Here is a 57,671-nt window from a genome sequence, read left to right as displayed (position 1 = left end):
TGGCCGGGGGCACCTTCTATCTGCTTTTCCACGATCTTCCCCTGATTCAGCAAGCCATCTCGGAAACGCTGGCTCAAACCATGAAGGAACTCCAGGAAGGGGACCGCGCCTCCCTTTCCCTCTCCCTTGCCAGGGCGGAGGCAGGCTCCGCCGCTCCGTTTACGCTGGACGGCGGCCTGTTTTACCTGTCCATGGCCGGGCTGGTGGTCTGCTGGCTGATGCTGGTTTACCGGCTGGCGCAGAATGCGGAAACGGTGAAGAAGGGAGCCATGCGCGCCTCTCCCCTGCTCTGCGTCCTTTCCTTCTTCCTCCCCGTGGGCAATATCTGGATGCCCCTTCAAGCCATGCTGGACGTCAACAAGGCCCTCTCCTTCCCCGGCCCTTCACGCGGAAAAGGCTGGATATGGCTGGCCTGGGCCGTCAGCGTGCCGGGTTCCCTGCTCATCTTCCTGTATACGCTGTTCCAGCCCCTGTTCCATTTCTCGGAGACGCTCCGGGCATGGGCGGAAGAAAGCCCGGAAAACGTGCTTGCGCTGGACCGGGAGCTGGAAGCCCTGCTGAACGGCATGGTGCGCCCCGTCATCATGTACAACGGAACGGCCTTCCTGGTGAGCCTGGCAAGTTCCGTGCTGATGATGCTCCACTTCTATTTCCTGCAAAAGAGGCTGGCCAACCGCCTGCCTTCCTGATTAGCTCCCTCCCCCGGCAAAGCCCCGCCGGAAGGAACGGAAAAGCCGGAGGACTTGTTCCATCCCGTTCCTTTTTCTTGCCGGCTTTCTTTCAGCCTCTCTCCCCCTTTCCGGAACTTTCACCGGGAAAAACCGTGTTGCCCTCACAGGGGGGTTCACGAAAATTTTTTCACGCCTTCCTTTCCCGTCCGGCCCCTTCTTCCTCCGGGGTGGAATAAAACCTTCCGGGCATAAAAAACCCGGCCTCGCCTCACGGCGGGCCGGGCCAGCAAAAATAGCAATTTTTCCGATTACCGGTTGGCGGACTTCACGATCATGGCGTCCTTGCCGATACGGCCGCGCAGGTAGTGAAGCTTGGCACGGCGGACTTTGCCTCGGTTCACGACTTCAATCTTGGCGATGCGGGGGGTGTGCAGGGGGAACACGCGCTCCACGCCTTCACCGTAGGAAATCTTGCGGACCGTGAAAGCTTCATTGATGCCGGAACCGCGCTTGGCGATCACGATGCCCTGGAAAATCTGGATACGTTCCTTGCCGCCTTCAATAACACGAGTGTGAACCTTGATGGTATCACCTACGTTAAATGGGGTCACATCCGCCTTGAGTTGCTCTTGCTCGATTTTGTTGATAATGTTCATCTTGTGTTATCTATTGCTGGTGAATATCAGTAAAAGGAAAACTTACGGGACGCAGAATATGGGCCATAATCCCCTAAAAGGCAATCCAAATTTGCCGTACGGCCTTAATTTTATTTTTTAGGCGGGGGCGGCGGCGGAGCTATCCTTGCATGCCACTCCTCCAGCGCCGGGAGAAAGGCGGAGGAAGACATGAGGGCGCGGACGCTGTCCATCCGCAGCAGGAAGGCCTTGTCCCCGCCCTGGGCGCGGTCCGCCAGCAGGGACTCCAGCAGAAGACGGGCGCGGGTGCGGGCGTCCGACGCGCCGTCAAGGGCGGAGAAAACCAGCTCCCCGGCCCGTGCTGGCTCCTTCCGGTACAGGTATTCCAGCGCCAGCGCTTCATAAAGGCAGGAGGAGGGTGCCTTCCGGGCGGATTCCAGCAGGCGCGCGGAACGGTCCCGCCAGCGGTCCCCGAACTGTACAGAGGAAGCCCACCAGCCCTGGAAATAGCGGTCCTCTTCCGTCGGCTTCACGTCCATGTTCTTCATGCGGGCGTACGGACGGTAGAGGGGGTCCCCGAACACCACCCCCTGCCAGGACAGTACGGGCATGCTCATCCAGGAGGCTTCCGCCACGGTATAGCCGTCCAGCAGGCGGTCCGCAAAAATGTCAAAGCGGTGACACGCGCCCAGGAACGGTTCATACACGTTCCCCACCGTCACGTCCGCCCCCTTTTCCAGCAGGGCGGAACTCCACCCCCTGCCGGGAATCTTGAAATCGGAGGCGCTGAAGGAATGCAGGTGCATGGCGACCGCTCCGGGCCGGAAACGGAAGGTTGGGTCCGTAAACGGACCGTTCGCATTCCCGGTGTACCAGCCGCAGTAAAGCGCCGTGTCCCGGCTCAGCGGAAATTTCTCCGGAAGAGTCTGGGGCCAGTCATCCAGGTAAACGGGGATTCCCGCTTCCCGCACGCGGCGGAACACGGCGTCCAGCCACTGGTCCCCCTGGGCGTAGGGGCCGCCCCGGTCCACCACCGCCCACCCCCACAGGCCCTTCTTCTCCACCTCCGCAGGTTCCGTGACCAGCCGCAGGCAGGTATCCGCCGTCAGACCGTCCAGGCGGCACACCAGGAACGTGGGCAGGCCGGAGCCCACAAAATCCTCCTTCCTGTCAAAATAGGGGTTTCCTACCCAGGCCTTCCTCTCATAACCGTCCACCGCCAGCAGCGCCAGTTCGGAATCCACGGCGGCGCGGTCCGTCTGCATCTGGTTGATATCCTTCCCGGGAGGGGGAACGGGCGCTTCATGCCGTATCTTCATTGGCAGGTCCGCCATCAGCACCAGCGCAAAAATCTTCCGGTCCATCATGGGGGCGGAGGCAATGCCGGACGGCACCCACCACCGCTGCTCCTGCGCCGTCCGCAGCAGGGGCGCACGGATCAGGTCTTCATACTCCTTCCGGGAAATCTCGTTGGCCGAGGGGCAGTCCAGGGAAACCAGGTTCCCTTCCGGCACGCCGCGCACCCGCGCATACTCCCTGGCCATGCGGCGGCTCAGCTCGGATTTTCCGTTGTAAACCACGGCCACATGGGCGGGCAGCAGCTCATAGGCACACGCGGCGGAAAACCACGACGCCAGCAGGAACAATACGGCTAATCCCCTCTTGAACATGCCCCTACCATACCTCATCTTCCGGGGCAATCAAGCAGGTGAAACGGAGCGGGCGCGATTTCGCCATTTTTCCGCTTTTCGCTTCACATCTAAAAAAAATCCGCTTTAATGGCTCCTGATGTATTGCAGGCTTCCACCTGCATTCCCTACAACCATCATACGCATATGATTCAACAAATTGACCATATCGGCATCGCCGTCAAGAGCCTTGACGCCACCGTTCCCTACTACCGTGATGCGCTCGGACTCGGAGAGCCCCACATTGAGGAAGTGCCCACGCAAAAGGTGCGCGTCGCCATGTTTGACGTTGCCGGAGTCCACATCGAACTGCTCGAACCCACCTCTCCGGAAAGCGCCATCGCCAAGGCCATCGAGAAGAAAGGGGAAGGCATCCACCACATCGCTTTCAAGACCAACGACATTGCTGACAACATCTCCCAGGCCAAGGAAGCCGGCCTTACCGTGCTGAACGACCCGCCCGTCCCCGGCGCGCACAATACGCAGGTCACCTTCCTGCATCCCAAGTGCACCTTCGGCGTGCTGACCGAATTCTGCCAGCACCCCGGCGGTTGCGGATGCGGCAAGTAACATTCTCCGAATCCACCATACCACTATACCAATGGCTATTGATCCCAAATTGATTGACGATCTGAACAGCCGCCGCAAGAAGGTCATCCTCAGCGGCGGTCAGGAAAAGATCGACAAGAGACACGAAAAGGGCGAAATGACGGCCCGCGACCGCATGGGGTACCTCTTTGAAGAAGGCACCTTCTCGGAAATCGGCATGCATGTGCGCCACAACTGCCACAACTTCGGCATGGGCAAGAAGGAAATCCCCGGCGACGGCGTCGTTTCCGGCTTTGGCCTCGTGAACGGCCGTCCGGTCGCCTGCGCGGCCTCCGACTTCCTGGCCCAGGGCGGCTCCCTCGGCTACATGCACGCCATGAAGATTGCGGACGCCCAGAAGTACGCCCTGAAAGCCGGCATCCCAATGGTGACGGTGAACGACTCCGGCGGCGCGCGCCTCCAGGAAGGCGTGGCGGCCCTGTCCGGCTACGCCCAGGTGTTCTACAACAACGTGCTGGCTTCCGGCGTGGTTCCGCAGATATCCATGATCCTGGGGCCCTGCGCAGGCGGCGCGGCCTATTCCCCCGCCCTGACGGACTTCATCATCATGCGCAATTCCGGCAACGCCGGCATGTACATCACCGGTCCCAAGGTGATTGAACAGGTCACGTATGAAAAGTGCACGATGGACGACATCGGCTCCGCGGCCATCCACGCCTCCGTGTCCGGCAACGTCCACTTCGTGGCGGACAGCGACGCGCACGCCCTGGACATCCTGAAGAGGCTCCTTTCCTTCCTTCCCGCCAACAACGCGGAAGAACCGCCCCACAAGCTGGACACCCCGCTTGACCTGAGCGCGGACGAAGGCATGAGCGACCTGATTCCCGGCGACAACCGCACGCCCCTGGACGTCCAGCCCATCATCAGCCGCCTGGTGGATGACGGGGATTTCCTGGAAGTGCACAAGGACTTCGCCAAGAACGTCGTCGTCGGCTTCGGCCGGGTCTGCGGCGTGGTGGTCGGCATCATCGCCAACCAGCCCAACGTGAAGGCCGGCTGCCTGGACATCGACTCCTCCGACAAGGCCGCCCGCTTCATCCGCTTCTGCAACGCGTTCAACATCCCATTGGTGAACCTGGTGGACGTGCCCGGCTTCCTGCCCGGCAAGAACCAGGAACGCGGCGGCATCATCCGCCACGGCGCCAAGCTCATCTTCGCCTACTCCCAGGCCACGGTGCCCAAGGTCACCCTGATCATGCGCAAAGCCTACGGCGGCGCCTATATCGCCATGTGCTGCAAGGACCTGGGCGCTGACGCCGTTTTCGCCTGGCCCGGCGCGGAAATCGCCGTGATGGGCGCGGAAGGCGCTGTTCCGGTGCTTTACGGCCGCGAGCTGAAAGCCGTGGAAGACCCCGCGGAAAAGGCCAAGCGCCAGGGAGAACTTCTGGAAGAATACCGGGAGGCCTTCTACAACCCGTACGTGGCGGCCGGCATGGGCCAGATCACGGAAGTCATCAATCCGGAAGAAACCCGCGCCAAGATCGCCTTCGCACTGCGCACCCTCCTGAACAAGAAGGAAGTGCGTCCGGCCAAGAAGCACGGCAACATTCCGCTCTAACATCCATCTTAACGGATTCATATGTTACTTACGACACTCGCCTTTGCGCAGGGCATGGCCAACATCATGGAGAATCTGGACTACCAGATCGTCGGCATCCTGGTGGTCATGATGTGCCTGGGTGGCCTGGCCGTCATTCTGACCATCAGCGGCTCCATTGCCGCTTCCATCCAGAACAAGGCCAAAGCCAAGGCCGCAGCGGCCTCCGCCGCTCCCGCTCCTGTGCCTGCCGCCGCCCCTGCGGCAGCAGGCAAGCCGGGCATGACTCCGGAAATGCTCGCCATCCTCTCCGCAGCCGTGGACTCCGCCATGACGGAGCTCACGCCGGAAATGGTGGCCGTCATCTCCGCCGCCGTGGACGCAGGCCTGGACGGCATGAGCCACCGCATCGTGGAAATCAAGCAATCCCCGGGCTCCGGCTATGCGGCCGCAGGCAGGGCGGAAATCTTCGCCTCCCACCGCATCCGGCCCAGTCATTGAACCACTGCATTATTCACCCTTACCCCCGCCCCCGGCGGGAATCATTTAACTTAATATTCCATACCATACATTATTATGAAGAAACTTCGCATCACCGTAGACGGCAAGGTATTTGACGTATCCGTAGAACTCCTGGACCAGGTCTCCTCCACTACCTCCGCCCCGGCTCCGGCCCCCGTTGCAGCCCCGGCTCCCGCACCCGCAGCCTCCGCCCCTGTCGCGGCGCCCGCTCCGGCTCCCACGCCCGCCCCCGCCCCGGCCGCCGCCGGCGCAGGAGACGTGCCCAGCCCGCTCGCCGGCAAAGTCGTTTCCCTGGACGTTGCCCCCGGCACCGCCGTGAAGGCCGGTGACCAGATCCTGACGCTGGAAGCCATGAAGATGAACACCATCATTTACGCTCCCGCCTCCGGCACGCTCACCGCTTTCTGCGTAAGCGCGGGCGACACGGTTCAGGAAGGACAGGCGCTGGCCAAGATTGGTTAATCCCGGCGGGAGCCGTCCGGTCCCCCTAACACAGGTCCGGACTCCGACTCAGACTAAAAACCGCTACAATAATTATTCCATATGAGTCTTTTTGATTCATTAATCACCTTTTTACAGGGGATGGGCATCTTCTCCCTATCATGGCAAATGGTAGGGATGTGGGGCATTGCCGTTCTTCTCCTGTACCTGGGTGTAGCCAAGCAGTACGAACCTCTTCTGATGGTTCCAATTGCCTTTGGCGCATTAATTGCCAACATTCCGGACAACGGAATGCTCATCACCCAGCTGAACCAGCAGGTCATCTCCTCTAATAAGGCGGGGGAAGTGACCGCCACGTCCCTCAACAACGTGGGCTACCTGCGCGTTCACGTGGCCCCGCTCCAGCAGGCCCCCGTCAAGGTGCCGGCCAACCTGACCACGCCTGAAGCGCGCGCCCAGTATCTGGCAAACATGGAACAGCCCATGCAGGTTTACCCCGGCAGCCCGCTGACCGTCTCCCAGATCAAGCCCGTGCGGGAATCCCAGGAAAAAGCCAAGGCTGACGCCGCCCTTCTGGGGGACGACAGCCTGACGGTGGACCCCAACCTGAAGGACTTCCACAACGTGACGGAAGCGGACGCCAACGATCCGGTGTACCTGCTCACGAACGGTGGAGTCACCACCGTTCTGCGCCAGAAGGGAGTCAACTACTTTGACACGGAAGGTAACCAGGTTCCGGTGAATCTGGAAACGCAGAAGCTGGAACCCCTGGTGGTCTCCGCCGCAGGCAAGTACGTGGCCGTGGGCCAGCACACCCAGGAATTACTGGTCACCTCCATCCATGGGGGTCTGTACGACTGGATCGGGCTGGGCATCAAGGCTGAAATCTTCCCGCCCATCATCTTCCTGGGCGTGGGAGCCCTGACGGACTTCGGCCCGCTGCTCGCCGCACCGCGCACCCTTCTTCTGGGTGCAGCGGCCCAGGTGGGCGTGGCCGCCACGTTCTTCATGGCCCTGTTCATGGGCTTCACGCCCAATGAATCCGCCTCCATCGGCATCATCGGCGGCGCTGACGGCCCCACCTCCATCTTCCTGACGATGAAGCTGGCCCCACACCTGCTGGGCGCCGTGGCCGTGGCCGCGTATACGTACATGGCCCTGGTTCCGCTGATACAGCCGCCCATCATGGCGCTGCTGACCACGAAGAAGGAGCGGGTCATCCGCATGAAATCCCTGCGAACGGTCAGCAAGAGTGAAAAACTGTTCTTCGCCGTGCTGGTCACCATTGTCACCATCCTGCTGATTCCGGACGCCTCTCCGCTGATCGGCATGCTGATGCTGGGCAACTTCCTGCGCGAGTGCAAGGTGACGGAACGCCTGGTGCAGGCCTCCCAGAATGAAATCATCAACATCGTCACCATCTTCCTGGGGACCTCCGTGGGCCTGACGATGCAAGGTGACCGCTTCCTGCAGAAGGAAACGCTGCTGATCATTCTGCTGGGCATTGTCGCCTTCGGCGTAGCCACCGCGGGCGGCGTGATTGCCGCCAAGCTCATGAACCTCATCTGGCGCAAGAATCCGGTCAACCCCCTGATCGGTTCCGCAGGCGTCTCCGCCGTTCCGATGGCGGCCCGCGTCTCCCACAATGTGGGCCAGAAGTACGATCCCTCCAACTACCTTCTCATGCACGCCATGGGACCGAACGTTGCGGGCGTGATCGGCACCGCAGTCATCGCAGGCTACTACATCGCCACTCTGGCGAGATAACCTGATTTGAAATTATTCCAGGCCTCGGCCCATCCCATGAATTCCACCGCCCCATCCCCCACTCCTCCAGAGGAGGAAGGACCATGCGGCGACTGGACCTATCATGAATGGGCCGAGGCTTCTTCCACCAATGACCTGGCCCGTTCCCTGCCCCCCGCCACATTGCCGTCTGCCGCGTGCAGAAAAGCGGCCGCGGCAGGTTCAACCGCAAATGGGTAGGGGAGGAAGGCGGCCTGTGGTCCTCCTTCACCGTTCCCCTGGATACTGCGGCCGGCGTACACTGGGGCCATCTGCCCCTGGTTGCAGGGCTGGCCCTGCTCAACATGCTCCGCAGCATGGGCATTGCCAACGCGCGCCTGCGCTGGCCCAACGACGTCCTCATAGGAAAATCCAAACTGGCGGGCATTCTTGTGGAGCGCCCCTCCGCGCACATGGCCGTCATCGGCATGGGCATCAACATTTTCAATGACGTGGCCTCTATAGCCGGAGAAATCAAGGACCCTCCCGCAAGGCTCGCGGATTCTTGTTCAGGACTGCCCCTCACTGCATGACGTCATGGCTTCCCTCGGCAGGCATTTGGACCAGGTTTTTTCTACCTTTGCCCACGGCGGCATCCCCACCCTTCAGGAGGGGCTGGCGCAAGCATGGGCCGGGGAAAGGCCGGTTTCCATCCTTACGGATGACGAAACCATCCGGGGAATCTTTACGGGGATTGACGATCAGGGCAATCCTGTGGTATCCCTTCCGACCGGTTCCCTCCGGACCGTTCCGGCACATCTGATTAACAGGCTTGTTGAAGAACAAGCCTGACCGCTCCGTTGACACGGAGTTTCTTTCTCTTTCATCCAACAAAAATCACTGACATGAGTTACAAGGAACTAACACCAGAAGAAGCAGCAAGCCTGATTAAACACGGCCACCACATTGGCCTGAGCGGGTTTACTCCCGCAGGGACGGCCAAGGCTGTGACGGCTGAATTGGCAAAAATTGCAGAAGCGGAACACGCTAAGGGGAACCCCTTCCAGGTGAGCGTCTTCACCGGTGCTTCCACGGGCGATTCCTGCGACGGGGTTCTTTCCCGCGCCAAGGCTATTCGCTACCGCGCCCCCTACACCACCAACGTTGACTTCCGCAAGGCGGTGAACAATGGGGAAATCGCCTACAACGACATCCACCTGTCCCAGATGGCCCAGGAAATCCGTTACGGGTTCATGGGCAAAGTAGACATGGCCATCATCGAAGCCTGCGAGGTCACGGCCGACGGTAAAATTTATCTGACGGCCGCCGGAGGGATCGCTCCCACCATTTGCCGCCTTGCCGACAAGATCATCGTGGAATTGAACGCCGCCCACAGCAAAAATGCCATGGGACTGCATGACGTTTACGAACCCATGGATCCTCCCAACCGCCGTGAAATCCCCATTTACAAACCCAGCGACCGTATCGGGAAACCATACATCCAGGTTGACCCGAAGAAGATCGTGGGCATCGTGGAAACCAACTGGCCGGACGAAGCCCGTTCCTTTGCCGCGGCTGACCCCCTGACCGATAAAATCGGGCAGAACGTGGCGGACTTCCTGGCCGCCGACATGAAGCGGGGCATTATCCCCTCCACCTTCCTGCCGCTTCAATCCGGCGTGGGCAACATTGCAAACGCCGTGCTGGGCGCCCTGGGCCGCGACAAGACCATTCCCGCCTTTGAAATGTACACGGAAGTCATTCAGAACTCCGTGATCGGTCTGATCCGGGAAGGCCGCGTGAAATTCGGGAGCGCCTGTTCCCTGACCGTTACGAACGACTGCCTGGAAGGCATTTACAGGGATATGGACTTCTTCCGCGACAAGCTGGTGCTCCGTCCCTCGGAAATATCCAACAGCCCGGAAGTGATCCGCCGCCTCGGCGTCATCTCCATCAACACCGCCATTGAAGCCGACCTTTACGGGAACGTCAACTCCACGCACATCGGCGGCACGAAGATGATGAACGGCATCGGCGGTTCCGGCGACTTCACGCGCAACGCCTATATTTCCATCTTCACCTGCCCGTCCGTCGCCAAGGACGGCAAGATCAGCGCCATCGTCCCCATGGTCTCCCACCACGACCATACGGAACATGACGTCAATATCATCATTACCGAACAGGGCGTCGCCGATCTTCGCGGCAAGAGCCCGAAAGAACGGGCCCAGACCATTATCGAGAACTGCGTCCATCCGGATTACAAGAATATCCTCTGGGATTACCTGAAACTGTCCGGCGGCAAGGCCCAGACTCCGCAGTCCATCCGGGCCGCCCTGGGCATGCATGCCGAGCTGGCCAGGAGCGGAGACATGAAGAATGTCGACTGGGCCCAGTACAAGTAACCCATGTCTGCCGTCATTGCATTGGCGTCCATGACTTCACGTTAACCCTACAGGACCGCTCCCGCGCAGGGAGCGGTCCTTTTCCTTTTCCCGTCCTTCTCCACTTCCCGCTCCTCTCCCATGAACTGGATGATTTACCCCGCAGCCAAGGCATTTATCAGAGCCTGCACCTTCCTCTTCGGAGCAGGCGTCACGGCGACCGTCCTCATTCATCTTTTCATGCCCCTTTTCCTCCACTGCCCACGGACAGCCGCGCCCTTCCTGCTTTTGGGAACATGGTCGGAACTAATCTCCATCCTGGCCCTGTCTTTCCTCCTATCCTGGGGAAGCAGGGTCCTGCTGGCTTCCCAGGGGAGCAGGATCACAGAATTCTAAGCGCGCTGGCCTTCCTGCCCGCCCTGTACTCCCTCCTCATTCCGTTTGCGGGGATGCCCGTCTTATTGCAATACGCGGAAATGGACAAGGTTTGGGAGTCCTTCCTCCTTCTGGCGGCCATCATTTCTTTCTTTTCCTTCCCTTATACGGCGGGATACGGATCCGCAGGCAGAAGGACATTCCTGGCCTGGGGCATTGCGGCGGCAGGCTGCGGACTGCAAAGCGTCCTGTTCTTCCTCTCCACCCTGTTGCGGCAGTGCCTGTCCTCCGTGGCTCCCTCCCTGGCAACGCCAGCTGCGTGGCTGGCCATTATCCTGTCCTGCGGCCTCGAAATCCTGCTAGCGGCCCTTTCCGTTATTCTGGTGCGGCGCCTTTTTAAAAACGCCATGTCCATAGCCTCCATGCCGGAATTGATGAATCCTTCCATGCCGGACAGCCGCCCGTAGGCCCCTCTCTCCATTCCTACAGGCTTTCCGAAAGAGTTCCTGCCTCATCCTGCGAAATGAATGCGCGCGCTCCGCGCCGCGGCCCTTCTTACAGCCCGGGTGCGGCTCCCGGAGCGCCGAAGCCTTTTACGGCTTTGAATAAAAAACCGGCGGCATCATTTATCCGTCCGGGAACACGGCCGTCCCTACGGGCAGGCACTGCAAGGGAGGCACCCACGCCCTCCGGGAATCCCGGGCTACGGCAGGGAGCCAACGCAACCCGGGCCATTTTCCCAGGCAGGGGAAACAGGAGCGCCGCTCGGAACGTTACTTCACCAATTCGTCCAAATAACAGCCGTAGCCGTTATTTTTCATGGCTCCGGCCTGAATACGCAGCGTTTCTGCGGAAATCCAGCCGTTGTTGAAGGCAATCTCCTCCAGGCACGCCACCTTGAAGCCCTGGTGGTGTTCCAGGGTGCGGACAAACATGGAAGCCTCCAGAAGGGTGTCGTGCGTGCCCGTGTCCAGCCACGTATAGCCGCGCGCCAGCTTTTCCACGCGCAGAAGGCCCTGTTTCAGGTACTCCTGGTTCACGGAGGTGATTTCCAGCTCCCCGGGCGGATTTGGGAATCCTCTTGGCGATCTCCACCACCTGGTTGTCGTAAAAATAAAGGCCCGTCACGGCGATGTCCGACTTGGGCTTGAGCGGTTTTTCCTCAATGGAAACGGCCTTTCCTTCTTCATTGAACTCCACCACGCCGAAACGCTGCGGATCGTGCACCTGGTAACCGAAAATGGTCGCCCCGCTCGTCAGTTCAGCGGCGCGCCTCAACTTCTCCGTCAGGCCGCGACCGTAAAAAATATTGTCCCCCAGCACCAGGGACACGGTATCTTTTCCGATGAATTCCTCCCCGATGATGAAGGCCTGAGCCAGTCCCTCCGGCCTGGGCTGTTCCCGGTATTCAAAAGTTACGCCGAACCTGCTTCCGTCCCCCAGCAGATCCTGGTACAGAGGCAGGTCCCGCGGAGTGGAAATGACGAGGATTTCCCGTATCCCGGCCAGCATCAGCACGGAAATGGGGTAATACACCATCGGCTTGTCGTAAACGGGCAGCAATTGCTTGCTGACGGAAAGCGTGACGGGATGCAGGCGCGTGCCGCTTCCCCGGCCAGAACAATACCTTTCATATCAATTTCCTAGCCATTGGTTCCCAGACGTTCCAGACGGTATTCCCCGGACAGGATTCCCCGCCACCAGTCCTCATGGTCCAGATACCACTGAATGGTTTTCCTGAACCCGGAGGAATGGTCCTGGCGCGGAGACCAGCCCAGCTCCCTCCGTATTTTGGACGCATCAATCGCATAGCGCAGGTCGTGGCCGGGCCTGTCCTGCACAAAGGTGATCTGCTCCCGGTAGCTCCGGCCGTCCGCGCGGGGCCGCAATTCATCCAGATGGGAGCACAGCAGCTCCACCAGCTCCAGATTCGTTTTCTCGTTATTGCCGCCGATGTTGTACGTTTCGCCGGGTTTTCCGGAGGAAACGACCGTCAGCAGGGCTTCGCAGTGGTCCTCCACGTACAGCCAGTCCCGCACGTTTTCCCCCTTGCCGTACACGGGAATGGGCTCGCCGCCCAGGGCCTTCAGGACGACCACGGGGATCAGTTTTTCCGGGAACTGGTAAGGGCCGTAGTTGTTGGAACAGTTGGTAATCAGCACGGGCAGCCCGTACGTATCATGCCAGGCGCGCACCAGATGGTCGCTGGACGCCTTGCTGGCGGAATAGGGGGAATGGGGGCGGTACGGCGTGGATTCCGTAAACAGGCCGTCCTTCCCCAGGGAGCCGTATACTTCGTCCGTGGAAATATGGTGGAAGCGGAAACGCTCCTTCTTCTCCCCCTCCAAGGAACGGTAATATTCCAGGGCGGCCTGGAGCATGGAAAAGGTGCCCATGACATTGGTGGTCATGAAATCCCCCGGATCGTCAATGGAACGGTCCACGTGGGACTCCGCCGCCAGGTGCATCACCCAATCCGGTCCGTATTCCCGCAGGGTGTTCCGCATCAGGGCGGCGTCCCGAACGTCGGCGTGCAGGAAGCGGTACGCCGGAGAATCCGCCGTGCCGTCCAGGGAACGGACGTTGCCGGCATAAGTCAGGGCGTCAATATTCAGGACTTCATGGCCGCGCTCAAGCAGCAGCCTGACCAGATTGGAGCCGATGAATCCGGCGCCGCCCGTAACGATAACTTTCATAACACTGTTTTCAGGGAAAGATGCGGCGCCATCATACAGCAGCGGCAGGGTTTTTCAAAACAAATCCGCCCATGCCGCCGGGAACATGGAGGCATGGGCGCGGAAAAGCGGGGGCAGGAACCGCGGAACCGGCTAGCAGCTCAGTTCCCGGCAGAGGTTGATGATGTCCGGATTCACGGAATACTGCTGCCCGGCCACGGCGTCCAGGGAGGCATAGCCGTACTGGCCGTCATGGTACACCATGATCTGGTTGATGTCCCCGTTGTTCAGGGCTTCCACGGCGCGGGTGGCAAAGCGGGTGCCCATCAGGCGGTCGCGGGCGGTGGGCGAGCCGCCGCGCTGCACATGGCCCAGCACGGTCAGGCGGGTGTCCATGCCGGCGCGTTCCGTCAGCCAGCGGGTCAGGTACTGCGCCACGCGGGTGCCTTCCGCCACCACGGCGATGATGCAGCTTCCTTCCTCATTGATGACGGGCTGGAGGCGCTTGTAAATGGATTCCAGGTCGTAAGGGATTTCAGGGACGATGCAGATGTCCGCCGCGCTGCAAAGGGCGGTGGTCATCGCCAGGTAGCCGCAGTCCCGGCCCATCGTCTCAATCACGAAGGCGCGGTGGTGGGAGCGGGCCGTGTCGCGGACGGAGTCGATGCAGTCCAGAATCACGTTCTGGGCAGTGTCCACGCCCAGGCAGTAATCCGTGCCGGCGATGTCGTTGTCAATCGTGGCCGGAATGCCGGCGAAGGGTACTTCAAAATCGTTGAAAAAGTCGTTCAGCGCGCGGAAGGAACCGTCGCCGCCCATGATAACGAGCTTGTCGATGTTGCGGTCCTTCAGGTGTTCGTAGGCCTGCTTGCGGAATTCATAATCGAAAAAGCGCTTGGACCGGGAGGAGCGGAGGAGAGTGCCGCCCCTGTAAATCATGTCGCTGGTCAGTTCCCTGGTGGCTTCCTTGATTTTTCCATCGATCAGTCCTTCCAAGCCGTCATAGACAACGTACGGGTTCATTCCAAGCTGGCGGGCATGATCCACAGCCGCCCTGATCGCCGGATTCATTCCGGCGGCGTCACCGCCTGATGTCATAATGGCTATTCCACTCATAAGTAATAAGGTTAACTTGTCCGGGGGGAAATGTTACCGGGCCGGGCAAATAATGCAAGCGCGGAGTTTTTGCTGGCGCAATAAACGGCAACGCTTCATGATGCAGCGGCATGAACGACACCGCAGCAGCCATTCTGAAGGCCACGGCCGCCCTCCGGGACGGTACGGAGCGGCTCCAGTTCGGAGACCCGGTCCACTTTACCTACAACCCGCTCACCTACGCCTGGGCGCCGCATGAGCAGTACGTGCGCGCCTACGGGAACGGGGAAAAGAGCCACTTCTTCCTGGGCATGAATCCCGGCCCCTTCGGCATGGCCCAGACGGGCGTACCCTTCGGGGAAGTGGATGCGGTCGTCAACTGGCTGCACATCCGCGGAGAAGTCGGCAGGCCGGAGCACACCCATCCCAAGCGTCCCGTGGAGGGCTTCGGCTGCCCTCGGTCGGAAGTCAGCGGGCGCCGCCTGTGGGGGCTCTTTGCGGAAGCCTTCGGCACCGCGAAAAACTTCTTCCGTCACAATTACGTGGCCAACTACTGCCCGCTGATCTGGATGGGGGCAACGGGAGCCAACATCACGCCGGACAAATTACCGGCGGAACAGCGCGCCGCCGTGGATGCAGTATGCATGGAGCACCTGGTTTCCCTAATCACCATCCTGAACCCGCATACGCTGGTAGGGGTGGGAGCCTACGCCACGCAGAAGCTGCGGGACGCCGCCGAACGGCTCCCCGGCAAAAGCTTCACCATCGGCACCCTGCTCCACCCCAGCCCCGCCAGCCCCATCGCCAACAAGCTCTGGCCGGAACGCCCCCTCCAGCAGCTTAAAGAGTTGGGCATTTTATGAAGGGTTGAGAGTTCAGAGTGGAGAGTTTAGTGATGGAGGGAATTACTAGAGTAAAAAGCAGGAAATTTGCTGTTCGGATCGTTCGTTTGTACCAGTTTTTGTGTAATGAGAGAAAGGAGTTCGTGCTTTCAAAACAACTGCTGAGAAGCGGTACCGGCATTGGAGCCAACCTGGCGGAAGCGGAATGCGCCATCAGCAAAAAGGATTTCCTTTCCAAAATTTACATTGCCTTGAAGGAATGCTCGGAAACCCTCTATTGGCTGGATTTGCTTAAAGACACCTCTTTCCTGATGGAAGAAATGCACGCCAGCATTTACCGGGATGGAGAAGAACTCAAACGCCTCCTCACCTCCACCACAAAAACCGTCTCCCTCCAAATCAAAAAATAATTCTTAATCTAAAACTCCACTCTCCACTCTCCACTCTCCACTCTCCACTCTCCACTCTCCACTCTCCACTCTCCACTCTCCACTCTCCACTCTCCACTCTCCACTCTCCACTCTCCACTCTCCACTCTCCACTCTCCACTCTCCACTCTCCACTCTCCACTCTCCACTCTCCACTCTCCCGCCTCAGGCCTTTTTACTGGACAGGGAGAAGAGGGTTCCGTACAGTTTGCGCGATATTCAAGCGTTCCGAATTTATGGCAATTTCAGATTACATCGTGACCATTGGCCTGGAAGTCCACTGCCAGATCAAGACGAAGAGCAAAATGTTCTGCTCCTGCGAGACCGGCTTTGGCTTTGAACCCAATACGCGCGTGTGCCCCACCTGCCTGGGGCTGCCGGGCGCCCTGCCCGTCCTGAATGAGTTCGCCATTGAACGCACCCTGCTGACCGGGCTGATGCTGGGATGCTCCAGCCCGGAGGTTTCCCAGTGGGACCGCAAGAATTACTTCTACCCGGACATGGCGAAGAATTACCAGACTTCCCAGCTGGACCTGCCGCTGTGCCTGGGCGGGGAGGTGCCCCTGTATCCCTGGTCCTACCCGAACGACGTGATCAAGGCCGGCGTGCCCCCCTTCCGCACCGTGAAGCTGACCCGCATCCATTTGGAGGAAGACGCGGCGAAGATCACCCACCACGCCAATTATTCCCTGATTGACTACAACCGCGCGGGGTCCGCCCTGATGGAGATCGTCTCCGACCCGGACATCGATACCCCGGAGGAAGCCTACGCCTACCTCAAGTCCCTCCAGCAGATTCTGAATTACGGGGACATTTCCGACGCGGACATGGAGAAGGGCCAGATGCGCTGCGACGTGAACATTTCCCTGCGTCCCCACGGCCAGAAGGAACTGGGGGCAAAGGTGGAGATGAAGAATCTCAATTCCATGTCCGCCGTACGCCGCGCCCTTCATTATGAAATCCAGCGACAGGCGGAAGAACTGGACATGGGCATCGCACAGATCCAGTCCACCCGCCGCTGGGACGACGAACGCGGGGAAAGCTCCATCATGCGCACCAAGGAAGACGCGCACGATTACCGCTATTTCCCCTGCCCGGACCTGGTGCCCATACACACCGCCCCGCTGGTGGAGAGGGTGCGCAGCCAGATTCCGGAACTGCCCCAGGAACGCCAGAAAAGGTTCATGGAGGAGTACGGCCTGAGCGAATATGACGCCAACGTGCTGGTGGGAGACCTGGAACTGGCCCGCTTCTTTGAAGAGGCGGCGCAGGGAACCGCCAGCGGCAAGAAGATCGCCAACTGGGTCATCAACAACATTTCCGCCGTGCTGAATGAAAAAGGCATGCGCCCGTCCGAATGCCCGGTGAAGCCCGGCGCCATCCGGGACCTGATCGCCATTATTGACGACGGCACCGTTTCCAACAACCAGGCCAAGGACGTTTTCACCAGGATGTGGGAGGAACCGTCCCTCACCGCGGCGCAGGCCGCCAAGCTGCTGGGCTTTGAAAAGGCGGATTCCTCCTTCCTGGACGGCATCGTGCAGGAGGTCATTTCCGCCAATCCGGACAAGGTGGCGGAAATCCGGGGCGGCAACGACAAGCTCCTGAACTGGCTCACCGGCCAGGTGATGAAAGCCGCCAAAGGCAAAGCCAACCCGAAGATCGTGACGGAAGCGCTGAAAAAGGCTCTTTCAGAACAGTGACCAAATACTAAAGATGAAAGACCAAATATTTTCCGGCACGAGCTTTAGTATTTGGTCTTTCCTATTTAGTATTTTTGTTCAAGCCCTCAGGGCTTGAACAGCTTTCGGTTCCCGGCCAGGGTGTTCCACACCTGCTTCACTTCCCCGGTCAGCGTCTGCTTGACCATCGCCAGGGAGAAGTCCGCGGCCTGCCCCAGGCTGATGTAGGGGGGCAGCGCGATGGCATCCCGGTCCACACGGGCATCCAGCAGAGCCGCTCCCGGATATTTCAGGAAGGCCTGCACCATTTCGTCCACCTGGCTTGACTTGTCCAGCACAAAGCCCTTGATGCCCACGGCGTCCGCCACGGCGGCAAAGGAGGGGTTGTCCAGGTTGATGCCCCACGGAATCAGGCCCGCGGCCTGCATTTCCAACTGGATGAAGTCCAGGCAGTCGTTATTGTACACCATCAGCTTCACCGGCAGCTTGTACTGCGCTATGGTAATGAGGTCCCCCAGCAGCATGGACAGGCCGCCGTCTCCGCACAGGGCGACTACCTGGCGGTTCGGGTACGCCTTCTGGGCCCCGATCGCCATCGGCATGGCATTCGCCATGGAGCCGTGATTGAAGGAAGCCAGCGTTTTTCTGCCCAGCGTGGAGCACAGGAAACGCGCGCTCCAGATGCAGGGGGTGCCCGTGTCCACGGTAAACACGGCGTCCGGAGCCGCGTACTTGTTCACGGCGGTGGTCACCTGTTCGGGGCGGATGGGCGATTCCTTGTCGTTCCCGTCCATGTAGGCATTCATGTCCTTCACATCCTTGGCGTGACGCTTCAGGGAGGCGTCCAGGTGGTCGGAATCCTTTTTCTCCTCCACCATTCCCAGCAGGGCGTCCACCGTGGCGCCCACGTCCCCGCAGATTCCCAGGTCCAGGCGGCAGCGGCGGCCCAGCACTTCCCCGCGACGGTCGATCTGGACGATGGCGGGCTTGGTAGGAAGGAAGTTGAAATAGGGGAAATCCGTCCCCCACATCACGATCAGGTCGCTCTCATGCATGGCCTTGTACGCGTCACCCCAGCCCAGCAGTCCGGTCATGCCTACGCCCACGGGGTTGTCATGCTCAAAATAGTCCTTGCCGCGCCAGGTATAGGCAATCGGGGCCTTCACGCGGGCGGCGAGCTGCACCACCTTGCGTTCCGCTCCGGCGCAGCCGCCCCCGCAGAAGAAAGTAATGCGGTCGTGTGAAGCGAGCATCTGCGCCAGCCGCGCCACGGATTCATGGTCCGGAACCACTGTTTCCCGGGCGAAGGCGGGTGGATGCACCAGGTCTTTGGCCTCCGCCGGCGCGTCCGCCACGTCGCCCGGCAGCACGATGACGCCCACGTCATGCAGGGAATAGGCATGCTGGATGGCGGACATCAGCACGCGGGGAGCCTGCTCCGCCGTGGAAGCCAGTTCCGCATAAGAGCTGCATTCCTTGAACAGTTGTTCCGGATGGGTCACCTGGAAATAGTCCACCCCCACCTGGCTCTGGGGGATGTGGGAGGCGATCGCCAGCACGCGGGCCCTGCTCCGGTGGGCATCATAAAGGCCATTGATCAAGTGAAGATTGCCGGGGCCGCTGCTGCCGCAGCACACGGCCAGGTTACCGGTCAGCTGGGCTTCCGCACTGGCGGCAAAGGCGCCCACCTCCTCATGCCTCATGTGGATCCATTCGATGGTTTTTTTTCTGCGGAGGGCGTCCGTAATGGGGTTCAAACTGTCTCCCACAATGCCGTAAATGCGCTTTACTCCCGCTTTTTCCAAGATTTCAACAAGCTGATCAGCTACCGTATACATGCAGATTAGACCAAGACCGGTTGAAAAAAATCAGTGCTTGTGTGTCATAGATACCGGAAGTTCCTTCCGCGCGGAAAACCATGACGGATTTTCAAACAGCCGCCTCTCCTGCCGGGAGGCTTTTTCCTTGAAGAAACCGCGTTGGAGTCTATCTTGGCAAGGTAGTTCCATTTTCCTTGATACCAAACCATGAAATTCCTCACTAAAGCTCTCCTGATGGCCACCGTTCTGGGAAGCGTTGCCACCGTTCCCGCAGCAGTCGTCTTCCCGGGCCCCACCCCCGGCGCGGCCAATGCGGAGCAGGCGCCCTCCGGCTATACCCTTTCCAACAACATCCTGACGGCCAAATTCATCAACCGGGGCGGGAAGCTTTCCTTCGGAGGAATGACGTCCAAACTGGGCCCTGTAGCCAAGGCCGGGGACGAATTGTTCATCATCAACCTTCAGGACGGCCAGAGCATCAAGTCCTCCGGCCTGAAGGCGGGGGACGTCAAACTCGTCACCCTCCAGCCCAATCCCAAGGCGTTCAAACTGGCGGACCGCTTCCCCGGAAAAGCCGTCACGGCCTCCTTCCAGGCGCTGAACGGCTCCCTGCACATTTCCTGGCGCGCCGTACTCAGGGACAATTCCCACTACCTGCGGCAGGAACTCCGCCTGGTGAGCACAAAGCCCATTCAGATGAAAAGCATCGTGGCCATGCAGTATGACCTGGTGGAAGGGAAGGCGGGTTCCCCCTCCGTTTCCGGCAATGCCAGGGGCGCGCTCATCGTGAACGACCTGGCGTTCACCGCCCTGGAAACGCCCATGGGCATCAACACCGTGGGAGGCTCCGGAAACGCGGCAGGCGGGGAGTCCACAGCCTGGAACGCGGACAAATGGTCCACGGCTTCATGGACGGGCAATTTCAACATTCCGCAGGAGCTGAAAAAGCAGTACGGGGAACAGGTAGCCTGCGCGGAAGGCCCCGTCACCATTGACGGCAAGGGCTCCTGCACCATTACTTTCCAGTACAAGGGAGGCGACAAGGGAAACAACAAGCTGAACACCGCCGGCGTGCAGCTCCTTTCCGCCAAGGGGGCCGTCCTTGACTCCGACTTCCACGCCGGGAGTACCGGAGACGCCAATGCCAACAATTCCTACACCGTAAAAGTTCCCGCCAAGGGGAATTACCTGCTGCGCTACTGGGTCCAGACCAGGAGCGAACCGATTGCCAGCAAGGGGGAAATCACTTTCTCCCTGCCCGTGCGCACGCTGGAGGAAAAGGAAGACGCCCAGGCGGACGATTCCCAGCTCGCCCAGGGCGTCTGGAGCCGCAAAACCACCATGCAGCCCAGGGAGGTGTGGGAGGTGTCCTCCGTCCTCGGCATCTTCGCCCCCGGCCAGCAACGCCGTTCCTTCCTGGCCTATATGGAGCGGGAGCGCGTGATGCCCTACCGCCCCTTCATCCATTACAATTCCTGGTATGAACTGAACATCAACCGGAACAATGATTCAGACCCCGCCAAGCGCATGACGGAAGAACAGTGCCTGGCCGTCCTGAAGGATTGGCAGGAACAGTTTTTCCAGAAGCGCGGCATGTCCATTGACGCCTTCGTCTGGGACGACGGCTGGGACGAGTTCAACAGCCTGTGGGATTTCCACAAGATGTTCCCGCAGGGCTTCAGGCGCATTGACGCCGCCGCGGGTAAACAAAAGGCCGGCATCGGCACCTGGCTGGGCCCGGTGGGCGGCTACGGTGCCTCCAAGGGCAAGCGCCTGGCCCACTGGAATGTGAAGCACCCGGACAACAAGATCGGCAACTTCCAGCTTTCCAACAAGGAATACTTTGACGCCTTTGTGGGCCGCTGCTCCCAGATGGTGAAGGACTACAACATGAAGTACTTCAAATTCGACGGCATCAGCACCCATTTCCACGCCAAGGGCCCCGGCAACGAGGAGGATGCGGAAGGCATCATCCGCGTGCTGAACGCCCTGCGCAGAAGAAGGGGGACCTTTACATCAATTGCACCGTGGGCACCTGGGCCTCCCCGTTCTGGTTCCGTTATGCGGATTCCGTATGGAGGCAGGAAAACGACTTCGGAACGATTGGCGTGGGCGACAACCGCGACAAGTGGATTACCTACCGCGACCGCCTGGTGCATGAGGTCTTTGTGCAGGGTTCCCCGCTGATGCCCATCAATTCCATGATGACCCACGGCCTGATGGTCACCAAGTTCGGGCCGCCCGCGTGCATGCCCCGCGACCCTGAAAACGTGAAGAAGGAACTCCGCTGCGCCACGGCCTGCGGCACCTCCCTGCAGGAGCTTTACGTGGACAGGGACCTGATGAACGCCAAGGACGGCATGCTGTGGGACGAGCTGGCCAAGGGCATTAAATGGATACGCCGCAACGCGGACGTTCTGGACGACGTGCACTGGGTGGGCGGCAACCCGTGGAACAAGGAGGCCAATGAAGGGGCCGTGTACGGCTGGGCCGCATGGAATAAAAACAAGGCCACCCTGGCCCTCCGCAATTCCTCCGACCAGGAAAAGAGCCTGACCGGCACCCTGCGCGGCATCCTGGACATTCCCGCGGACGTCAAGGGGGCCATCACCTTCAAGGATTCCTATGACGACCAGCGGGAGCTGGACGGCTTCTCCGGCAAGACCGTAAACATTGACAAGGAGCTCACCTTCACGCTGAAGCCCTTTGAAGTGCTGGTGTACGAAGGAGGAAAGGTCAAATAAAAGCTTCCGGAGTCCCGGAGCCACGCTCCCGCTCAAGCAGAAGCGGCACTTGAAAAGCTACATTGGGGGGAGGCTGGAAAAGCAGCCTCCCTCCATTTTTTCCACCCGTCCCTGCGCCCGGGTCAGAACGTTTTCTCAAACGTCACCGCTTCCAGCGGGTCGGAGGGGTTGACCGGCATCACCAGGCATTCCGCATTCTCCCCGCCCAGGTACAGCGTCAAACTGCTGCCGGGGGAATAAACGATGGAGACGCCGTAATATCCCCCTTTCTTCACCAGGGACCAGGTTCCGCGGCAGGAGGAAACGAGGTCCTCCTCCAGCACGGAAAGGTCATCCCGGTCTTCCGGGCGGGAAATCCACCTGCCCCACGCCTCCGGGCGCGGGAAGGAGGAAATCTCGCACGTTCCGTCTTCATTCAGGAGAAGCGTGGAGGAGCTGACCTGGAAAAAGCGCTTCAGCTCCGGCGGCCGGAAAAACCACCGCTCCCTGGGGGAGGATTCCACCTCGTACTTTCCGGACAGGGCCTGGAGCTCCGGCTCCTGGATCCACAGGAAAGTCTTTTGATGCATCACCTGGCGGCACGCCAGGCCCACCACGGCCAGCAGGGAAAGGAACGCCAGGGCAAACGCCCACAGGGCCAGCCGCTTTCTCCACCACGCATACACGGCGGCCAGTCCCGCCACGCTGCCCACGCAGATCCAGAACCCCCAGGAGCGGGAGAGGAAGGCAAGGGCGTCCGCCAGTACGGAAAGGCCATGAGAAAGATCATTCCACATAGGTGCTTCAGAATCGCCGGAACTCCGTCAAAGTCAAGGCAACAATGCCGCCTTTTACGGCACGGGAGGCAAGCCGCGCCGCTCCTTTCCCAAAAACTCCCGTCATCATCCCTGAAAATCCTCCTCCGCACTTTTCTCACGGACTCCAATCAGGTAAAGAAACATCTCAACCATGAAGAGTGCAGCACATCACCAGGGACTTTCGGAACAGCAGGTTCTGGAAAACCGGACCAAATACGGGGTCAATATCCTGACGCCCCCGGTAAAGGAACCCCTGTGGAAGCAGTTCCTGGAGAAATTTTCAGACCCCATCATCAAGATTCTGCTGGTGGCCCTGCTCCTGTCCGTAGGCGTGGCCTGCTACCAGTTCTTCACCGGAGCGGAACCGGCCAGCGTCTTCCTGGAGCCCGTGGGCATCCTGGTAGCCATCCTGCTGGCCACCTGCGTGGGCTTCGCCTTCGAGGTAAGCGCCAACAAGAAGTTTGAAATCCTGAACCAGGTCAACGACGAGACCATGGTCCAGGTGATCCGCGGCGGCAATATCTGCGAACTTCCCCGCCGGGACGTGGTGGTGGGAGACATCGTCATCCTGAACACTGGGGAGGAGGTTCCGGCGGACGGCGTCCTGCTGGAAGCCGTTTCCCTCCAGGTCAACGAATCCACGCTGACGGGGGAACCCCTCATCGGCAAAACCACGAATGAGGCGGAATTCAAGAAGGACGCCACCTACCCCTCCAACCACGTTCTGAAAGGAACCACCGTGGCGGACGGCCACGGCATCATGGAAGTGACGTCCGTAGGGGACAGGACGGAATACGGCAAGGTCTATGAAGGCTCCCAGATTGACAACAAGGTGCAGACGCCCCTCAACCGCCAGCTTTCCAGGCTGGGCGACCTCATCACCTGGGCCAGCTACGCCATTGCCGCCCTTATCATCATCGGGCGGCTTACCCTGTATTTCTCCCACCTGCCCGGCCCCGTGGAATGGCTGAGCGCGGGAACCTACATTCTGAACACCGTCATGATCGCCGTGACCGTCATCGTGGTTACGGTGCCGGAAGGGCTGCCCATGAGCGTCACCCTGAGCCTGGCCCTGAGCATGAAGAGCATGCTCGCCAACAACAACCTGGTGCGCAAGATGCACGCCTGCGAAACCATGGGGGCCGCCACCGTCATCTGCACGGACAAGACGGGCACCCTGACGCGCAACCAGATGAACGTATACAAGGCGGACTTTTACGGCCTGGGGAACGCCGCCCCGGCGGACGGCGAGCTGGACAACCTGATCCGGGAAGGCATCGCCGTCAACTCCACCGCCTTCCTGGACTATGCGGACCCGGAACACATCAAGGCCCTGGGCAATCCCACGGAAGGGGCGCTCCTCCTGTGGCTGCACGGGCTGGGCGTGAATTACCTGGACCTGCGGGAAAACGCCCGCGTGCAGGAACAGCTCACTTTTTCCACGGAACGCAAGTACATGGCTACCGTGGTGGAATCCCCCCTGCTGGTCAAAAAAGTCCTTTACGTGAAGGGCGCGCCGGAAATCGTGCTGGGCCTCTGCTCCACCGTCCTGACTCCGGAAGGCCAGGTTCCTGCCGCGGACATGCGCCCCGCCATTGAGGAACAGCTCCTGGCCTACCAGAACCAGGCCATGCGCACGCTGGGCTTCGCGTACCGAATCCTGGATGATGACGCCCCGGTGTTTGAGGACGGCCGCGTCATCCGCAAAGACCTGGTTTACCTGGGCATCGCCGCCATTTCCGACCCCGTCCGGGACGACGTGCCCCAGGCTGTGAAGGACTGCATGGACGCGGGCATCAATATCAAGATCGTCACGGGAGACACCCCGGAACCGCACGGGAAATCGGCCGCCAGATCGGCCTGTGGACGGAGGCGGACACGCCGGACCGCCTGATGACGGGCGTGGAGTTTGAACAGACGCCGGATGCGGAACTGCTGGACCGCGTGATGGACCTGAAAATCATGTGCCGCGCCAGGCCCATGGACAAGGAACGCTTGGTGAAGCTGCTCCAGAAGAAGGACCAGGTGGTGGCCGTCACCGGGGACGGCACCAACGACGCCCCCGCCCTGAACGCCGCGCAGGTGGGCCTCTCCATGGGGGACGGCACTACCGTAGCCAAGGAGGCCAGCGCCATCACCATCCTGGACAATTCCTTCATGAGCATTTCCCGCGCCGTCATGTGGGGACGCTCCCTGTACCGGAATATCCAGCGCTTCATCGTCTTCCAGATGACCATCAACGTGGCGGCCTGCCTCATTGTGCTCATCGGCGCGTTCCTAGGCACGGAATCCCCCCTCACGGTCACGCAGATGCTCTGGGTCAACCTCATCATGGATACCTTCGCCGCGCTGGCCCTGGCCTCCCTGCCGCCGGACGAACGCGTGATGCAGGATCCGCCGCGCAAGACGACGGACCACATCATCACCCGCCCCATGGGCAGGAACATTCTGGGCGTGGGCATCCTGTTCGTGGCCTTCCTGTTCGGCCTGCTGCAATACTTCAAGCATGCGGACGTCACCAGCCTCACGCAGTTCAGCCTCAGCGGCTACTTCGGCAGCTACCTGGACTTCTCCTCACCGGAGCATGAACTGACCGGCTATGAACTGTCCCTGTTTTTCACCATCTTCGTCCTTCTCCAGTTCTGGAACATGTTCAACGCCAAGGCTTTCAACACGCACCAGAGCGCCTTTGCCCGCATGGGCGCCAGCATCGGGGGCTTCGGAGTGGTGGCTCTGCTCATCCTGGCCGGGCAATACCTCATCGTCACCTTTGGCGGCAAGATGTTCAACGTGGTGCCCCTGAGCTGGACGGACTGGGGCATCATCTTTGCCGGCACCTCCCTCGTCCTGTGGATCGGAGAGCTGGTGCGCGCCTTCACGCCGGACAAATCCTCCGCCCGCCCGTAAGACGTCCCGCCGCGTCATCCGGGTGAAAATCCACCTGCATGACACGGACGGCGCTGCCGCCCGGAAAGCCTTCTTTCAACAAAGGAGGCCGCCGGCGTGTCATTCACAGCATGGACTTGACACGCCTGACGGGCTCTATTTCCGGTTCCGCCGTTCTCCTCTTCTTGTTCTCCCTCCTTTTTTCCGGGTGTAAAAAGACGGAACAGGTGCCGCATGAAACGCCCACGCTTATTTACGAACAGCCTGTTGCCATGGACATCCCGGTGACGGGAAGCTGGGTGGGCCATCTGGACGGCGTGGACAACGCCTCCATCGTTCCCCAAATCACGGGCTACCTGCAAACGCAGAATTACGCCAACGGCGCCATTGTGAAGAAGGGGGAGGTGCTTTTCCGCATTGACGATTCCACCTTCAAGGACCAGGTCTCCAGGGCCAAAGCCACGCTGGAACAGGCGCAGGCCCAGCTCCAGCAGTTGAATTATGACGCGGAGATTTACAAGCCCCTGGCCGCGGAGAACGCCATTTCCAAGCAGAAGTACGAGGATACGCGCCTCTCCGCCATTGCCGCGGAAGCGCAGGTGCAGCAGGCCACGGCGGCCCTGGCCCTGGCTGAAAAGAATCTTTCCTATACGGTGCTGTATGCCCCCTTTGACGGAATCGCCGGCATTTCCAAGACGAATATAGGCGACCTGGTCAGCCCGGAAAGCGGCCCCCTCGCCGTCGTATCCTCCGTCAATCCCATCCGCGTCAACTTTGCCGTCACCCAGCAGGAATGGATCCAGCAGGCCGGCAAGAACGGGAATGAAGGCGTCCAGTCGGGCAGCAAGCTGGATATCACGCTGAAAGACGGTACCAAATACCCGGAACAGGCTACGGTGGTAGCCATTGACCGGGCGTTCAACCCCCAGACGGGCACCATCCGCGTGCAGGCCAACCTCCCCAATGCCGATTACCTGCTGCGTCCCGGCATGTTCATCATGGCTACGGCCCGGCTGGCTACCGTCAAAAACGCGCTGACCGTTCCGGCAAAGGCTCTTCTTTCCACGCAGGGGCGCTTTTTCGTCATTGCGCTGGATGAGAACAACCACCCTTCCATCATCCCCGTGCAGGCCGGAACGCAGCTCGGCGACCGGCAGCAGGTCATTCCGCTGAAACCGGGTTCCCTCACCCCGCAGAGCAAAGTGGTCGTGGACGGCCTTCTCCAGGCGGAAATGGCCTCCAGAAACCCGGACGCACGCCTGAAAGCGGTACCCGCCAGCAACCAATAAGCCCCTCCCGCCATGGCCGATTTCTTCATCAAGCGCCCCATCCTCTCCATCTGCCTCTCCATCATCATCGTCCTGCTGGGGACCTTCTCCATTCTGCGCCTGCCCATTTCCGAGTATCCAGACATCATCCCCCCTTCCATCCAGGTGACGGCCACCTATCCCGGAGCGGACTGCGAGACGGTGGTCAAATCCATCGCCTCCCCCATTGAGCAGCAGATGTCCGGCGTGGACGGCATGTCCTACATGACTTCCGTCAATACCAACAACGGGCAGATGAGCATGATGATCCTCTTTGAGATCGGCACGGAGGCGAACATGGACCAGGTGCTTTCCTACCTGCGCTACGGGCAGGCCACCTCCCAGCTTCCGCCGGAAGTCAGCGAACTGGGCGTCTCCCTGCGCAAGACTAGCGGGCTGCCCGCCCTGGTCGTCAGCCTTTATTCCCCCAGGGAACCTACGACGGCCTCTGGCTGGCCAATTACGCGTATATCAACATGGTGGACGCCATCAAGCGCGTGCCCGGCGTGGGCGACGTGCAGGTGTTCGGCTCCGGCCGCTATGCCATGCGCATCTGGCTGAATCCGGAAAAGATGGCCGCCCTGAACATCACGGCCCGTGACGTGATGCTGGCGGTGCAGGCCCAGAACGCCGTGAACCCGGCGGGCAAGATAGGCGCGCAGCCCGCTCCGCCGGACCAGCAGCTTTCCTTCACCGTGAAGGCGCCCGGACGCCTGACCAGCGTGAAGGAGTTTGAAAACATCGTGGTGCGCGGACAGGGCAGTTCCATCGTGCGGGTGGGCGACGTCGCCCGCGTGGAGCTGGGTTCGGAGACTTACAGCCTCAGCTCTTCCGTAAACGGCATGCCCGCCGCCTCCATCGGCATTTACGAAGCGCCCGGAGGGAACGCCATCCAGCTGGTGGACAATATCAAGGCCCTGCTGAACGATACGGACATGCCCCCCGGCATGGATTACCTCGTTTCCCTGGACTCCACGCTGGCCGTCCGCGCCGGGATTGAAGACATCGTCAGCACGCTGGTGATCGCCCTGGGCCTGGTTGTGCTGGTGGTCTTCATCTTCCTCCAGGGTTGGCGCGGCACGCTGATTCCGGCTTTTGCCGTGCCGGTGTCCATCGTAGGCGCCTTCATCGCCTTTCCGTTTTTCGGCTTTTCCATCAATACCATCTGCCTGATGGGCCTTGTGCTGGCCATCGGCCTGGTGGTGGACGACGCCATCGTGGTGGTGGAGGCGGTGAAGAACCATATTTCCAACGGAGAAAAGCCGCTCCAGGCCACCATCGCGGCCATGAAGGAGGTATCCGGCCCCATCGTGAGCACGGCCCTGGTGATTTCCTGCGTGTTCGTGCCCACCCTGCTGCTGCCCGGCGTCACGGGCAAGCTGTTCGAGCAGTTCGCCGTGACTATCGGCATGTCCATCATCATTTCCGCCTTCTGCGCCCTGTCCCTCAGCCCCACCCTGTCCGCCGGGCTGCTGAAAGGAGGGAAAGCGGATTCCATCCCCCTGCTGGGGCCCTTCTTCAAGTTATTCAACAAGGGCTTCAACAAGGCGCGCGACTGGTACGTGGAAATTTGTGCCAAGCTCATCCGGCACATGTGGCTTTCCATCCTGCTGCTGGCCGCCATGACCGCCCTCCTCTTCCCTCTCGCCAAGCTCATTCCCACCGGCTTCCTTCCCAATGAGGACCAGGGTTACCTGTTCGGCGGCGTGGAACTGCCGGATAATACCTCCCTGAACGTCACGGCGGCCACCGCCGCGCGGATTGAACAGATCATCCGGGAAGATCCCGGCGTGGAAGTGGTCACCACTGTAAACGGGTTCAACCTCATCAGCTCCGTCCAGAGCTCCTCCAATTCCTTCTTCTTCATTTCCCTGAAACCATGGTCCGAACGCACCGCCCCGGGCATGACGGCGGACGGCATCGCCGCCCGGCTGAAAAGCAAGCTGAACGCGGAGATTTCCTCCGGCATGGCGTACGTGGTCCCGCCGCCGCCCCTGCCGGGCGTGGGCACATCCGGAGACGTCACCTTCCTGCTGGAGGACCGCCAGGGCATCGGGAGAAATTCCTGGCCGCCAATACGTCCAAATTCATCGAGGCTGCGGAAAAGAGGCCGGAAATCGCGGGCATCAGCAATTTCATGTCTCCCTCCAACCTTCAGTACAATCTGAACGTGAATACGGAGCAAGCCACCCTCCAGAACATGAACGTGGATGAGATTTACGCCACCATCCAGGCGTATATGGGCAGCACCTTCCTGAACAATTTCAACATTTACGGTCAGGAATGGCAGGTGTACATGCAGGCGGACGCCCCGTACCGGAACAGCATCGACAAGCTTTCCATGTTTTACGTGCGCAACAATGACGGCGACCCGGTCCCGCTGGATTCCGTCATTAACGTCACTCACGGCTGGGCGCCGGAATTCCTGATCCGCCAGAACATGTTCAACAGCTCCCAGCTCAACGTCACCCCGGCTCCGGGCTATTCCTCTGGGCAGGTCATGAATGCCCTGGAGGAAGTCTTCGCCCAGACCATGCCGTCCGGCATGGGGTATGACTACTCCGGCATGAGCTACCAGGAAAAACAGGCGCAGAAAGGCATCACCATCGGCATGATCTTTGCGGCGTCCGCCGTGTTCGTTTTCCTGATCCTGGCCTCCCTGTATGAGAGCTGGTCCCTGCCCGTGGCCGTCTTCATGACCGCCCCCATCGCCATCCTGGGCGCATTCCTGGCCCTGTGGATGTTCGGGCTGAACCTGAACATTTATTCGGAAATCGGCCTCATCGTGCTGATTGCGCTGGCGGCCAAGAATGCCATCCTCATCGTGGAATTCGCCGTGCTGGAACTGAGGCAGGGCACGGACCTGCTCACGGCCACGCTGGACGCGGCCAGAATCCGCCTGCGCCCCATCCTGATGACCTGCTTTGCCTTCATCATGGGCTGCCTTCCCCTGGCCGTAGCCACGGGAGCGGGAGCGGCAGCGCGGCAGGTGGTGGGCGTGGGAGTCATCGGCGGCATGATTACGGCCGTCTTCATCGGGGTGTTCTTCATCCCCTCCTTCTTCTACCTGATTGCCAAGCTGGCCAAACTGGACAAGAAAGCAGCGCGGGAACTCCAGGAAAAGGCCCAGGGAACAGCCGTCCCGGCCAAGTAGGCCACGCCGCACGCCCGGAACGGCAAAGCCCGCGCCTGCACGGGAGCCCTTTCCGCTACATCCAGAATATCCAGGCCCAGAAAGCCTTCACGAAGACGAGCACCACATTGATCAGCAGCCCTACCTTCACCATGGTCATCTGAGGGAATTTCCCTGTGGCGAAGGCCAGGGCGTTGGGAGGCGTGGAGACGGGAAGCATGAAGGCACAAGAGGCCCCGATGCCCACCAGAAGCACCAGCGGCGTGGCGGACATGCCCATGGCGGAGGCCACCGTCACCATCAACGGAGCCACCAGGGCTGCGCTGGCCGTATTGGAGCAGAATTCCGTCAGCGACGTGATGAAGAGGCTGATGATGAGCAGGATGATAATGGGACTCTGCCCCATGGCCAGGGAAGATACCTGGTCCGCCAGAAATCCCGCCGCCCCCGTCTGGACGAGGATGCTGCTGAGCGTGATGCCGCCGCCGAACAGCAGCAGGACGCCCCAGTCCGTATTTTTGGCGATGCCGCCCCAGTTGATGACTCCGCACAGGGGCAGCAGAACCGCGGCACACAGCGCAATGAGCGTGTCCATGGACGGAATGCCGCCCAGAGCGGAGGAAAGGAAGCTGCTGCACATCCAGCTCCCGGCCACCAGCACGAAGAGAAGCAGCACGCGCACCTGCCTGGCATTCAGCCGGGCCTCCGCAACCTCCCCTTCCGCCGGGGCCATGTCCACATGCAGCCCCAGCCGCGGGCGGAAGAACAGGTACATCAGGCAGAAGACAATCACTCCGAATACCAGGACAATGGGCATGGCAATCCGGAACCATTCCGCAAATCCCATGCCGAGCTCATGCGCCGCAATGGCGTTGGGAGGGGAACCCACCAGCGTTCCCATGCCGCCGATGGAGGCGCTGTACGCCACCCCCAGCACGGCAAAGGGTGCCGTCGTCTTGAGCTTTTCCGCCGGAATGCGGTCCAGCAGGCCGATGACCAGCGGGAGCATCATGGCCGCCGTGGCCGTATTGGACATCCACATGGAGAGGAACGCCGTAGCCAGGAAAATCAGGATCAGGGCCATCCCCAGGCTTCCGCGGGCCATCCGGAGGATTTTTCCAGCCAGCCAGGTATCAATTTTCTGTTCGTGGAGAGCCCCGGCCAGCGCAAAGCCGCCGAAGAACAGGAAAATGGTGGGATCCGCAAAGCCGGCCAATGCCTTCGCCCCCGGAAGAATCCCCATGAACATGGCGAGCACCGGCACCAGCAGGGCGGTCACGGTCACATGCAGTGCTTCCGTCAGCCACAGAATGCCGATGAAGGTGAGAACGGCCAGCCCCCTGGCTACATCCGGCTCCACGGGAAGCCACTTGAGCATGGCCAGGAAAAGAAGCACGTCACACGCAATGATGATGTAATTGCGGTGTCCTTTGGCGGTGTCGGTGGTACGGTGGCGCATGGCTGGAAAAACAAAATGGTGTTATTTCCTTTTGTACGCCTCCGGGGAATAGAGTCAATATCATTCCGGAAAAGTCCGGGAGAAGCCCCCATGCCGCGGAAGCATGGGCAGGAACGGGCCATGGCCCACAGCGAAGAAATCCGCAGGGGCGCCCCAGGAAAAATCAGGCCGCCCACGGTTCCTTTGTACACAAGAAGGCCATGCCATGCAAAAAGCCGCCATGCAATTGCACGACGGCTTGTAAAAACTGTTTGATTGACGCGCGGAGGCAGTAACCTCCGCCCGGGCAATTATTCAGCGGCCTTCTTGGCAGCCGGCTTTTTGGCGGGAGCCTTCTTGGCGGCGGCAGCCTTGGTTTCAGTCTTCTTGGCTGGGGCCTTGGCCGCGGTCTTTTTGGCGGGAGCTTCCTTGGCGGCAGGCTTGGCGTCCTTGGCAACGGGAACGGCCAGACGGATAGGCGTATTGGAATTCAACTTGGACTGTTCCTTCTTACGCTTGATGTATTCAACACGTCTGCGGCGCTTGGTGACTTTGCGGATTTGCTGTCCCATAGTGATAATTGCTATGATATTTACTAATTCTTAAGAGCTCCATGTGGCACATGGGCGTGGATACAACTACCAACCCCGCCTCCCATACGCAAGCACAAAGCATTATTAAGGCACAGAAAGACGGCGGCAGTCCCCGCTTTTTCCAACCGGGCCGGAAAAGGGAACGGCGGCAGGCGGGGCGGAACGAAAGGGCTCCCTACCACAATTTCAACGCATCCACCCGGACCGGATGCTCCCAGCGCAGGTGGTCCCGGATGGCGGCGGCAATGAATTCCAGGCCGCGCTCCACCGCCGTGGCCAGTCCGTCCCCGGCGGCCAGCCGCGCCGCGATGGCGGCGGACAGGGAACAGCCCGTTCCATGCGTGCTCACATCCCGCACGCGCAGGCGGTTCCATTCCCCCAGCATGCGGCCGTCCGGGCCGGCCAGCACGTCCCGGCAGTCTCCTTCCAGATGGCCGCCCTTCAGCAGGACGGGGCACCCGTACCTGATGGCAAGGCGCGCGGCAGCCTCCGGCAGTTCATCCCTTTCAGGGTTGACGGAAGAGCGCAACAGCACGGCGGCTTCATCCAGATTGGGGGTCAGCAGGGCCGCGCCCGGGAGCAGAAGTTCTTCATAAACGGCTACAGCCTCCTCCCTCATCAGCCGGTCTCCTGCCGTAGCGATCATGACGGGATCCACCACAACGGGAATACCCGTACCTGCCAGCACCTCATGCACCGCACGGACGATGGCCGGGGAGTACAGCATGCCCGTCTTCACGGCGCTTACCGGAAAATGCTCCAGATTGATGCGCACCTGGTCCGCCACCAGCTCAGGGTCCACCTCCTGGATGCCGCGCACCAGTCCCGGCGCCTCGGACACGACGCAGGTGACGGCCGTGAGCGCAAACGCCCCCATGGCATGGGCCGCCTTCATATCCGCCTGAAGTCCGGCCCCTGCGGAGCAGTCGGAACCGGCAACCGTCATCATTACGGGAATACTCATGCCCCTGTTTTTAATCGGGAGGGAAGCCCTTGAACATCCAAAAATCCGCACGCACCGCCTCAATGTCACAAATCCGGGTGGGAAAACGCCGCGGGAATGCCACAATCCGCCCATGACGCACGCCGCCCCTGCCCCGGACGAACAGGAATTCTGGCTTTTCATTCAGGACGCCCCCCTGCCGGCGGCGGAGGAATTGCAGAAGAACATGTTCCGCCTGGACGCCTGCTTCCGGCTGAACCTTTCCGGCGCGCCGGAAAACGCGCCGGACCATGTGCTGGAAGGGGAATACCTGGACGAAGAGGGAGAATCCCAGCTTGACGTGTTCTGGATCATGGAAACGGACGATGCCCGCCAGGCCTTCAAAAGGGACCGCTCCGCCCTTCGGCAAATAGGGGAACGCACCAAAATGCTGCGTTTCATCCTGGAGGACGAATGCGCGCTGGGCCATGTGTTCGCCATGCTTCACGCCATTCTGGAACACCGGGACGGCCTGCTGGTCATCCCGGACGACCGGGGCAACATCATTCTGGAACGGCGGCAGGCCCTGGAATTCCTGAACCGGGAAATCCGGGAAGACTAGCGTTCCTCCGTCTGCGGGACACGGCTGCCCTCCCGCTCCGCATTCAGTTGGAGCGCCTTCTTTTTCCAGACTTCCGCCATGTCCGCATCCTGCGGGGTTCCCTTTCCGGTGCTGTAGCAGACGGAAAGCATCAGCATGGCGTTGACGTGGTCCTGCCCGGCGGCCAGCCGGAGCCAGTTGAACGCCTTGCCTTCATCCACGGGTACGCCGGAGCCTTCCAGATACGCCAGTCCCACGATGTACTGGGCACGGGCGTCCCCGGCGGAGGCCGCCTGCTCATACCATTTCATCGCGCGCTCCATGTCCTGCTCCACGCCCTCCCCCTTCGCATAAATATTCCCCAGATAGACGGAGGAAGGCGTATTCCCCCCGTTGGCGGCCTTTTCTAGCAATACGCGCCCGGAAGCAGGATCCTTGTCAAAGCCCAGCTTCCCCTCCATGTAGGCCCGGCCCAGCAGGCCCATGGCCGCCGGATGCTCTTCATCCGCCGCCTTGCGCCACAGCTCCAGGGCCTTGTTCCGGTCCTGGTCCGCGCCGTCCCCCTTGAAATACATCATGCCCAGCATGTACAGGGCATTCCCCCGCTGGGTTCCTGGACGCGCCAGCCCGTATTCAAACCACTCCCTGGCCGCTCCGGCATCACGCTTGACGCCGGTTCCGTACAGGAACATGGCGCCGATAACCGTCTCCCCGGAATATCCGGAACCCGTTTCCGCCACGGAGTCACACCAGGAGCGCACATCCAGCGGATGGGCCCAGCCGTTCTGCAATCCCTCCGCATACAGGGCGGCCACGTCATTGAGCGTCTTCACGTGCTCCCTGTCATTCCCTTTCTCACGGGCGGCTTTGGCGGAGGCGGCGTCCAGGCGTTCCCGCCAGGCTGCGGCCTCCCCCTTTTCTTCGGCAGGCTCTTCCCGTTTCCCGGAAGGGGCGGCCTGCTTTTCCCCGGCAGCGGGCTTGCGGTCACACCCGCACCACAGGAGGGAGGCAGAGGCGGCCACGCACAAGACGGCAATTTTTTTCATCATGCGCATTACCATAGGACAGCCGCACGGAGCTGCCAAGAAGAGAAATGACGGAAATGCCGCAGCCGTCCCCGCATGGGGACGCACAACATGCCTCCTGCCGCCGCGGAAGCGGGATTTTCTCTTTTAGCATTGAATATTTCCCTATTTTTGTTCTACTGGAACCAGTTCAACCTCTGATGAAATCCGTACCGCGCCTGTATCTCCTGACGTGCCTGGGCCTGGCGTCCCTGGGAAGTTTCTGCTACCGGGGTTCCGCAACGGAACTTCCTGTAAAATACATCTTTGAACTGTCGGATGAACCGGTGAAAGTGCGCCCTGGAAAAATAGACACCAAGAGCGTTTTCTTCCCCAAATACGCGCGAGGCACTTCTCCGGAAGCCCTGAAGCGGCAGGCGGCCCTCTTCCAGTCCCAACTAGGGCAGGCCGCTTCCCGGAGCAAGCCTGCCATCAGCATCCACATGAATGACGACAGGACGGAAACGGACGGCAATGCCCGGTCAGGCTATGAATTCTACCATCCGGACAACCAGGAAGGGCTCATCATCACGACGGAGACGCCGGACGAGGAAGTCTGGCTGAACGATGGAGACCCGGACAGCCCCTTTTTCCACACTCCCCGCTCCGCCACCAATACGGAAATCCGTGAAATCTCCACGCCTTCCGACGTCTGGCCCGCCTGGAACGAAGCGGAAGTCAACCTGCACATGAACCTTCCGGAATCGGAGCCGCGCCCCTTTGTGATTCAGCCGGCGCCGTCCGGAGCCATCCGCACCATCATTAAATCCTTCAATGGAGCCATTTTTGAAGCGGACACCCAGCCCATGCATCCCGTGTGGGACCAGCTCCCCCGGATACGTTCCCATTCCGGCGCTTCCCGCTTACCAGCCCACTGTGCTGAGGAAACTGCAATAGCGGCAGGAGGGGATCAAAACTTGAACCGGACGGCCCCGAAAACAGACCATCCGTTGAAGGCCCTGGCCGTTGTTGAGTCCACCCGGCTGGTGACATATTCCACCGCCAGCATCAGCTTCACCGCGTTGACCGCTTCCGGGCACAGGTAGCAGTTCAGCCCCAGGTAAAAGGAATGCATGCTGTCCACCCACGCGGGGTAATGGGTGACGCTGGGCACATACCGCGTATTCAGCTTCACGGAGCGGTTTCCGAAGGAACACTGGTACTGAAAGACGCCTTCCAAGTGGGGGAAATCCGGTAAACGGGCTGGAGAACCAGACCGTACACGTTCTTTGCGCCCGGCTGGCCCACGATCCCCACGCCCGCCAGCAGGTTCCCCATCACGGAAAAGGCGCCGCGGCTGGCGTCCCAGCTCAGGGAAAGCACGTCCTGCGCGCCCGTTCCACAGTAATCGGAAGAGGAGGGAACCTTCCTTCCCCGCCACTCCGTAAAATTATGGGCGTACTGGTACCCCAGAGTCTGGCTGTCCCACATGGGGGAAGCCACCTTCCATTTCATGGCATTCAGGGCAAACAGGTTATCCGCGGAATGAAACTGGATTTCATCCTTCAAATCCGTACCATTCGCGTTCAGGTAAACGCCGTAGGAATGGTACAGGCTCCTGGCGTCCTTCTGGAAATTGGCCTCCAGCCCCCAGTTGGAGATGGGAATCAATTCATTGCACAGGGCGGACCTCTCCACCGTTTTAATCCGGGAGGAAGCCAGGCAGTATTCCGACGTCAGGTGCGGCGTCAGCTTCCCGGCCCTGAACTTGACGCCGGGCATGGTCTTTTCCAGATAAAGCTCATACAGGGACCACTCCGTGCGGCTGCCGGTCCATTCTCCGCGCACTTCGCGGTGGCGGCCTTCCAGATCCCCCACGTTCGTCAGGTTGGACAGGCGCCAGGAGCCGTCCCCCATCACAACGTCCCCGCCCAGGTAGGCGCGCCGCCACTCGCTGTTATGGCCGCCGGAAGAAGGGCAGAACTTGTTGGCTCCATTGGGGCTGACGGCTGCCGTCTGGTACTGGCCAATCAGGGTCAGCTTCACCCTCCTGATCCATGAGGAATCATCCCGGTACAGAACGGGCCCGCGGTCCAGCACACGGCACAGGGACGGCAGAGAATCCCCGGAAGCCGGGTGAAGCTGCGCCGTTCCCGCGCCGGCCTCCGCCGCGGGAAAAGCGGCGTACCAGCAGGCGGCAAGCAGGTATTTCCCCAGAAAAACAGGCTTCATCATAGGCTCAACAAACAGGTTGCAGGACGCACACCTTAAGGGGGGCCCTCCGAAAATCAAGCCCGGATGTTTCTTTTGGCGTTGCTGTTTTTCAAAAAGCCATGTTATGAAAAGCGGCAGCTATGGACACTACAACACGACCCTCTCTCTGGAAATACTTCATCCTGTGCCTGACGAAAAAGTACTGCGCCTTCTCCGGAACGGCTCCCCGGCGAGAGTTCTGGGGCTTTTTCCTTTTCATGAACCTCTTCTCCTTCATCTTCAGTCTTGTCGGCGGAGTCATCGTCGCGGTCACTCTTCCGTGGGGAGAACTGGCGGCCATGCAGGACCCGGAACAAATGCAGGCTATCCTTTTTACCCGAATAGCCTCCTTCTTCTTCATTACCCAAATCGTCTTGCTGGTCCTTTATCTTCCTACCCTGGGCGTCACTATCAGAAGGCTTCGGGACGCCGGCTTCAACACGGCGTGGGGTTACGGTTACCTGGGCCTGGGCGTCATTATTTTCCTTAACTGGGCCATCCTGGAGCGCTTCCAGTATCCAGGGGGAACCGCGACGCAATTCCTGGGTATCATTTCTACCGCCTACGGGCTGCTCCTCCTCATTCTGGCATGCTTCCCCACCCGGCCCGCGGTGGAGAGCACGCCTGAATAAGCACTTCCCGTTCCTGCCGGGAGAGGCCGTAAACGCCTTCCATCAGCTCATTCATCCGTTCATCCCCTTCCGGGCAATAGCGGGCCGTGAGGGTATCCGCCAGCTCTTCCACCTCCCGCAGCACGGAAAGGCCGGGCACCCGGATGGGAACGCGGAGGATGGGTGCCGTATCCATCTGGAAAAAGTCCCCCTGCATCTTCCCCCTGCGGAGAAACCAGAACTGCATGAGACGTGAATTGAACAGGGCGGCCAGGTACTTCATGCTTACGCGTTCCGTGCGTATCACGTTGAACGCCATCATTACATAAGCCTCATCCTCCGTGTAGGAGAAGGTGGGCCGTGCACACTTCCGGACAGCCAGAATCTTGGGACCGGGAAGGAAGAACCGTTCCTTCCGGGGCCAGTGCACATGATAGTACTTCATGCGGCCCATGCGGGTTTCCCGCCGGGCTTCCATCAGGGGGCGGAACTTTTCCAGATGCCGGAGAAGCGTGACGGCCTGTTCCGACCCGTTGGACGGAGTCAGATAGAGCAACACCTTCTCCGGAGCTTTCAACGCGTATCTTCCTGCCAGGGCGGGTTCATACAGAGGCTTGAGAAAACGCCGTTCCACTGCCGGCAGCCGGTTGAAATACCCCTGCGGCACTACAAACACCCCTTCCCCCCTCCGGACGCCGGACCGCTGCACTGCCTCCGGCACCAGGCTCTCCAGCGCACGGGCGGAAACGACATCGGGGTTCGGAACAATCCCCTGCGTCATTTCCTTTGCGGCATCCAGCCTGAAATTCCGGCATCTCTCCATCTTCTCCAGAACGTTCCATTCGGCTGCGGAGCAGAAAAACAATCCTTCCTTGGCGCATGCCCCTGTATCTTCCGGCAAAGAAAACCGGCAGTACGGTTCATGTTCCAGAAAGGATTCCACCTCTTCCATAGGACCGCAAAAACGGCGGTATTCCGGAACCGGGAGTCCTCCCCCATCCCCCTTCCTTTCCGCCAGAACGGTCATGGTATGAACCCGTGCGGCTTCAAACACCCGGCAAGCCCCGAAATCCGACAAACGCAGCAATCCGCAATCTTCCAGCAGCTTGCGGCGAAGGGGAACCGCTCCGGCATTCGCCATCCACCTGTTGGGAACAACCAAATGCATCACGCCCCCCTGTTTCAGGGCATCCAGACCCACACAGGCGAACACGTACCAGTAATCCATGCGTGAAGAACAATAGGAAGCCAACGGAGAAGACTTCAGACGGTCAAACAGCTCCTTGTTCCCTTTTTCCCCGACAAAAGGGGGATTCCCGATTACCAGGTCAAAGCCTCCGTCCGCCATCACTGCTGAAAGGCCCTGCCGCCAGACGCCATCCGCAGACATGTCCAGGCTGTCCCCGCACAGCAGGTGGTCCCGGAAATCCCCCTTTCCTCCGGCAGCTAGCCATGCACAGTGAAAACGGAAACGGGCCACCTCCAGAGCCTCCGCACAAACATCCACCCCGTAAATATTCTCTTCCAGAATGGCACGGAATAAATCGGCCTCCGCATATTCCGGCTCCAGACGCTTTCTGCGCGCGGCAAGCTCCCGAAGCATTCCCATGGTGAATGCCCCCGCCCCGGCGGATAAATCCAGCACCCGGATATTTCTCAGCAACCCGGCTTCCTCATTACCATTCCGGGGAGCAGGCAATCTGGATGCCAGCCAGGAGGATACCGCCTCCCGGGCCATCCAGCGGACCAGGAAGCCGGGAGTATACACGGTTCCGGAACGGCGGCCATCCGTCAGGGAGCGTTCCAGCAATCCCTCCAGCACGGAAGGAGTAACAGCCCGGTGAGCATCCTCTTCCCGCAGGGAAAAGAGAATCCTTCCGGAAGACGGAATTCATGGTCCGCCTGCCGTTCCAGCAAATTGTTCACCAAAGCCTCTTTCAACCGCCTCCAGGCTTCGGGACGGCTCCCCTTTCCCTTCTCCGGGACGAAACACCGGGCCATGAAACAATCCTGAACGCTCCGCTCCTTCACTGCCGTATTCGTACACTACCAGACCGGACCACGCAATCAAAAGCAGGAATTGCCCCGGATACCTCCCTCACTACATTTCTGTACGGGACGCTTTTTCTTAACGTCTCCGGCGTGTTTACGTTGCTGGTTTTGATTCATGGTAGCCGCAACCATTTCATAATTCTACCTTCATTGCCATGAACAACACTTTCAACATCGGCGCCATGGACACCGTCTACCCCTTCATTCCCATGTACCCCAACGGGCAGCCCCAGGGCAACTTCCTGGTCAACGGCCTCTCCGCTCCCGTCCTTATCCCCAAACGCGCTGCTTCCTCCCCCACCCGGCACGAATGGTTCGGATACCTCAAGGTCATGGCTCCCGCCACCTGTTTTCTCCACCTCCGCGCCCACTCTTCCATCTCCCTTTCCATTCCCGCCAAGGATCTGGAACTCTCCACGGAGCCGGGCTCTTTCACCCCTCTCCGCCGCCAGATCCAGTTCGACCAGGGATACTACTGGTGCCACATCGTCCATCAACACCAGCCCGACCGGGGGGCGGAAGCCGAGTTCTGCATTGCCCTGGTTAGCGACAAGGAAGGCGAGCCCGACCTGGATTATTACCTGCTGGCGGAAAACACTCTCGCCGGCAAGGAGGGAGAAACCGTCCTGACCCTGGTCAACCTGTACCAGGAGGCGGAAGAAGGGGACTCGTCGAGCAGTTCGGCAGGGGGAGGAGATTCGTTTGAGTTTGATCCCAAGCCAAGCAGCAGTTCGAGCTCTTCCTCCTCGAGCAGCTCCAGTCCTTCTTCGTCTAACTCATCAAGTTCTTCGAGTTCCAGCAGCAGCTTTTCGTCATCCAGCTCCTCTTCCAGCAGCAGTTCCAGTTCCCTCTCCTTTTCCTCCAGCGGAGCCGGAGGAAGGGGGTTGTCCATGCCCCTGTTCCTGTGATTGCGACGAAGACATCGAACAGTCCGATTGCAGCAAGAACACCTCCCATTTCTTCGGCGGCTATCCGGACGGGGCCGACGACTGCGAAGGCTTACTGGAAATGGGTGAGGGCGATTCCGAAGGAGGAAGTGGAGGAGGCAATCCCCCGCTTCTCCGCACCCTTGCCGAACCTTCCGCCCTCTCTTCCATCACCCTGCGCTACAAGCATCCCCTCGAATGGACCGCCTCCTGCAATCCCGAAACCGGACAGATCTCCGTCAAACGACCCACGGGCAGTTCCATCTCCTTCCAAAGTTCAAACGGCGGTTCCGAAGCCTCCGTCTCCGGAAGTTCGCGCAAGTTGAACTACAAGGTTCAGAAGCTGAATGCCGACAAGTCTCCCTGCACCGGCGGCTCTCCCGCCTACCTGGACATGGTGCAGAGCAATGGGCGCACCCTGCGCTTCTCGGCAGCCACCGGAAAGGTCGTCTCCCTGGTCTCCGCCTCCGGCGTGGAAACCACGGCGGAAGCTTATTCCCGTCAGATGAAGGTGAACCGCCATCCTTCCACGGGAGCTATTGAGAGCATCTGGTCCAAGTCCCGGGGACTACTACAGGCAGTTTCGGAAGGCAGCAAGCTCAGGATGGCGCGTGCTGCCGAAGGCGGCCAGCTTCGCATTCCTGAGCTTTACGTCCTTCATGGTGTTGAAAAATTCCGTCTCCACTTATGCCTATGCTCCTCTCACCGGAGAACTCGTCTCCGTCTCCCACAACGACAACACTCCCGGATGGGAGTTTACCTACAACCGCATTGGACAAATGACCTCCGTCCGGGACGCCTCCGGCATCAGGGAATGCTCCTACGATGCCTATGGCCACATGATCCAGGACACTTCCTTTGGAACCGTGGAAAACTGCGCCCAGGAACAATACGATGCCTTGGGTCGTTCCAACGGATATCGCCTGATTCTTGGAACCCGTACCGTGCAGCACTCCCATCTTGACTACGATTCCAAAGGTGCCATCATCGGGATGAATCTGGAAGGACTGGAGTCTCCATTTACCTGGCAGTATGACCAACCCAGCGGCTTCCTCAACTATCTCACCTACCCCAACGGCATGGTCCGCTGCAATACCTATCATCCCAGGCTCGACCTCGTAACCGCCATCAGTTACAGAAAGGGAGCGGATGGCGAATTGGCAGCCGGCCACGAATACGGCTACGACGCGCTGATGCGTCCTGTCCAACGGCGGGACTCCTGGGATGGAACCACACCTGCAACCACCAGAAACTTCACCCACAACAGCCGCAGCGGGCTGGTCGAAGACCGGATCAGCCGGGGAGGAAGCTTTATCTATTCCTACGACAACATCGGCAACCGCAAGACCGCCCGGGAACCGGAAGAAGCAGTATCCTATGATGCCAATCGGCTCATTTCGTCTCCAGGTGGAGCTGCCGCTAAAAACACCGCTAAAGTTAATCTCCAACATATTACCACAAAAGAATCGAAAGAGTTAATTATAAGTTCCGGGAAATTAAGGGGACCTGCATATGCAGTTAATCGCGACCCTGCGTTACCTATAACGCGTAAAACCCTCGGAAGAGTAGGAGGCCATGGTCATCCGGATGATTTTGTTCAAATCCCCATACCTGAATCAGCATATCCATATTTTAAAAATCCAGTTGGCGGTCCCATATCTACAATACATCGAGCATTAGGCCATGATCACTCTAGATACACTATCACATTAGAAGGCACTATTGAGGGGTGTCCAAAAATCTTTCCGTTAAAAGCATTTCAATGGCAAGCATTGGATTCGTTATTGAATATTACAGGTCTCCGTGGAATTGAAGGATTATATAATTATTTAAGAAATTTAAACAAATAATGAAGTTCATTAATCATAAAAAAACAGCATTTGCTATTTTAAGTGCCATTTTGGGACCTTTTTCCCTTAAATATTGCATTAATTGCAAATCATCCGGAAACAGTTCCAGCGAATTTCTTCTATTGTATTCAATATTATGGTGGATTTATTTTATCCTTTATGTATTTACTCACACGTTCACCTTGCATTATATTGAAGTAATTTTTTATTGGATAGTATTTTGGATTGCTGTAATACTCATTTCATTATTTATAAAAAAAATACATGTTATTTCGTATTTAAATAAAAAATATGCGCATGATAGAATAAAAAAGATATTGATGTCTGCCAGTAATAATTTTTTTACGTTCTGGTTTCCTATAGGGAGTCTTGTCTACTTCGGGTACGGTCTTGCTAGAACTTTCGATTTACATTTGATTTATTACATCCTTTTATGGTGGTTAATATGGTTTGTCATTTGGTTCTTCAAACAATCTGTTATTTTATTTTTTAAAAATATTATAGAAAGCATCATCACGTCATTATATTCACGAAGAAAAGAATCTATAATAAATTATATCATTTTCATATTAATCTATAGTTGCGCATATAGCATCATTTTCATAATGTCTTGCATGAAATTTTTTTCATTATTAATTATAGTAGGAATCTATATAAATAAAGGAAGTTATTTAAATTTTTTGTAATGGAAATTTATAAATCAAAAATGCCTCAACCGCCAATCAAGTAAATTTTTAAAACTAAATATAAAATGAAATTTCTGACAGCAAATTTACCATATACAACATTGGAAGAAAATTACTCATAAAATATCATCATATTAAGTGAAAAAGAATCTACTAAAAATATATTTTCTGATTACATTGGTTATTTTAATCATTCCGGCGACTATTTTATTTACAAAAAGCAATTGTGCCCATATTCAAATAAAATCAGAATCCGGAGATATTGTTTTTTCCGATGATGTATCATTTAATCAAAATCCGTATTTTTTGAATTTTGATTCCGACAACATCCGGGATTTTCTAGGAAAAAATGATATTGGAGATACGGACAACATAATCATTTATAATAACGATCATGTCATTTACCGGGGATATAAGGGATATCTGCGGTCTTTGAACGATTCCAAGCAATGGGGACTTCCCGGAAGATTCATTAAAAACGGCACCGTATTGACGGACATGTTTGCCGTCTCCACTTATTACAATGGACATGTTTTCAAAGAACCGTATTCCAAACAATATTTTCTTGAAATGTCATGCGTGAATGAAAACGATCCTTTCCCCATGTACGGAGAAAATCAATAAGAACGGCATTCGCATGGAATTTTTTATGTTGCCGTTATTAAAACACTAAATGTAATTTCCAAGAGATTTCAACACCTGATTTTAAATAACTGCCTGTCCATATTATCGTGCATGCTTGCACCGCCCGAAAAGAGGCTTGGCAGGGCAAATGAGAATCGGAAAGAACAAATCGTTTTTTCAACGTTCCCTATCAAACAAAAGTCCGGCTTTGCCATCAGCAAGCCGGACTTAAAAAGAGATGGTACCCCGTCACGGGCTCGAACCGTGGACAAACTGATTAAGAGTCAGCTGCTCTACCAACTGAGCTAACGAGGCACTGGAATGGCGGCGTTCCTTGCAGGAACGACCGGATGGTACCCCGTCACGGGCTCGAACCGTGGACAAACTGATTAAGAGTCAGCTGCTCTACCAACTGAGCTAACGAGGCATGTATCCGGCAGTTCCCCGCGACAAGCTCCAACTCTGAAGATGGAGCCACTGGTCGGAATTGAACCGACGACCCACGCATTACGAATGCGTTGCTCTACCCCTGAGCTACAGTGGCATCGCGAGAAGCGCGGAAGCAAGTAACCATAAGAGCCCCCTTTTAGCAAGTCTTTTTTGCAATAAGACCGTTTTTTTACGCCTTGAATCCGGAATAGAAGCCAAGTACGGCAGGTGACAGTAGAAGAGCTTGCATAGGAGGGGGAAACATGGTGGAGTTCATGTCCTCAAAGAGCTTTTCTTTCCCTACTTATCATGAAGGCATATTACATTTTCCAGCAGGCGGACGAAGAAACGATCAGCAACATTCTGGACTGGATGCGCAACCAGGAACGCGCCATTTACCGCGCCGCCGTGCGTGAACTCGGCGCCCTGAAAAAATTGCGCCCGGAATTCATCCAGCGCAAGCCCCTTCAGGAGCAATTCTCCTTCATCCAGAAAATGCTGGCGTGGAAACCCAGCAATGAAATCGGGGACCACCTGCTCCAGGTCTGGCTTCTGCGCAAGCATCAGGACATGCTGATTACTTTCCTGAATACGCTGGACATCCCCCATGACGGCAACGGCATTGTGAACGAACTGCCGGAAACGCTGGACAAGGAAAAACTCGCCAAGGCCGTGGACGAATTGTTTGAAAAATACCCTGCCGGCGTAGCGTCCGTTTACCTCCAGATGTTCCAGCTCCAGACGGAAGACGGCTGGGACGAACTGGCCGAGGTCCTGGCGAACGACCCCCGCGTCACCATTCGCTGACTTTTATCATTCTGCTCCCGTGAAGGGAATATTGGAGCCGCTCCGGAAAAGAGCGGCTCTTCTTATTTTATATTGACTGTCAGTCAGTATACTGCTATCCACGGCAGTACCCCATGAAACGTTTCCTCCTGCTGCCGACGGCATTCCTGCTGCCGTGCGCCTGCATTTCCGTCAATACGGCCGCCCAGACGCTGAACGCCGGAACCGTTTACCGCAACTGGGAACTGGATGACCGCGCCTATGTGAAAAACGGCTTCGTTTACATCAAAGCCGTTCAATGCGATCAGCGCAAGGAAACTCCGGTCATCGGACCGCCCATGGCCCAGTCAGACTTCATTTCACAAATGGAGGATATTCCGGGAACGGAAAAGACCGTCTTTTTGCAGCTTAACAAGAAAGACCTTCCCGATCCCATAGAATACAAAGACCTCCTGAGCATGGTACTTGAAGAGAATTTCACCGTTCCTCCCCGGTTTTCCCTGTATGGAGCGCATCAAATTACCCTTCCCTACCTGAACTTGAGCAGGAAAGAAAACGCTTCTCCTACCGTAGCAGCCGTAAAGATCATCAGCGCTCCCTCCACAGGCCGGAGAATTCTGGCGGGAGCACAGAGCTGCGTGATTGACGCCCCCGGTACCGTGATTGCCAATATCCTTCTTATTCCGGTCGGCATTGTCGTTACCCCCTGCCTGGGCATGTATAACCTGTGCTCCGGGGAATGACGAACCAGGCCGTTCCAAACAAAAACTCGCCTCCGCGTTCGTGCCCGCCCTTGCTTCATCCGCATGCGGGCAATGTTTTTCCCGCACGTGTACGTATTCCATGACCCGGGAAACTCCGGATACCTGCCGCAGCCGCCGGCTGCCGTCATGAGGGGACCGTGTCCGGCGGCTCCGGACGGAACGTCCAGCCTTCATCCCCGTGATACACCATCATCCGAGTCATGCCGCCGTCAATGACCAGGTTTTCCGCATTGACGAAGCCGGAGCGGCAGAGGAAGAACACAGCCTGAACGATATCCTCCGGCGTTCCAACGCGCCCGGAAGGATGCTGGAGGCCGTCCTCCGGGGACAAGGCTCCAAAGGCCCCCGTGTCAATCCAGCCGGGGCTGATGCTGTTCACCCGGACGCCGAGGGGCGCGAGGCTCATGGCAAGAGCGTGGGTCAGGGAGATGAGGGCTCCCTTGGCCGCGCTGTAGCTTTCCGTATCCTTCTGGGACATGGAAGCGCGGGTGGAGGCGATGTTCACGATGGAAGCCCCGCGGGAAAAATGATCACGGAACAAAAGGCTGAGCAGGTAGGGGGCAGCAACGCCCTCGCGCAGAACTTCATTAAAGTCCTCATAAGAGCAGCCGGAAAGAATACCGTGGCGGGTGATGCATGCATTGTTTACCAGGACATCCACCCGGCCGAAGTGCTCCAACACTTTTTCCGCAAAAAAACGCACGTCCTCTTCCACCCCCGCATCACCCGTCACGCAGAGATGGCCTTCTCCCGGCAATTCTTCCAGCAGGGAGGCCGTTTCCTCATGCTTCACATCCAGCACCGCCACGCGTGCGCCTGCTGCGGCGCAAGCCTTCGCAATGGCGCGGCCAATGCCGCCGGCTCCGCCCGTCACGACCACGGCACTTCCGGAAAAATCAACATCCATCATGGGCAGATTGTCCCGTGCCGACGCCGGATGTCAATAGGCGCTTTCCGGCATGCAGCCCTCAGTGCGTGTACATCACATAGCGGTAAAAGCCCATGGCGCGGGAAAGAAGAGGGGAACGGGTCACAACATCCGTCTCCACGATAAGATGGGCCATGGTACTGGAAACGGCCATTTCCGCTTCCTCCGCACGGCGGCTGATGCGTTCCAGATCCCTGGTTTTTACCTGGTTCATGCGGCCGGATTTCTGAAAATCATCCACGACGTAGCGCAGCCTTTTCAGCCTGGCCACCACTTCCACCAACTCCATGGCGCGCTGGTCCGCCGTTCCGGTATCCTTAATGCCGCGCAGGAGATGCTGGATTCTTTCCAAACACAGGCAGAACTCCTCCATGGTCATGATGGGATCAGCCCAGAATTCCTGAAAATCCACCAGCCTGGGCTGTTCCATCTCAAGCCCCACCACTGCTTTCTGCATGGACGGGGAATCATACATTCTGGCCGTCACCAGCTTCAGGAGCGCCCGGAAAGCGCGTTTGCGGTTCTCGTCCGCCCTTCTCCTCATCTTCTCCAACCCGTCGTGGCAATGCCGTTCAAAACCGGGGAGCCATTCTCCGTACTCCTGCTCCAGCCGGGTGATATTGTCCATCTGTTCCCTGACCATGCGCCCCTGAAGGGCTACGGACATGGCATAAGCCTCCGCAGCCACCTTGTTGTCAATCCCCTCCAGCATGTCCACCATGGTGGCGTACTGCTCCAGATACGCTTTCAGGAACGGCAGTATCCTGTCGTTCAAATACTGGGCCATCCGTTCGTCCGTCAGGCTGAGACCGTACTTTTCCAGATCATCCCTGATGACGGCGGAATCGTAATACTTGAGTTCATGAAGCTTCAGCATCGCCTGCATCATCCGGTCGCGGGCCTTGTCCACGCGCTCCCGGAGAATGGAATGGAAGGAGGGGTGAACCTCCCGGGACTCTTCATGCACGCGCGGATTCAGAATCATCAGCCGCCCGCAGTTCATGTTGTAAAGCTTCAGCCTGTCCGTCAACCGCCCCAGTTCCACCATCACGGCCTCTCCCGCAGCCCGGTCCTGGATGGAAGCGACCAGATCCGTCATCTGCTCCACGTCCTTCAGGCGCAGGGAAAGCAGTTCTTCATAGGATTCCACCGGGGAAAGCTTTTCAGCCTCCTTTTCCTCCGCAGCCCTTTCCCCTTCCTCCTTGTCCCCGCAGGAACACAGCGCCAGCAAACACGCGCCTCCCAACAGCGGCAAATTCAGGAACAGGGAAAAACGGGAACTGAGTTTCATGAGAAAGCGGCGTTGATGAGGGAGGCTCTGGAGCCCGGCCCGCATCGTGGCAACATGGTTACCGTAAGAAAGCGTCCCCAAAGTTCAAGGCCTTTTCATTTCATCCGGAAAAAACATTCCCGCATTCTTGATGTGCGGAAATATTCTTTTAAATATCATGAACACTCTCCCGAACCCGGAGGTCACACCTTATTACCAACTCCATCCTATCCGCCGTGATTCTTGACATTCTTCAATACGGACACCCCCTTTTGAGGGAGGAATGCAGCCCCGTGGTTCATATCAACAAAGACCTTCTTTCCTTCCTGGACGACATGCAGGAAACCCTGGCCCAGGGGGGCATAGGCCTGGCCGCTCCGCAGGTGGGAAGGGCCATTCAGATGGTCACCATCAATATTCCGCCCACGGACGCCACTACTACATGGCTGGAAGTGGACGGACGCCCGGCCACGCTGGCGCAAATCATGCCCTTGAATTTCATCAATCCCGTCCTCCACCCCTTCGGCAGGAATGTGCCGTACCGGGAAGGCTGCCTGAGCATCACCAAGGTGTATGCGAACGTCCTGCGCCGCTCCTGCGTGAAGGCCATCCTGACCCTGATGGACGGACGCACCGTGACCATCAAATGCAACGGGCTCCTGGCGCGCTGCCTGCAGCACGAGGTGGACCATCTTCAGGGAGGCCTGTTCACGGACCTGGTTTCCCCGGAGGACCATGACAAGGTGGTGCGGAGGCTCCGGCTGACCCATCCGGACGCCTTTGAGGAAGACGACGACAGCTACGCCCGCCGCATGAAGGAGGAACGCCGCGCCCGGGCCCGAGATGCCCAAACGCCACCCACGCCCAGAAAAACCGCTTGACGCTCCGGGAGCAAATCCGCTCCCGCCTATCCTGTGCCTTCTTAAAAAATGCCCCGGCGTTCCATCTGGAAGCCGGGGCATTCGTTATACGGTAAAAAAGCGGATAAATCAGACAATCCAGTCCAGAACCACCTTGCCGGACTTGCCGGAATTCATGGCCTCAAAGCCTTCCCGGAATTCCGTGTAGGGCAGGCGGTGCGTAATGATGGGCGCTATATTCAGGCCGCTGCGGATCATGGAATCCATCTTGTGCCAGGTTTCAAAAATTTCACGCCCGTAAATGCCCTTCATTTTCAGCCCCTTCCAGATAAACTTGTTCCATTCGATGCTGGAGCCGTCCGGCTGGATGCCCAGCAGGGAAATGTTGGCTCCGTTCCGGGAATTGTCGATGATGTCTTTCAGGCAGGACGGGGCGCCGCTCATTTCCAGGCACACGTCAAACCCTTCCGTCATTTCCAGCTCCTTCATTACGTCCTCCAGTTTTTCACGGGTCACGTTCACGGTACGGTCCGCGCCCAGCGTCTTGGCCAGGCTCAGGCGGAAATCATTGATGTCCGTGATAACCACCGTCTTGGCTCCGGCCTTCTTGCAGACGGCGGCGGCCATGCAGCCGATGACTCCCGCGCCCGTAATCAGGACGTCTTCCCCCACCATGTCCCAGGACAAGGCCGTATGGACGGCGTTGCCCAGGGGGTCGAAGATGGAGGCGATCTCCATCGGAATGCTCTTGTGGATGCGCACCACGTTGTCCTGGGGAATGGAGAGGTACTCCGCAAAGCAGCCGGGCCTGTTCACGCCCACGCCCTTCGTGTTCGGGCACAGGTGCTTCTGGCCGGAACGGCAGCTCCGGCAGTGGCCGCAGACGATGTGGCCTTCTCCGGAAACAATCTCCCCGGGCTTGTATTCCGTCACGGAAGAGCCTACGGCTTCAATCACGCCGCAGAACTCATGGCCCACGTGCATCCCCACGGGAATGGTCTGCTGGGCCCACTTGTCCCAGTTCCAGATATGAAGGTCCGTGCCGCAAATGGCTGTTTTATGAATTTTAATCAGGACATCGTTCGGGCCGACTTCCGGCATGGGAACATCCATCAGTTCCAAACCGGGGCCTGCCTGCGTTTTTACAAGAGCTTTCATGCCCCTCATTCATGCTCTTTTTCCCCTGCGGCGGCAAGCTCAAAATTCATTTCCGGAGCACTGGAAAACAGGGGCCGGAACAGGGCGGCACGCCCTTCCCCGCCCGTGCCGCTCCGGCACGGAAAAACCACGGAAAGGATTCTCCGGAAAGGCATTCCTGTTCAATCAACAATTCAGACACACACGCATTTTGCCCTTTCCAATATTGCCGAACCATGATACCAAGACATACAGGTTCACCCGTTGAACGCTTACTCCATTTACAGAATCATGGCGAAATCATTCTTACCCACCATTTTTGAACATCCGTATGAAATCGACCCCAAATACGGAAAAAGCGTAGCGTACTTCTCCATGGAATACGCCATTGACAATTCATTCAAAATCTATTCCGGCGGCCTGGGCTACCTGTCCGGCTCCCACATGCGCAGCGCCCATGACCTGCGCCAGAACCTCGTAGGCGTCGGCATCCTGTGGAGCTACGGCTACTACAACCAGATCCGGGCGGAAGACGGCTCCATGGCCACGCAGTACATGCGCAAGAACTACCCGTTCCTGGAAGACCACAACATCAAATTCCTCATCCACGTCTGCGGCGCGCCCGTCTGGGTGAAAGCCTACTTCCTGAATCCGGAAACTTTCGGCACCGCCCCCATGTTCTTCCTTTCCACGGACCTGGAGGAAAACGACGAGGAAAGCCGCAACATCTCCCGCCGCCTGTACGACGCCAACGGCTTCACCCGCATCGCCCAGTACGTGCTGCTCGGCAAGGGCGGCGCCCGTCTCTTTGACGAGCTGGGCATTGAACCGGAAATCTACCACCTGAATGAAGCCCACGGCCTGGCCGCCGCCTTCCATGTGCTTGCCAAGACCGGCAGCGTGGAGGAAGTGCGCAAGCGCTTCGTCTTCACTACGCACACCCCGGAGGAAGCCGGCAATGAAAAGATGGACGTGAACACCATGAACACGTTCTCCTTCTTCGACGGGCTTTCCATGGAACAGGTGCGCGCCGCCGTAGGCCTGACGGACAACACGTTCAACTACACGCTGGCCGCCCTGCGCCTTTCCCACATCGCCAACGGCGTTTCCAAGCTCCACGGCGAAGTTTCCCGCCAGATGTGGAAGGACTATGAAGGCGTGTGCCCCATCATCCACATCACGAACGCCCAGAACCAGAAATACTGGCAGGACCCGGAACTGGCGGAAGCCTTCCAGGCCCGCAACAAGGAGGCCTTCATCCGCCGCAAGCGCGCCCTGAAGAAAGCCCTCTTCCGCATGGTGGGGGAACAGACGGGCCGCGTCTTTGACCCGAACTGCCTCACCATCGTCTGGGCGCGCCGCTTTGCGGCCTACAAGCGTCCGGACCTGGTCACTGGCAATCCCACCATGTTTGAACGCATGCTCCAGCGCACCAACTATCCGGTGCAGTTCATCTGGGCAGGCAAACCCTACCCGATGGACCACGGCGCCATTGAAATCTTCAACCGCCTGAACGACATGACGGCCAAGTATCCCCGTTCCGCCGTGCTCACCGGCTATGAACTGGGCCTGAGCCGCTACCTGAAGAACGGCTCCGACGTGTGGCTGAACAACCCCGTAGTCACCCGGGAGGCCTCCGGCACCTCCGGCATGTCCGCCGCCATGAACGGCTCCATCTCCGTCTCCACCAATGACGGCTGGATCTGTGAATTCGCCAAGGACGGGGAAAACTGCTTCGTCATTCCGGAAGCGGCTCCCCACCTCTCCCCGGAAGCCCGCGACCGCTCCGACCGCGACAACTTCTACAACATCCTGGACGACAAGATTCTGCCGCTTTACTACAATCACAACGACAAGTGGATGGACATTGTCTTCAATGCGATGACGGATATCTACCCCGAGTTTGACTCCGACCGCATGGCGGACCAGTACTACACGGAGATGTACAACAGCTAGGAAAAACTTCTTTCCCGCTTTCATGCAACGGCCGCCCTTCCCTGTGGAAAGGCGGCCGTTCCTGTTCAAGCCTGTTTCAAAAATCCGTGGAACGGAGCTGAACGCCCCTTAGGAAGGTGCAGACTATTTGGGTTCCTCCTCTTCACCGCCGGATTCAGCCGCGGTCTTGTCCGCAGGGCGCTTGCGGCGGTGCGCGAAAACGTTCTCCTGCTGCCACACGCGGGAAAAGGCGGACGTGATGAGCCCCGTGGAAATGGCGATGATGGACACGGCAATGAACATGATCACCCCGGTAAAAATGCGTCCCATGGGCGTAATAGGCACCAGATCGCCGTACCCCACCGTGCTCAGGGTCTCCACGGCAAACCACAGGGCGTCAAAAAAGGAGCGGAACTTCTCCGGCTGGGCATCGTGCTCCGCAATGTAAATGCCCAGGGACGTGACGTACAGCATAAACAGGATCACGGAAAAGAACAGGAAGAACTCATCCCGGATCAGGTAAAAGGCCTTTTTAAAGCTGGCTGCGGTTTGATTAAACCGGGCCAGCTTGAAAATGGCCAGCACACGGACAATCCGCAGGGAATAAAGAATCTGCCAGTCCGCCCCGAAAAACATGCCCAGGAACGGCACGCAGACAATGAAATCCAGAATGCCCATGCCGCTGAAGATATAAGCCTTCCGCGGCTTGGCGCACAGCACCCGCAGGATATACTCAAACACAAAGAAATAGCTGATCCAGTAATTCACCTTGGCCGCAATCCGGCCTACCAGCGGATGAACGTCCGGAATGGCATTCAGCGTGTACAGCATGAACCATACCAGAATCAGCACCCTGACGACGTTCTCCCAGGGGCCGAAATTGGCTGCGCCTTGCTTGGTGCGGGTAATCAGGGGCATGGCGGGAATCAGGAATGAAGGGCGGCTTTCCACTCGTCAGCCTTGAAGCCGACGCAAATCCTCCCGTTGGTGATTAGAATGGGGCGTTTGACCAGCATACCGTTGGTAGCCAGCAGAGCCACCTGCTCCTCCAGGCTCATGCCGGGAAGCCTGTCTTTCAAATTCATGCTCTTGTACAGCAGGCCGCTGGTATTGAAAAACCTCTTGGACGGCAGGCCGCTCTCTTCAATCCAGGTCCGGAGCTCCTCCGCCGTGGGGTTTTGCTCCACAATGTGGCGGTCCTCATAGGAAACGCCCTGTTCATCAAGCCATTTTTTGGCTTTCTGGCAAGTCGTGCACTTGGGATATTCAATAAACAAGGAAGACATACCTGCACGCTAGCCCCGTAAACACACCGGGTCAAGCGGCCAGCACAGCCATCCTGCCGTCATGACTTGATTGGAACACGCCGGGCGCCTCCGCCATGAAAGGCGGCAAACCCTGAAAGAAACCGCAACAGGAAGGCCCCGGCGCTCCGGAACGTCAAAGCACCATGGCGCTTCCCAGTTGCGCGATGGAAACGGGATTGGGCTGCCGCTCCCTGAGCGCCTCCGCCAGGGCGCGGGAGGCCTTCTCCTCCCCGTGCGCCAGAATGATATTTCTCTTGGGCCCCCCGGTCTTGTCAAAATATTCCAGCAGCTCTCCATGGTCCGCATGGCCGGAAAAGGAGTCCATCTCCCGTATCCTGGCCCGGACAGTGTACTGCTTGCCCAGGATGGGAACCTCCTTCCACCCGTCCATGATCTTGCGGCCCAGCGTATGCTCCGCGCAATAGCCCACAAAAAGGACCGTATTCTTCGGGTTGCCGATGTTGTTCGCCAGATGGTGAAGGATGCGCCCGGCCTCACACATGCCGGAGGCGGAGATGATGATGGCCTGCCCGTTCATCTTGTTCAGATCCTGGGATTCCCCCACGGAACGGATAAGCCGCAGCTGTTCAAAACAGAACGGATCCTTTTCCCGGAACAGAAAATCATACACCTCCTTGTTGAAGCACTCCGGATGAATGCGGAAAATCTCCGTGGCGCCCACGGCCATGGGGCTGTCCACATACACGGGCAGCAAAGGCAGCGAACCTTCATGATAAGCCCTGTTCAGCAGGTAAAGAAGCTGCTGGGTGCGCTCTACCGCAAAGGCGGGAATGTAAACGCGGCCGCCCAGGTCCAGGGCCTCCCTGATCACCCTGCAGAAGGCTTCGTCATCACGGGAGGGGGCCTCATGGAAACGGCCGCCGTAGGTGCTCTCCATCAGCAGAATGTCCACATCCGGAACGGGCACGGGATCACGCAGGAGTTCATTATCCCCCCTGCCCACGTCTCCGGAAAACAGGAAGCGCTTCTTCCGCCCGTCTTCCCGGTCCTCAATATCCAGGCACACCTGCGCGGCGCCCAGAATATGGCCCGCATCATAAAACGTGAGCGTCACGCCCGGAACGACGGGGATGGAGCGTTCATACCCGATATTCACGAACTGGCGCATGCACCGTTCCGCATCCTGTTCGGAATAAGTGGGATAAATCTCCGGCTGCTGAATGCCCCGGCGCTTGTTCATCTTATTAATGAACGCGCAATCGTGCTCCTGGATGCGGGCGGCGTCCGCCAGCATGAGCTGGCAGAGATCCCGGGTTGCAAACGTACTGTAAATATTCCCCTGAAACCCCTGCTTCACCAGATTGGGAAGATTGCCGGAATGGTCTATGTGCGCGTGGGAAAGAACCGCCGCGTCCACCTCCGCCGGAGAAAAATAGGGAAAATCCTTGTTGATGTGCCAGGCTTCCTCACGCCGCCCCTGGTACATGCCGCAATCCAGAAGAATCCTGCTCCCGTTCACCTCCAGCAAATGCTGGGACCCCGTCGTCGTACCCGCCGCGCCGCAAAAATGAATTTTCATTAATACATGTGTACAACAAGCCCCCGGCCAACGCAAGAAATCAGTGCCTTCCGGGATGATGAATTTCATGTGTCCGTGCTCACAATTTCAAGTTCCCGGCATTGGCTCTCACCCATCACAATTCTTCATGCCCACGCTGCACGTTTTCCTAAAACATTCTTACACCGCACAGGGGAACCCCAGACTGGGAAAAGCAAAAAGCTGTTCTCTCAATTCTGAGAGAACAGCCTGTCAACAATGCTATTGGCTCCTCATGAAAGTCCAAGAGCAAAGACAATCAAAAATGGAAGAAACCATAAAATAGATAAAGCCACAGCTATAATAAAATCCATCTTCTTTTTATCTTCAATAAGTCCACATACCCCCCACAACAAGCTAAGAATAGGACCTCCAACCATTATCAACCCAAAAAACATCATGGCCAATTCAGTCAAGTTGCTCAAATCCATCCATTTTGGAAAACCATAAAAACGGACTCCCACGCTCGTTCCGCACAAAAGCAATGTAATGATCCATGATGCTAGTACAGGATAGTATGATTTTATCTTCATTTTTAATAGGATGCTTTTAAACAATCACAAAGGGCATTTTTGATCTGGTTGCCTCTTTCTCTTAAATCTTCGTCATTCACCCCAGGATTTGTGACATAATCTGGATCCTTCTGCTTTTGTGCTCTTACCTTTTTTAGATAATCATCAACTCCTTGACGAAAAGCGTTTGCATGAATCTGATCGCGCTGTAATTTTCTAAAGATTTATCTTCATTACGTGGAAAAACTACACCATTTTCCGCATAGGTCAAATCATCTATGACATGACTCAAGATGATAGCTGAAAATTCTATAGCTCCTTCATCTGTCAAAATTCGTTGCTTCACGTCTCCTGGTTGTATGGCTCGACGCACTCCAGAACATACCTGCTATTCTGCAAAGAATTCTGGCTAGCATATCTTGGCACCGTGGTTACATAAATATTAAAACACCCATCTCTCTTTGTATATAACATATCACTCATAATCCCAACCTTGTTGATGCACTAGATTGCCTCACGCCTCTCCTGATACATGTCACGTGTTCTCCCTAAAAATCTCACAATGCCGAGGGTGAACACCAGACTAAGGAAAAGCAAAAAGTCTGTTCTCTCAAAATGAGAGAACAGACTGTCAACAATGTTGTTTGCTTTTCAAAAAAGATCAAACGAAAAAATCAGAGAGGCAATATTCTCATTCCTCTACGAGGCATTCCTATGATAGGCTGATCGCATTCCCCTTTCTCATATAAAAAAATAAAATCATTTGTCGTTTTAACTTCAAGACCGTTTTTCCAGTTTATATATTCCTGGGAATCCGAGTATGCTACATACGTCCAACCCTGATAATAAAATCTTATATTGACGTGATTATCTAAAAAAATATCACCTATATCAAGAAAAATGCCCAATCCTGGTATTATGCTCAAATACCAAGGCGTTTCCTTCTCAATAGATATTTTAATTTCATCAATTTCATACTTTTCAATTGACCTATAGTACAATATCAAGGATAACAAAAGTTGCAAAATATAAACAAAAATAATTATCTTTGTAATATTGATTATTTTTCTTGGCAAAATCTTTTTCTCCATGTATCAGCTATTTTACTTTTATTTTTATTCCATGTATCTTTGTCAAAATAATGTGATTTAAAAACTTTAGACAAATCCTTTGCGGCCCCAGCAGCAGCTCTATCAGATTCCACCTCTGCTTCACATTCCTGCTGTCTCGCACCAGAACGAATTAACGATTCTGCAAAATCCATTAATTGGGCAGCTCTTGCACCTAATTGTCCTTCGTGAAGCGCCCATGCAAAATGACGAGCATTATTGGCACCATTCGCGGCCATTTCCGGCTTAAATCCAACATTTTTTTGATTTCTCGGCGTATTCCCATGCATTAACCTTTTGAGAGTAGCATCTTTATCTCCATTAAATAAATTGTCAACATTATTAAATAATTTACTTCCTGTTTTCATTTCTTTATTCAAATCTTTAGCCAATTTTTCTGAAACTTGATTGACAAAATCTCCTTTCTCACTTCCATCTGACAAAGCTTGAAGGAAATCGTTGTAATTGTTCACTGATGGATCATTTGCCAATTGTTCAAGTGCTTTCGCAAATTTTTCACAAAAACACTCATCGACCTCACCATCACCATTTTTATCATATTTTCTATCAATATTCTGTAAAATATCATCTGCCTTAGGATATGATGGCTGAGAAGGCGTTTGCGAAGATCCTAATGCAGAGGGAGGTAATGTAGAGCCATTACACAAATATGGTTTATAGTCCGGAGACAACCCCAAAATGTCAGTATACCCTGAAACAAAATTATCATTAAACACATATTCGTTGATAACACCTGATACTGAAACAAAATCCCGATTAATCCATCGACCATCCAGAGGGTTGAGATAGCGGTAGTTGTAATAAACCATCCCCAGTTCATCGTCATGATATTCCGACGAGAAACGGAAGGGATTGACCAGGGCCATGTCTCCTTCAGCTTTGATAACGGCTCCGTAGGGAGCGTATTCATACAAGGCACGGCGCCCGGCCTTGGAACCGAAGAGAGCAATCGCATTCTTCATCCGGTCGTGCGTGAAGTACAGGTTTTCCGGATTACTGCCCATTCCATCATAGTTCCGCATGGCGAGAATACGCGTAGCTGTGGTCTCTACAGGATCCCACAGGTAGGTTTTTTTCAAAATGGGTAAAACCGTTTCATCCGCGTTTGCGGCATCCAGTTCTGCGATTTGCAGATAGTCCTTGTAAATGAAACGTTTCCGGGAAACGAGATTTTCTCCGTTGTATACAGATTTTTCCACACGCCGGTGCAGGTAGTCGTATAAACATTCAATGCGCATCTCACCCTGTACAAATTCAATGGCCTGGTTGAACGCGTTGTAAGTAACGCTCCATTCCCCGGTAGCCGTTTTCACCTTTGTCTGGTTACCTTCCAAATCATATTCCGGCAGGAAAGGAGTTTGCGTTCCTTCAATAATAGATACATACTGATTAAGTTCGTTGCTGGCATACACAGAAGAATCTGCGGTTCCTTCCCGGCCAGTTATCCGGTTGCCCATGTTGTCATAGACATAGCTGTATGTTCCACCCCGGCTCATTGCGTC

At 57.6% G+C, this 57,671-nt stretch carries 50 protein-coding genes, 3 tRNA genes and 3 pseudogenes (2 of these 56 cut by a window edge); 30 read left to right on the top strand and 26 right to left on the bottom strand.

What is annotated here, in order from left to right; translation table 11 throughout:
* On the top strand, positions 1 to 689 hold the 3' portion of the coding sequence (locus tag PVA48_RS10140; protein WP_102729069.1) for a DUF4328 domain-containing protein. 88 nt of this gene lie to the left of the window's left edge; only the last 689 of its 777 coding nucleotides appear in the window; the start codon falls outside the window, past its left edge; its stop codon occupies positions 687 to 689.
* Positions 690 to 979: 290 nt separating this feature from the next.
* Here PVA48_RS10140 and rplS read toward each other — a convergent pair whose 3' ends face one another.
* Both rplS and PVA48_RS10130 read right to left on the bottom strand, forming a co-directional pair.
* Positions 980 to 1,327, bottom strand: a complete 348-nt coding sequence (gene rplS / locus PVA48_RS10135; protein ID WP_012419257.1) for a 50S ribosomal protein L19 — start codon at positions 1,325 to 1,327, stop codon at positions 980 to 982.
* A 110-nt stretch (positions 1,328 to 1,437) separates the two neighbouring features.
* The gene (locus PVA48_RS10130; RefSeq protein WP_180975270.1) at positions 1,438 to 2,976 is read right to left on the bottom strand and encodes a TIGR03790 family protein; all 1,539 of its coding nucleotides are present in this window, start codon (positions 2,974 to 2,976) and stop codon (positions 1,438 to 1,440) included.
* A 165-nt stretch (positions 2,977 to 3,141) separates the two neighbouring features.
* Between PVA48_RS10130 and mce the strand changes: the two genes are divergently transcribed.
* From mce to PVA48_RS10080, 10 genes are all read left to right on the top strand, one after another.
* Positions 3,142 to 3,564, top strand: a complete 423-nt coding sequence (gene mce, locus PVA48_RS10125; RefSeq protein ID WP_102722924.1) for a methylmalonyl-CoA epimerase — start codon at positions 3,142 to 3,144, stop codon at positions 3,562 to 3,564.
* Positions 3,565 to 3,595: 31 nt separating this feature from the next.
* The gene (locus PVA48_RS10120) at positions 3,596 to 5,161 is read left to right on the top strand and encodes an acyl-CoA carboxylase subunit beta (RefSeq protein ID WP_022395955.1); all 1,566 of its coding nucleotides are present in this window, start codon (positions 3,596 to 3,598) and stop codon (positions 5,159 to 5,161) included.
* A 21-nt stretch (positions 5,162 to 5,182) separates the two neighbouring features.
* Complete coding sequence (locus tag PVA48_RS10115) at positions 5,183 to 5,641, top strand: OadG family transporter subunit (RefSeq protein ID WP_022395956.1); 459 nt, start codon at positions 5,183 to 5,185, stop codon at positions 5,639 to 5,641.
* A 75-nt stretch (positions 5,642 to 5,716) separates the two neighbouring features.
* Complete coding sequence (locus PVA48_RS10110) at positions 5,717 to 6,124, top strand: acetyl-CoA carboxylase biotin carboxyl carrier protein subunit (protein ID WP_180971744.1); 408 nt, start codon at positions 5,717 to 5,719, stop codon at positions 6,122 to 6,124.
* A gap of 81 nt (positions 6,125 to 6,205) precedes the next feature.
* Positions 6,206 to 7,870 (top strand): sodium ion-translocating decarboxylase subunit beta, encoded by a 1,665-nt coding sequence (locus tag PVA48_RS10105; protein ID WP_102713851.1) that lies wholly within the window; start codon positions 6,206 to 6,208, stop codon positions 7,868 to 7,870.
* Positions 7,871 to 8,031: 161 nt separating this feature from the next.
* A complete protein-coding gene (locus PVA48_RS10100) occupies positions 8,032 to 8,421 on the top strand; it encodes a biotin--[acetyl-CoA-carboxylase] ligase (protein ID WP_423232519.1) in 390 nt (129 codons plus the stop codon).
* 4 nt (positions 8,422 to 8,425) lie between these two features.
* Positions 8,426 to 8,680: a hypothetical protein gene (locus PVA48_RS10095; protein WP_423231677.1), complete on the top strand. Its 255-nt coding sequence runs from the start codon at positions 8,426 to 8,428 to the stop codon at positions 8,678 to 8,680.
* Between the two features lie 53 nt (positions 8,681 to 8,733).
* The gene (locus tag PVA48_RS10090) at positions 8,734 to 10,230 is read left to right on the top strand and encodes an acetyl-CoA hydrolase/transferase family protein (RefSeq protein WP_102729073.1); all 1,497 of its coding nucleotides are present in this window, start codon (positions 8,734 to 8,736) and stop codon (positions 10,228 to 10,230) included.
* 120 nt (positions 10,231 to 10,350) lie between these two features.
* A complete protein-coding gene (locus PVA48_RS10085; RefSeq protein WP_423231676.1) occupies positions 10,351 to 10,605 on the top strand; it encodes a hypothetical protein in 255 nt (84 codons plus the stop codon).
* A 65-nt stretch (positions 10,606 to 10,670) separates the two neighbouring features.
* Complete coding sequence (locus PVA48_RS10080; RefSeq protein ID WP_423231675.1) at positions 10,671 to 11,051, top strand: hypothetical protein; 381 nt, start codon at positions 10,671 to 10,673, stop codon at positions 11,049 to 11,051.
* A gap of 306 nt (positions 11,052 to 11,357) precedes the next feature.
* Here PVA48_RS10080 and rfbA read toward each other — a convergent pair.
* The 3 genes and pseudogenes from rfbA to PVA48_RS10065 all read right to left on the bottom strand — a co-directional run bounded on the left by rfbA (position 11,358) and on the right by PVA48_RS10065 (position 14,357).
* Positions 11,358 to 12,218, bottom strand: a pseudogene (rfbA, locus tag PVA48_RS10075) (glucose-1-phosphate thymidylyltransferase RfbA).
* 9 nt (positions 12,219 to 12,227) lie between these two features.
* A complete protein-coding gene (gene rfbB / locus PVA48_RS10070; protein ID WP_022397425.1) occupies positions 12,228 to 13,280 on the bottom strand; it encodes a dTDP-glucose 4,6-dehydratase in 1,053 nt (350 codons plus the stop codon).
* A 132-nt stretch (positions 13,281 to 13,412) separates the two neighbouring features.
* A complete protein-coding gene (locus PVA48_RS10065; protein ID WP_022397426.1) occupies positions 13,413 to 14,357 on the bottom strand; it encodes a 6-phosphofructokinase in 945 nt (314 codons plus the stop codon).
* A 128-nt stretch (positions 14,358 to 14,485) separates the two neighbouring features.
* Here PVA48_RS10065 and PVA48_RS10060 point away from each other — a divergent pair, with 128 nt between their 5' ends.
* The 3 genes from PVA48_RS10060 (at position 14,486) to gatB (ending at position 17,327) form a co-directional block, all read left to right on the top strand.
* On the top strand, positions 14,486 to 15,217 hold the full coding sequence (locus PVA48_RS10060) for a uracil-DNA glycosylase family protein (protein ID WP_022397427.1): 732 nt from the start codon (positions 14,486 to 14,488) through the stop codon (positions 15,215 to 15,217).
* Positions 15,218 to 15,249: 32 nt separating this feature from the next.
* Positions 15,250 to 15,606, top strand: coding sequence for a four helix bundle protein (locus tag PVA48_RS10055; RefSeq protein WP_102729076.1), 357 nt, complete (start codon positions 15,250 to 15,252; stop codon positions 15,604 to 15,606).
* A gap of 254 nt (positions 15,607 to 15,860) precedes the next feature.
* Positions 15,861 to 17,327 (top strand): Asp-tRNA(Asn)/Glu-tRNA(Gln) amidotransferase subunit GatB, encoded by a 1,467-nt coding sequence (gene gatB, locus PVA48_RS10050; protein ID WP_102729077.1) that lies wholly within the window; start codon positions 15,861 to 15,863, stop codon positions 17,325 to 17,327.
* An 86-nt stretch (positions 17,328 to 17,413) separates the two neighbouring features.
* On the opposite strand, the gene PVA48_RS10045 is transcribed toward gatB, so the two are convergent.
* The gene (locus PVA48_RS10045) at positions 17,414 to 19,144 is read right to left on the bottom strand and encodes a thiamine pyrophosphate-dependent enzyme (RefSeq protein WP_102729078.1); all 1,731 of its coding nucleotides are present in this window, start codon (positions 19,142 to 19,144) and stop codon (positions 17,414 to 17,416) included.
* A gap of 189 nt (positions 19,145 to 19,333) precedes the next feature.
* Here PVA48_RS10045 and PVA48_RS10040 point away from each other — a divergent pair, with 189 nt between their 5' ends.
* Positions 19,334 to 21,313: a hypothetical protein gene (locus PVA48_RS10040; RefSeq protein WP_423231674.1), complete on the top strand. Its 1,980-nt coding sequence runs from the start codon at positions 19,334 to 19,336 to the stop codon at positions 21,311 to 21,313.
* Entirely contained in the window at positions 21,235 to 21,870 is a 636-nt protein-coding gene (locus PVA48_RS10035; protein WP_423231673.1) for a hypothetical protein, read from the top strand. Before PVA48_RS10040 ends, PVA48_RS10035 begins: the two co-directional genes overlap by 79 nt.
* 122 nt (positions 21,871 to 21,992) lie before the next feature.
* On the opposite strand, the gene PVA48_RS10030 is transcribed toward PVA48_RS10035, so the two are convergent.
* Positions 21,993 to 22,646 carry a hypothetical protein gene (locus PVA48_RS10030; RefSeq protein ID WP_022397432.1) on the bottom strand — a complete coding sequence of 218 codons (654 nt, stop codon included), beginning with the start codon at positions 22,644 to 22,646 and terminating at the stop codon, positions 21,993 to 21,995.
* 172 nt (positions 22,647 to 22,818) lie between these two features.
* Between PVA48_RS10030 and PVA48_RS10025 the strand changes: the two are divergent.
* The 4 genes and pseudogenes from PVA48_RS10025 (at position 22,819) to PVA48_RS10010 (ending at position 30,014) form a co-directional block, all read left to right on the top strand.
* Positions 22,819 to 25,574, top strand: a pseudogene (locus PVA48_RS10025) (calcium-translocating P-type ATPase, PMCA-type).
* A gap of 110 nt (positions 25,575 to 25,684) precedes the next feature.
* The gene (locus tag PVA48_RS10020; RefSeq protein WP_180975271.1) at positions 25,685 to 26,842 is read left to right on the top strand and encodes an efflux RND transporter periplasmic adaptor subunit; all 1,158 of its coding nucleotides are present in this window, start codon (positions 25,685 to 25,687) and stop codon (positions 26,840 to 26,842) included.
* Positions 26,843 to 26,854: 12 nt separating this feature from the next.
* Positions 26,855 to 29,028, top strand: a pseudogene (locus PVA48_RS10015) (efflux RND transporter permease subunit).
* Positions 28,926 to 30,014, top strand: a complete 1,089-nt coding sequence (locus tag PVA48_RS10010) for an efflux RND transporter permease subunit (RefSeq protein WP_423232518.1) — start codon at positions 28,926 to 28,928, stop codon at positions 30,012 to 30,014. The pseudogene PVA48_RS10015 and the gene PVA48_RS10010 overlap by 103 nt, the downstream one beginning before the upstream one ends.
* Positions 30,015 to 30,069: 55 nt before the next feature.
* Here the strand turns inward: PVA48_RS10010 and PVA48_RS10005 are convergent, their stop codons facing one another.
* The 3 genes from PVA48_RS10005 to thiD all read right to left on the bottom strand — a co-directional run bounded on the left by PVA48_RS10005 (position 30,070) and on the right by thiD (position 32,988).
* Positions 30,070 to 31,452, bottom strand: a complete 1,383-nt coding sequence (locus PVA48_RS10005; protein ID WP_215451350.1) for an SLC13 family permease — start codon at positions 31,450 to 31,452, stop codon at positions 30,070 to 30,072.
* A gap of 290 nt (positions 31,453 to 31,742) precedes the next feature.
* Positions 31,743 to 32,003, bottom strand: a complete 261-nt coding sequence (locus PVA48_RS10000) for a hypothetical protein (RefSeq protein WP_102729084.1) — start codon at positions 32,001 to 32,003, stop codon at positions 31,743 to 31,745.
* 196 nt (positions 32,004 to 32,199) lie between these two features.
* Positions 32,200 to 32,988 carry a bifunctional hydroxymethylpyrimidine kinase/phosphomethylpyrimidine kinase gene (thiD, locus tag PVA48_RS09995; protein ID WP_180975272.1) on the bottom strand — a complete coding sequence of 263 codons (789 nt, stop codon included), beginning with the start codon at positions 32,986 to 32,988 and terminating at the stop codon, positions 32,200 to 32,202.
* Between thiD and PVA48_RS09990 the strand changes: the two genes are divergently transcribed.
* Complete coding sequence (locus PVA48_RS09990; protein ID WP_180975273.1) at positions 32,987 to 33,568, top strand: hypothetical protein; 582 nt, start codon at positions 32,987 to 32,989, stop codon at positions 33,566 to 33,568. The two genes, thiD and PVA48_RS09990, sit on opposite strands and share 2 nt — an antisense overlap.
* On the opposite strand, the gene PVA48_RS09985 is transcribed toward PVA48_RS09990, so the two are convergent.
* Positions 33,565 to 34,596 (bottom strand): tetratricopeptide repeat protein, encoded by a 1,032-nt coding sequence (locus tag PVA48_RS09985; protein ID WP_180975274.1) that lies wholly within the window; start codon positions 34,594 to 34,596, stop codon positions 33,565 to 33,567. The genes PVA48_RS09990 and PVA48_RS09985 overlap by 4 nt on opposite strands.
* A gap of 176 nt (positions 34,597 to 34,772) precedes the next feature.
* On the opposite strand from PVA48_RS09985, the gene PVA48_RS09980 reads away from it, so the two are divergent.
* Entirely contained in the window at positions 34,773 to 35,657 is an 885-nt protein-coding gene (locus PVA48_RS09980) for a hypothetical protein (RefSeq protein ID WP_423231672.1), read from the top strand.
* A gap of 85 nt (positions 35,658 to 35,742) precedes the next feature.
* Here PVA48_RS09980 and PVA48_RS09975 read toward each other — a convergent pair whose 3' ends face one another.
* Positions 35,743 to 36,786: a hypothetical protein gene (locus tag PVA48_RS09975; RefSeq protein WP_423231671.1), complete on the bottom strand. Its 1,044-nt coding sequence runs from the start codon at positions 36,784 to 36,786 to the stop codon at positions 35,743 to 35,745.
* Between the two features lie 119 nt (positions 36,787 to 36,905).
* Here PVA48_RS09975 and PVA48_RS09970 point away from each other — a divergent pair, with 119 nt between their 5' ends.
* On the top strand, positions 36,906 to 37,436 hold the full coding sequence (locus tag PVA48_RS09970) for a DUF805 domain-containing protein (protein WP_102729089.1): 531 nt from the start codon (positions 36,906 to 36,908) through the stop codon (positions 37,434 to 37,436).
* Here PVA48_RS09970 and PVA48_RS09965 read toward each other — a convergent pair.
* The gene (locus PVA48_RS09965) at positions 37,384 to 39,237 is read right to left on the bottom strand and encodes an Eco57I restriction-modification methylase domain-containing protein (RefSeq protein ID WP_423231670.1); all 1,854 of its coding nucleotides are present in this window, start codon (positions 39,235 to 39,237) and stop codon (positions 37,384 to 37,386) included. The genes PVA48_RS09970 and PVA48_RS09965 overlap by 53 nt on opposite strands.
* A gap of 385 nt (positions 39,238 to 39,622) precedes the next feature.
* Here PVA48_RS09965 and PVA48_RS09960 point away from each other — a divergent pair, with 385 nt between their 5' ends.
* The 3 genes from PVA48_RS09960 to PVA48_RS09950 all read left to right on the top strand — a co-directional run bounded on the left by PVA48_RS09960 (position 39,623) and on the right by PVA48_RS09950 (position 43,553).
* Positions 39,623 to 40,375, top strand: coding sequence for a hypothetical protein (locus PVA48_RS09960; RefSeq protein ID WP_423231669.1), 753 nt, complete (start codon positions 39,623 to 39,625; stop codon positions 40,373 to 40,375).
* Between the two features lie 629 nt (positions 40,376 to 41,004).
* Positions 41,005 to 42,243 (top strand): hypothetical protein, encoded by a 1,239-nt coding sequence (locus tag PVA48_RS09955; RefSeq protein ID WP_215709483.1) that lies wholly within the window; start codon positions 41,005 to 41,007, stop codon positions 42,241 to 42,243.
* Positions 42,244 to 43,067: 824 nt separating this feature from the next.
* Positions 43,068 to 43,553 carry a hypothetical protein gene (locus tag PVA48_RS09950; protein ID WP_146019585.1) on the top strand — a complete coding sequence of 162 codons (486 nt, stop codon included), beginning with the start codon at positions 43,068 to 43,070 and terminating at the stop codon, positions 43,551 to 43,553.
* Between the two features lie 239 nt (positions 43,554 to 43,792).
* On the opposite strand, the gene PVA48_RS09945 is transcribed toward PVA48_RS09950, so the two are convergent.
* From PVA48_RS09945 to PVA48_RS09935, 3 genes are all read right to left on the bottom strand, one after another.
* A tRNA-Lys gene (locus tag PVA48_RS09945) sits at positions 43,793 to 43,868 on the bottom strand.
* 36 nt (positions 43,869 to 43,904) lie between these two features.
* Positions 43,905 to 43,980: transfer RNA gene (locus PVA48_RS09940), tRNA-Lys, on the bottom strand.
* A gap of 42 nt (positions 43,981 to 44,022) precedes the next feature.
* A tRNA-Thr gene (locus PVA48_RS09935) sits at positions 44,023 to 44,097 on the bottom strand.
* Positions 44,098 to 44,291: 194 nt separating this feature from the next.
* Between PVA48_RS09935 and PVA48_RS09930 the strand changes: the two genes are divergently transcribed.
* The gene (locus PVA48_RS09930; RefSeq protein WP_022396083.1) at positions 44,292 to 44,789 is read left to right on the top strand and encodes a hypothetical protein; all 498 of its coding nucleotides are present in this window, start codon (positions 44,292 to 44,294) and stop codon (positions 44,787 to 44,789) included.
* A gap of 113 nt (positions 44,790 to 44,902) precedes the next feature.
* Positions 44,903 to 45,511 (top strand): hypothetical protein, encoded by a 609-nt coding sequence (locus PVA48_RS09925; RefSeq protein ID WP_102729095.1) that lies wholly within the window; start codon positions 44,903 to 44,905, stop codon positions 45,509 to 45,511.
* 145 nt (positions 45,512 to 45,656) lie between these two features.
* On the opposite strand, the gene PVA48_RS09920 is transcribed toward PVA48_RS09925, so the two are convergent.
* The gene (locus PVA48_RS09920) at positions 45,657 to 46,442 is read right to left on the bottom strand and encodes an SDR family oxidoreductase (protein ID WP_180975276.1); all 786 of its coding nucleotides are present in this window, start codon (positions 46,440 to 46,442) and stop codon (positions 45,657 to 45,659) included.
* 58 nt (positions 46,443 to 46,500) lie between these two features.
* Positions 46,501 to 47,751, bottom strand: a complete 1,251-nt coding sequence (locus PVA48_RS09915; protein WP_102749391.1) for a hypothetical protein — start codon at positions 47,749 to 47,751, stop codon at positions 46,501 to 46,503.
* Positions 47,752 to 47,966: 215 nt separating this feature from the next.
* Between PVA48_RS09915 and def the strand changes: the two genes are divergently transcribed.
* The gene (gene def / locus PVA48_RS09910; RefSeq protein WP_102729097.1) at positions 47,967 to 48,611 is read left to right on the top strand and encodes a peptide deformylase; all 645 of its coding nucleotides are present in this window, start codon (positions 47,967 to 47,969) and stop codon (positions 48,609 to 48,611) included.
* Between the two features lie 108 nt (positions 48,612 to 48,719).
* Here the strand turns inward: def and tdh are convergent, their stop codons facing one another.
* Complete coding sequence (tdh, locus tag PVA48_RS09905; protein WP_102729098.1) at positions 48,720 to 49,757, bottom strand: L-threonine 3-dehydrogenase; 1,038 nt, start codon at positions 49,755 to 49,757, stop codon at positions 48,720 to 48,722.
* Between the two features lie 261 nt (positions 49,758 to 50,018).
* On the opposite strand from tdh, the gene glgP reads away from it, so the two are divergent.
* Entirely contained in the window at positions 50,019 to 51,683 is a 1,665-nt protein-coding gene (glgP, locus tag PVA48_RS09900; protein ID WP_423231668.1) for an alpha-glucan family phosphorylase, read from the top strand.
* A 123-nt stretch (positions 51,684 to 51,806) separates the two neighbouring features.
* Here the strand turns inward: glgP and PVA48_RS09895 are convergent, their stop codons facing one another.
* From PVA48_RS09895 to PVA48_RS09865, 7 genes are all read right to left on the bottom strand, one after another.
* Positions 51,807 to 52,580 carry an ion transporter gene (locus PVA48_RS09895; protein ID WP_102729099.1) on the bottom strand — a complete coding sequence of 258 codons (774 nt, stop codon included), beginning with the start codon at positions 52,578 to 52,580 and terminating at the stop codon, positions 51,807 to 51,809.
* Positions 52,581 to 52,588: 8 nt separating this feature from the next.
* Positions 52,589 to 52,948: an arsenate reductase family protein gene (locus PVA48_RS09890; protein WP_102729100.1), complete on the bottom strand. Its 360-nt coding sequence runs from the start codon at positions 52,946 to 52,948 to the stop codon at positions 52,589 to 52,591.
* A gap of 154 nt (positions 52,949 to 53,102) precedes the next feature.
* The gene (locus PVA48_RS09885) at positions 53,103 to 54,509 is read right to left on the bottom strand and encodes an MBL fold metallo-hydrolase RNA specificity domain-containing protein (RefSeq protein ID WP_102729101.1); all 1,407 of its coding nucleotides are present in this window, start codon (positions 54,507 to 54,509) and stop codon (positions 53,103 to 53,105) included.
* A gap of 251 nt (positions 54,510 to 54,760) precedes the next feature.
* Entirely contained in the window at positions 54,761 to 55,060 is a 300-nt protein-coding gene (locus PVA48_RS09880; protein ID WP_146021200.1) for a hypothetical protein, read from the bottom strand.
* Between the two features lie 133 nt (positions 55,061 to 55,193).
* Complete coding sequence (locus tag PVA48_RS09875) at positions 55,194 to 55,385, bottom strand: hypothetical protein (protein ID WP_146021201.1); 192 nt, start codon at positions 55,383 to 55,385, stop codon at positions 55,194 to 55,196.
* 328 nt (positions 55,386 to 55,713) lie between these two features.
* On the bottom strand, positions 55,714 to 56,130 hold the full coding sequence (locus tag PVA48_RS09870; protein WP_102729103.1) for a hypothetical protein: 417 nt from the start codon (positions 56,128 to 56,130) through the stop codon (positions 55,714 to 55,716).
* Positions 56,100 to 57,671, bottom strand: partial view of an RHS repeat domain-containing protein gene (locus PVA48_RS09865; protein WP_423231667.1) — the end only. 3,621 nt of this gene lie beyond the right edge of the window; 1,572 of the gene's 5,193 nt are visible here — the last part of the coding sequence; its start codon lies beyond the right edge, outside the window — the gene reads right to left on this strand; its stop codon occupies positions 56,100 to 56,102. Before PVA48_RS09865 ends, PVA48_RS09870 begins: the two co-directional genes overlap by 31 nt.

Origin of the sequence: Akkermansia sp. JRP_AM1, assembly GCF_049262625.1 — a bacterium.
In the GTDB taxonomy this organism is placed as follows: Bacteria; Verrucomicrobiota; Verrucomicrobiia; order Verrucomicrobiales; family Akkermansiaceae; genus Akkermansia; species Akkermansia massiliensis.
Note: the sequence above shows the minus strand (reverse complement) of the source record. Positions and strands in the feature narration are given on the sequence as shown.

Bases quoted from the DNA above. Each gene is read 5' to 3' on its own strand.
- rplS (WP_012419257.1), bottom strand. From the start codon at position 1,327: ATGAACATTATCAACAAAATCGAGCAAGAGCAACTCAAGGCGGATGTG.
- PVA48_RS10130 (WP_180975270.1), bottom strand. From the start codon at position 2,976: ATGTTCAAGAGGGGATTAGCCGTATTGTTCCTGCTGGCGTCGTGGTTT.
- mce (WP_102722924.1), top strand. From the start codon at position 3,142: ATGATTCAACAAATTGACCATATCGGCATCGCCGTCAAGAGCCTTGAC.
- PVA48_RS10120 (WP_022395955.1), top strand. From the start codon at position 3,596: ATGGCTATTGATCCCAAATTGATTGACGATCTGAACAGCCGCCGCAAG.
- PVA48_RS10115 (WP_022395956.1), top strand. From the start codon at position 5,183: ATGTTACTTACGACACTCGCCTTTGCGCAGGGCATGGCCAACATCATG.
- PVA48_RS10110 (WP_180971744.1), top strand. From the start codon at position 5,717: ATGAAGAAACTTCGCATCACCGTAGACGGCAAGGTATTTGACGTATCC.
- PVA48_RS10105 (WP_102713851.1), top strand. From the start codon at position 6,206: ATGAGTCTTTTTGATTCATTAATCACCTTTTTACAGGGGATGGGCATC.
- PVA48_RS10095 (WP_423231677.1), top strand. From the start codon at position 8,426: ATGGCTTCCCTCGGCAGGCATTTGGACCAGGTTTTTTCTACCTTTGCC.
- PVA48_RS10090 (WP_102729073.1), top strand. From the start codon at position 8,734: ATGAGTTACAAGGAACTAACACCAGAAGAAGCAGCAAGCCTGATTAAA.
- PVA48_RS10085 (WP_423231676.1), top strand. From the start codon at position 10,351: ATGAACTGGATGATTTACCCCGCAGCCAAGGCATTTATCAGAGCCTGC.
- rfbB (WP_022397425.1), bottom strand. From the start codon at position 13,280: ATGAAAGTTATCGTTACGGGCGGCGCCGGATTCATCGGCTCCAATCTG.
- PVA48_RS10065 (WP_022397426.1), bottom strand. From the start codon at position 14,357: ATGACATCAGGCGGTGACGCCGCCGGAATGAATCCGGCGATCAGGGCG.
- PVA48_RS10060 (WP_022397427.1), top strand. From the start codon at position 14,486: ATGAACGACACCGCAGCAGCCATTCTGAAGGCCACGGCCGCCCTCCGG.
- PVA48_RS10055 (WP_102729076.1), top strand. From the start codon at position 15,250: ATGGAGGGAATTACTAGAGTAAAAAGCAGGAAATTTGCTGTTCGGATC.
- gatB (WP_102729077.1), top strand. From the start codon at position 15,861: ATGGCAATTTCAGATTACATCGTGACCATTGGCCTGGAAGTCCACTGC.
- PVA48_RS10045 (WP_102729078.1), bottom strand. From the start codon at position 19,144: ATGTATACGGTAGCTGATCAGCTTGTTGAAATCTTGGAAAAAGCGGGA.
- PVA48_RS10040 (WP_423231674.1), top strand. From the start codon at position 19,334: ATGAAATTCCTCACTAAAGCTCTCCTGATGGCCACCGTTCTGGGAAGC.
- PVA48_RS10030 (WP_022397432.1), bottom strand. From the start codon at position 22,646: ATGTGGAATGATCTTTCTCATGGCCTTTCCGTACTGGCGGACGCCCTT.
- PVA48_RS10020 (WP_180975271.1), top strand. From the start codon at position 25,685: ATGGACTTGACACGCCTGACGGGCTCTATTTCCGGTTCCGCCGTTCTC.
- PVA48_RS10005 (WP_215451350.1), bottom strand. From the start codon at position 31,452: ATGCGCCACCGTACCACCGACACCGCCAAAGGACACCGCAATTACATC.
- PVA48_RS10000 (WP_102729084.1), bottom strand. From the start codon at position 32,003: ATGGGACAGCAAATCCGCAAAGTCACCAAGCGCCGCAGACGTGTTGAA.
- PVA48_RS09990 (WP_180975273.1), top strand. From the start codon at position 32,987: ATGCCCCTGTTTTTAATCGGGAGGGAAGCCCTTGAACATCCAAAAATC.
- thiD (WP_180975272.1), bottom strand. From the start codon at position 32,988: ATGAGTATTCCCGTAATGATGACGGTTGCCGGTTCCGACTGCTCCGCA.
- PVA48_RS09985 (WP_180975274.1), bottom strand. From the start codon at position 34,596: ATGATGAAAAAAATTGCCGTCTTGTGCGTGGCCGCCTCTGCCTCCCTC.
- PVA48_RS09980 (WP_423231672.1), top strand. From the start codon at position 34,773: ATGAAATCCGTACCGCGCCTGTATCTCCTGACGTGCCTGGGCCTGGCG.
- PVA48_RS09975 (WP_423231671.1), bottom strand. From the start codon at position 36,786: ATGATGAAGCCTGTTTTTCTGGGGAAATACCTGCTTGCCGCCTGCTGG.
- PVA48_RS09970 (WP_102729089.1), top strand. From the start codon at position 36,906: ATGGACACTACAACACGACCCTCTCTCTGGAAATACTTCATCCTGTGC.
- PVA48_RS09960 (WP_423231669.1), top strand. From the start codon at position 39,623: ATGAACAACACTTTCAACATCGGCGCCATGGACACCGTCTACCCCTTC.
- PVA48_RS09930 (WP_022396083.1), top strand. From the start codon at position 44,292: ATGAAGGCATATTACATTTTCCAGCAGGCGGACGAAGAAACGATCAGC.
- PVA48_RS09925 (WP_102729095.1), top strand. From the start codon at position 44,903: ATGAAACGTTTCCTCCTGCTGCCGACGGCATTCCTGCTGCCGTGCGCC.
- PVA48_RS09920 (WP_180975276.1), bottom strand. From the start codon at position 46,442: ATGATGGATGTTGATTTTTCCGGAAGTGCCGTGGTCGTGACGGGCGGA.
- PVA48_RS09915 (WP_102749391.1), bottom strand. From the start codon at position 47,751: ATGAAACTCAGTTCCCGTTTTTCCCTGTTCCTGAATTTGCCGCTGTTG.
- tdh (WP_102729098.1), bottom strand. From the start codon at position 49,757: ATGAGGGGCATGAAAGCTCTTGTAAAAACGCAGGCAGGCCCCGGTTTG.
- glgP (WP_423231668.1), top strand. From the start codon at position 50,019: ATGGCGAAATCATTCTTACCCACCATTTTTGAACATCCGTATGAAATC.
- PVA48_RS09895 (WP_102729099.1), bottom strand. From the start codon at position 52,580: ATGCCCCTGATTACCCGCACCAAGCAAGGCGCAGCCAATTTCGGCCCC.
- PVA48_RS09890 (WP_102729100.1), bottom strand. From the start codon at position 52,948: ATGTCTTCCTTGTTTATTGAATATCCCAAGTGCACGACTTGCCAGAAA.
- PVA48_RS09885 (WP_102729101.1), bottom strand. From the start codon at position 54,509: ATGAAAATTCATTTTTGCGGCGCGGCGGGTACGACGACGGGGTCCCAG.
- PVA48_RS09880 (WP_146021200.1), bottom strand. From the start codon at position 55,060: ATGAAGATAAAATCATACTATCCTGTACTAGCATCATGGATCATTACA.
- PVA48_RS09870 (WP_102729103.1), bottom strand. From the start codon at position 56,130: ATGGAGAAAAAGATTTTGCCAAGAAAAATAATCAATATTACAAAGATA.